Annotated in this window: 50 protein-coding genes, 1 other RNA gene and 2 pseudogenes (1 of these 53 running past the window's edge); 14 read left to right on the top strand and 39 right to left on the bottom strand. The window is 64.1% G+C overall.

Going from position 1 to position 57,671, the window contains the following annotated elements; genetic code table 11:
• The 9 genes from bamD to F4Y38_09440 all read right to left on the bottom strand — a co-directional run.
• Positions 1 to 303, bottom strand: partial view of an outer membrane protein assembly factor BamD gene (gene bamD / locus F4Y38_09480; GenBank protein MXY49505.1) — the beginning only. Its footprint begins 600 nt before the window's first position; the window shows 303 of its 903 coding nt (coding positions 1-303); its start codon is at positions 301 to 303; its stop codon lies off the left edge, out of view.
• Complete coding sequence (gene rimO, locus F4Y38_09475; GenBank protein ID MXY49504.1) at positions 300 to 1,724, bottom strand: 30S ribosomal protein S12 methylthiotransferase RimO; 1,425 nt, start codon at positions 1,722 to 1,724, stop codon at positions 300 to 302. Before rimO ends, bamD begins: the two co-directional genes overlap by 4 nt.
• Positions 1,725 to 1,771: 47 nt before the next feature.
• Positions 1,772 to 2,503, bottom strand: a complete 732-nt coding sequence (locus F4Y38_09470; protein MXY49503.1) for an outer membrane lipoprotein carrier protein LolA — start codon at positions 2,501 to 2,503, stop codon at positions 1,772 to 1,774.
• Between the two features lie 262 nt (positions 2,504 to 2,765).
• Positions 2,766 to 4,433 (bottom strand): amidohydrolase, encoded by a 1,668-nt coding sequence (locus F4Y38_09465; GenBank protein MXY49502.1) that lies wholly within the window; start codon positions 4,431 to 4,433, stop codon positions 2,766 to 2,768.
• A 135-nt stretch (positions 4,434 to 4,568) separates the two neighbouring features.
• On the bottom strand, positions 4,569 to 4,985 hold the full coding sequence (locus F4Y38_09460; protein ID MXY49501.1) for a cobalamin B12-binding domain-containing protein: 417 nt from the start codon (positions 4,983 to 4,985) through the stop codon (positions 4,569 to 4,571).
• Positions 4,933 to 5,922: a methylmalonyl Co-A mutase-associated GTPase MeaB gene (gene meaB / locus F4Y38_09455; protein ID MXY49500.1), complete on the bottom strand. Its 990-nt coding sequence runs from the start codon at positions 5,920 to 5,922 to the stop codon at positions 4,933 to 4,935. The genes F4Y38_09460 and meaB overlap by 53 nt, the downstream gene beginning before the upstream one ends.
• A gap of 14 nt (positions 5,923 to 5,936) precedes the next feature.
• Entirely contained in the window at positions 5,937 to 7,646 is a 1,710-nt protein-coding gene (gene recJ, locus F4Y38_09450; protein MXY49499.1) for a single-stranded-DNA-specific exonuclease RecJ, read from the bottom strand.
• A 48-nt stretch (positions 7,647 to 7,694) separates the two neighbouring features.
• Positions 7,695 to 8,071, bottom strand: an RNA gene (gene rnpB, locus F4Y38_09445) — RNase P RNA component class A.
• A 42-nt stretch (positions 8,072 to 8,113) separates the two neighbouring features.
• Positions 8,114 to 8,830: a hypothetical protein gene (locus F4Y38_09440; protein ID MXY49498.1), complete on the bottom strand. Its 717-nt coding sequence runs from the start codon at positions 8,828 to 8,830 to the stop codon at positions 8,114 to 8,116.
• Between the two features lie 381 nt (positions 8,831 to 9,211).
• On the opposite strand from F4Y38_09440, the gene F4Y38_09435 reads away from it, so the two are divergent.
• Together F4Y38_09435 and F4Y38_09430 are read left to right on the top strand one after the other, a co-directional pair.
• Positions 9,212 to 9,598 (top strand): RidA family protein, encoded by a 387-nt coding sequence (locus F4Y38_09435; protein MXY49497.1) that lies wholly within the window; start codon positions 9,212 to 9,214, stop codon positions 9,596 to 9,598.
• Between the two features lie 83 nt (positions 9,599 to 9,681).
• Positions 9,682 to 10,701, top strand: coding sequence for a Gfo/Idh/MocA family oxidoreductase (locus F4Y38_09430; protein MXY49496.1), 1,020 nt, complete (start codon positions 9,682 to 9,684; stop codon positions 10,699 to 10,701).
• Here F4Y38_09430 and F4Y38_09425 read toward each other — a convergent pair.
• Positions 10,698 to 11,699, bottom strand: coding sequence for a tetratricopeptide repeat protein (locus tag F4Y38_09425; GenBank protein ID MXY49495.1), 1,002 nt, complete (start codon positions 11,697 to 11,699; stop codon positions 10,698 to 10,700). The genes F4Y38_09430 and F4Y38_09425 overlap by 4 nt on opposite strands.
• A 153-nt stretch (positions 11,700 to 11,852) precedes the next feature.
• Here F4Y38_09425 and F4Y38_09420 point away from each other — a divergent pair, with 153 nt between their 5' ends.
• Both F4Y38_09420 and F4Y38_09415 read left to right on the top strand, forming a co-directional pair.
• Positions 11,853 to 12,371, top strand: coding sequence for a Rieske 2Fe-2S domain-containing protein (locus tag F4Y38_09420; protein ID MXY49494.1), 519 nt, complete (start codon positions 11,853 to 11,855; stop codon positions 12,369 to 12,371).
• Between the two features lie 63 nt (positions 12,372 to 12,434).
• Positions 12,435 to 13,649 carry a cytochrome bc complex cytochrome b subunit gene (locus tag F4Y38_09415; protein MXY49493.1) on the top strand — a complete coding sequence of 405 codons (1,215 nt, stop codon included), beginning with the start codon at positions 12,435 to 12,437 and terminating at the stop codon, positions 13,647 to 13,649.
• Positions 13,650 to 13,673: 24 nt separating this feature from the next.
• On the opposite strand, the pseudogene F4Y38_09410 reads toward F4Y38_09415, so the two are convergent.
• Positions 13,674 to 13,751, bottom strand: a pseudogene (locus F4Y38_09410) (peptidoglycan endopeptidase).
• An 883-nt stretch (positions 13,752 to 14,634) separates the two neighbouring features.
• Here F4Y38_09410 and F4Y38_09405 point away from each other — a divergent pair.
• Positions 14,635 to 17,382, top strand: a complete 2,748-nt coding sequence (locus F4Y38_09405) for a PIG-L family deacetylase (protein MXY49492.1) — start codon at positions 14,635 to 14,637, stop codon at positions 17,380 to 17,382.
• Between the two features lie 19 nt (positions 17,383 to 17,401).
• Here the strand turns inward: F4Y38_09405 and F4Y38_09400 are convergent, their stop codons facing one another.
• Positions 17,402 to 18,355, bottom strand: a complete 954-nt coding sequence (locus F4Y38_09400; GenBank protein ID MXY49491.1) for a branched-chain amino acid transaminase — start codon at positions 18,353 to 18,355, stop codon at positions 17,402 to 17,404.
• Between the two features lie 109 nt (positions 18,356 to 18,464).
• On the bottom strand, positions 18,465 to 18,755 hold the full coding sequence (locus F4Y38_09395; GenBank protein MXY49490.1) for a hypothetical protein: 291 nt from the start codon (positions 18,753 to 18,755) through the stop codon (positions 18,465 to 18,467).
• Positions 18,756 to 18,979: 224 nt separating this feature from the next.
• Here F4Y38_09395 and F4Y38_09390 point away from each other — a divergent pair, with 224 nt between their 5' ends.
• From F4Y38_09390 to F4Y38_09360, 7 genes are all read left to right on the top strand, one after another.
• Entirely contained in the window at positions 18,980 to 19,951 is a 972-nt protein-coding gene (locus F4Y38_09390; protein MXY49489.1) for an acetamidase, read from the top strand.
• The gene (locus tag F4Y38_09385; protein MXY49488.1) at positions 19,873 to 20,748 is read left to right on the top strand and encodes an SDR family oxidoreductase; all 876 of its coding nucleotides are present in this window, start codon (positions 19,873 to 19,875) and stop codon (positions 20,746 to 20,748) included. The genes F4Y38_09390 and F4Y38_09385 overlap by 79 nt, the downstream gene beginning before the upstream one ends.
• Before the next feature lie 211 nt (positions 20,749 to 20,959).
• A complete protein-coding gene (locus F4Y38_09380; GenBank protein MXY49487.1) occupies positions 20,960 to 22,615 on the top strand; it encodes a sigma-54-dependent Fis family transcriptional regulator in 1,656 nt (551 codons plus the stop codon).
• A 21-nt stretch (positions 22,616 to 22,636) separates the two neighbouring features.
• Positions 22,637 to 24,298 (top strand): sigma-54-dependent Fis family transcriptional regulator, encoded by a 1,662-nt coding sequence (locus F4Y38_09375; protein ID MXY49486.1) that lies wholly within the window; start codon positions 22,637 to 22,639, stop codon positions 24,296 to 24,298.
• A gap of 106 nt (positions 24,299 to 24,404) precedes the next feature.
• The gene (gene trxA, locus F4Y38_09370) at positions 24,405 to 24,728 is read left to right on the top strand and encodes a thioredoxin (protein ID MXY49485.1); all 324 of its coding nucleotides are present in this window, start codon (positions 24,405 to 24,407) and stop codon (positions 24,726 to 24,728) included.
• 218 nt (positions 24,729 to 24,946) lie between these two features.
• Positions 24,947 to 25,855 (top strand): signal recognition particle-docking protein FtsY, encoded by a 909-nt coding sequence (gene ftsY / locus F4Y38_09365; protein ID MXY49484.1) that lies wholly within the window; start codon positions 24,947 to 24,949, stop codon positions 25,853 to 25,855.
• Positions 25,856 to 25,870: 15 nt separating this feature from the next.
• Positions 25,871 to 27,103 carry a DegT/DnrJ/EryC1/StrS family aminotransferase gene (locus F4Y38_09360; GenBank protein ID MXY49483.1) on the top strand — a complete coding sequence of 411 codons (1,233 nt, stop codon included), beginning with the start codon at positions 25,871 to 25,873 and terminating at the stop codon, positions 27,101 to 27,103.
• Here F4Y38_09360 and F4Y38_09355 read toward each other — a convergent pair whose 3' ends face one another.
• The 8 genes and pseudogenes from F4Y38_09355 to purL form a co-directional block, all read right to left on the bottom strand.
• Entirely contained in the window at positions 27,104 to 28,213 is a 1,110-nt protein-coding gene (locus tag F4Y38_09355; protein MXY49482.1) for an XdhC family protein, read from the bottom strand.
• A 21-nt stretch (positions 28,214 to 28,234) separates the two neighbouring features.
• Complete coding sequence (locus F4Y38_09350) at positions 28,235 to 28,768, bottom strand: hypothetical protein (protein ID MXY49481.1); 534 nt, start codon at positions 28,766 to 28,768, stop codon at positions 28,235 to 28,237.
• Complete coding sequence (locus F4Y38_09345; protein ID MXY49480.1) at positions 28,768 to 29,592, bottom strand: Mrp/NBP35 family ATP-binding protein; 825 nt, start codon at positions 29,590 to 29,592, stop codon at positions 28,768 to 28,770. The genes F4Y38_09350 and F4Y38_09345 overlap by 1 nt, the downstream gene beginning before the upstream one ends.
• 72 nt (positions 29,593 to 29,664) lie before the next feature.
• Positions 29,665 to 29,988 carry an iron-sulfur cluster insertion protein ErpA gene (gene erpA, locus F4Y38_09340; protein MXY49479.1) on the bottom strand — a complete coding sequence of 108 codons (324 nt, stop codon included), beginning with the start codon at positions 29,986 to 29,988 and terminating at the stop codon, positions 29,665 to 29,667.
• A gap of 262 nt (positions 29,989 to 30,250) precedes the next feature.
• Positions 30,251 to 32,323, bottom strand: coding sequence for a S8 family serine peptidase (locus tag F4Y38_09335; protein ID MXY49478.1), 2,073 nt, complete (start codon positions 32,321 to 32,323; stop codon positions 30,251 to 30,253).
• Between the two features lie 49 nt (positions 32,324 to 32,372).
• The gene (locus F4Y38_09330; protein MXY49477.1) at positions 32,373 to 32,918 is read right to left on the bottom strand and encodes a hypothetical protein; all 546 of its coding nucleotides are present in this window, start codon (positions 32,916 to 32,918) and stop codon (positions 32,373 to 32,375) included.
• 22 nt (positions 32,919 to 32,940) lie between these two features.
• Positions 32,941 to 33,891 carry a phosphoribosylformylglycinamidine synthase subunit PurQ gene (locus F4Y38_09325; protein ID MXY49476.1) on the bottom strand — a complete coding sequence of 317 codons (951 nt, stop codon included), beginning with the start codon at positions 33,889 to 33,891 and terminating at the stop codon, positions 32,941 to 32,943.
• Between the two features lie 90 nt (positions 33,892 to 33,981).
• Positions 33,982 to 36,842 (bottom strand): annotated as a pseudogene (gene purL, locus F4Y38_09320) (phosphoribosylformylglycinamidine synthase subunit PurL).
• Between the two features lie 628 nt (positions 36,843 to 37,470).
• On the opposite strand from purL, the gene F4Y38_09315 reads away from it, so the two are divergent.
• Entirely contained in the window at positions 37,471 to 38,271 is an 801-nt protein-coding gene (locus F4Y38_09315) for an RNA polymerase sigma factor RpoD/SigA (GenBank protein ID MXY49475.1), read from the top strand.
• Between the two features lie 212 nt (positions 38,272 to 38,483).
• Positions 38,484 to 41,501 (top strand): preprotein translocase subunit SecA, encoded by a 3,018-nt coding sequence (gene secA, locus F4Y38_09310; protein MXY49474.1) that lies wholly within the window; start codon positions 38,484 to 38,486, stop codon positions 41,499 to 41,501.
• A gap of 54 nt (positions 41,502 to 41,555) precedes the next feature.
• On the opposite strand, the gene F4Y38_09305 is transcribed toward secA, so the two are convergent.
• The 18 genes from F4Y38_09305 to infC form a co-directional block, all read right to left on the bottom strand.
• Positions 41,556 to 42,308 carry an ABC transporter ATP-binding protein gene (locus tag F4Y38_09305; protein ID MXY49473.1) on the bottom strand — a complete coding sequence of 251 codons (753 nt, stop codon included), beginning with the start codon at positions 42,306 to 42,308 and terminating at the stop codon, positions 41,556 to 41,558.
• Between the two features lie 112 nt (positions 42,309 to 42,420).
• Positions 42,421 to 43,083: an FtsX-like permease family protein gene (locus F4Y38_09300; GenBank protein MXY49472.1), complete on the bottom strand. Its 663-nt coding sequence runs from the start codon at positions 43,081 to 43,083 to the stop codon at positions 42,421 to 42,423.
• Positions 43,080 to 43,475: a PqqD family protein gene (locus tag F4Y38_09295; GenBank protein MXY49471.1), complete on the bottom strand. Its 396-nt coding sequence runs from the start codon at positions 43,473 to 43,475 to the stop codon at positions 43,080 to 43,082. The genes F4Y38_09300 and F4Y38_09295 overlap by 4 nt, the downstream gene beginning before the upstream one ends.
• A 16-nt stretch (positions 43,476 to 43,491) precedes the next feature.
• Positions 43,492 to 44,436 carry a hypothetical protein gene (locus tag F4Y38_09290; GenBank protein ID MXY49470.1) on the bottom strand — a complete coding sequence of 315 codons (945 nt, stop codon included), beginning with the start codon at positions 44,434 to 44,436 and terminating at the stop codon, positions 43,492 to 43,494.
• Positions 44,433 to 45,026 (bottom strand): CDP-alcohol phosphatidyltransferase family protein, encoded by a 594-nt coding sequence (locus tag F4Y38_09285; protein ID MXY49469.1) that lies wholly within the window; start codon positions 45,024 to 45,026, stop codon positions 44,433 to 44,435. Before F4Y38_09285 ends, F4Y38_09290 begins: the two co-directional genes overlap by 4 nt.
• Positions 45,023 to 46,732, bottom strand: a complete 1,710-nt coding sequence (gene recN, locus F4Y38_09280) for a DNA repair protein RecN (GenBank protein ID MXY49468.1) — start codon at positions 46,730 to 46,732, stop codon at positions 45,023 to 45,025. Before recN ends, F4Y38_09285 begins: the two co-directional genes overlap by 4 nt.
• 82 nt (positions 46,733 to 46,814) lie before the next feature.
• On the bottom strand, positions 46,815 to 47,777 hold the full coding sequence (locus F4Y38_09275; GenBank protein ID MXY49467.1) for a hypothetical protein: 963 nt from the start codon (positions 47,775 to 47,777) through the stop codon (positions 46,815 to 46,817).
• Positions 47,777 to 48,886 (bottom strand): polyprenyl synthetase family protein, encoded by a 1,110-nt coding sequence (locus F4Y38_09270; protein MXY49466.1) that lies wholly within the window; start codon positions 48,884 to 48,886, stop codon positions 47,777 to 47,779. Before F4Y38_09270 ends, F4Y38_09275 begins: the two co-directional genes overlap by 1 nt.
• 141 nt (positions 48,887 to 49,027) lie before the next feature.
• On the bottom strand, positions 49,028 to 49,294 hold the full coding sequence (gene xseB, locus F4Y38_09265) for an exodeoxyribonuclease VII small subunit (GenBank protein ID MXY49465.1): 267 nt from the start codon (positions 49,292 to 49,294) through the stop codon (positions 49,028 to 49,030).
• 17 nt (positions 49,295 to 49,311) lie between these two features.
• The gene (gene xseA / locus F4Y38_09260; protein ID MXY49464.1) at positions 49,312 to 50,655 is read right to left on the bottom strand and encodes an exodeoxyribonuclease VII large subunit; all 1,344 of its coding nucleotides are present in this window, start codon (positions 50,653 to 50,655) and stop codon (positions 49,312 to 49,314) included.
• Positions 50,656 to 50,744: 89 nt separating this feature from the next.
• Positions 50,745 to 52,301 (bottom strand): ribonuclease Y, encoded by a 1,557-nt coding sequence (rny, locus tag F4Y38_09255; protein ID MXY49463.1) that lies wholly within the window; start codon positions 52,299 to 52,301, stop codon positions 50,745 to 50,747.
• Between the two features lie 53 nt (positions 52,302 to 52,354).
• On the bottom strand, positions 52,355 to 52,705 hold the full coding sequence (locus tag F4Y38_09250) for a cell division protein ZapA (protein MXY49462.1): 351 nt from the start codon (positions 52,703 to 52,705) through the stop codon (positions 52,355 to 52,357).
• A gap of 94 nt (positions 52,706 to 52,799) precedes the next feature.
• Positions 52,800 to 53,063: a cell division protein ZapB gene (gene zapB / locus F4Y38_09245; GenBank protein MXY49461.1), complete on the bottom strand. Its 264-nt coding sequence runs from the start codon at positions 53,061 to 53,063 to the stop codon at positions 52,800 to 52,802.
• 42 nt (positions 53,064 to 53,105) lie between these two features.
• Positions 53,106 to 55,526 (bottom strand): phenylalanine--tRNA ligase subunit beta, encoded by a 2,421-nt coding sequence (locus tag F4Y38_09240; GenBank protein MXY49460.1) that lies wholly within the window; start codon positions 55,524 to 55,526, stop codon positions 53,106 to 53,108.
• Positions 55,527 to 55,599: 73 nt separating this feature from the next.
• Positions 55,600 to 56,610 carry a phenylalanine--tRNA ligase subunit alpha gene (gene pheS / locus F4Y38_09235; protein MXY49459.1) on the bottom strand — a complete coding sequence of 337 codons (1,011 nt, stop codon included), beginning with the start codon at positions 56,608 to 56,610 and terminating at the stop codon, positions 55,600 to 55,602.
• Between the two features lie 45 nt (positions 56,611 to 56,655).
• Positions 56,656 to 57,012, bottom strand: a complete 357-nt coding sequence (gene rplT / locus F4Y38_09230; GenBank protein MXY49458.1) for a 50S ribosomal protein L20 — start codon at positions 57,010 to 57,012, stop codon at positions 56,656 to 56,658.
• Positions 57,013 to 57,117: 105 nt separating this feature from the next.
• Complete coding sequence (gene rpmI, locus F4Y38_09225; protein ID MXY49457.1) at positions 57,118 to 57,312, bottom strand: 50S ribosomal protein L35; 195 nt, start codon at positions 57,310 to 57,312, stop codon at positions 57,118 to 57,120.
• Positions 57,313 to 57,328: 16 nt separating this feature from the next.
• On the bottom strand, positions 57,329 to 57,671 hold a 343-nt coding region (infC, locus tag F4Y38_09220; protein ID MXY49456.1), incomplete at its 5' end, for a translation initiation factor IF-3.

Below are 57,671 nucleotides of genomic sequence, written 5' to 3'. Positions count from 1 at the left end.
GATCAGCCGCCGGAACACGAGCGTGGCCAGGGGGTATTCCTCCATGTTGATGTGCATTTCCCCCTGATGGTACAGGGCGTCGTCCACGATATCGCTGCCGGAGTGGCCGAGGGTGATGGCCCGGAAGGCGTCCAGGGCATTCAGCCAGTCCTCCTGCTCCACGCGCTCCATGGCGTAGTCGTAGAGTTCCTCCGCGGTCCAGTCGGACTCGAATCCGGGCGGGCTGCACGCCGAAACCACGAGCAGGGCGAGGAATATCCCCGTGACGGGGATCCTGTAGCGGCGTAAGGGGGGGATGATCATGCCGGTGTTCCGAATTGGGCGGGAAACGTCTGCGGGTTTGGCCCTCGCTGCGGTTTTGGTCCACCGTGTACGGGGGACCCTGTCGAGACCGCGCCGACCAGGTCGTATTCCATGGCGTCGATGATGTCCACGGAGGCGAAGTCTCCGGGGGCCAGACCGTCCTCGGCCGCCAGGCCTTCGCCGGTGACCAGCACCTCGTTGTCGACCTCCGGCGCATCCGCGGCGGTCCGCCCGGTGTAGTGCCCTTCATCGGCAAGTTCGTCGATCAGCACTTCGACCGTCTTCCCCACGAAGGACCGGTTGCGTTCGAGTGATATTTCGCGCTGCAGCGCCATGAGCCGGTCGTGCCGCTCCTGCTTGACGGGCTCGGAGATCTGGCCGTCGTACCGTGCGGCCGGCGTCTGCTCCTCCCGCGAATACATGAACACGCCCATGCGGTCGAACCGCGTCTCCCCGACGAAGTCGTAGAGCTGTTCGAAGTCCTCCTCGGTCTCTCCCGGAAAGCCCACGATGAAGGTGGTTCTCAGCGTCGCGTCCGGCATCCGGTCGCGGATCCGCTTCAGGAGCGCGCGCGTCTCCTTCGAGGTCGTCTCGCGGTTCATGCGCGAGAGCATGGGGTCCGATATGTGCTGCAGAGGCATGTCGATATAGTTGCACACCCGTTCCAGGTCGGCGAAGGCATGGATCAGCGTGTCGGTGAACCGCACGGGGTGATTGTACAGCGCCCGGATCCAGCGCACGCCTTCCACGCCGTTCAGGGCGGTGAGCAGGTCCTCCAGCCTGGCCGGCTGCGCCAGGTCCTTGCCGTACCAGGTGGTGTCTTGCGAGATCAGGTTCAGTTCGACGGCGCCCTGGCCGGCCAGCGTCCGGGCCTCTTCCACGAGCGAATCCACGGTGCGGCTCCGCTGGCCGCCCCGGATGGCCGGGATGATGCAGAACGTGCACCTGCGGTCGCACCCCTCGGCGATCTTGAGGTAGACGGAATGGCGGGGCGTGGTGATGACCCTCGGGTAGGAGTAGTCGGTGGGCAGGGGCTGCCTTCGTATCTCCCGCAGGGTCTCGCGCCGGCCGCGCAGACGGTCCAGCAGTTGGACGATGCGCGGGTATTGATGCACACCGATCACGGCGTCCACTTCCGGCATTTCGGCCACCAGGCCGTGGGCGTATCGCTGCGCCATGCATCCCGTGACGACGAGCGAATCGCACCGGCCGTCCTCCTTGAACCGCGCGAGGTCCAGTATGGTCTCGATGGACTCCTCCTTGGCGGGACCGATGAACGCACAGGTGTTCACGATGATGACGTCCGCGTCGCCGTGGTCGGCCACCACGTTGTATCCAGCCCGGGTGAGCTGGCCCAGCATGACTTCGGAATCCACCAGGTTCTTCGAACAACCCAGGCTGGCGAGACTGATGTTGGGCAAAGTCTTTCTCCGCTTGCTGCGCTTACTCTGCTTCTACGCGGCGTCCTTCAGCGCAGGTCGACCCATTCGACCCCCTCGGGCGCCGTCATTTCGAACAACCCGGGAGCGAGTTTCTCGTTCAGACGGTAATCCATGAAACGCAGGGTGGTTTCAGACCCCATGTCGTCCCTGTACGTCACTTTCCGCGTAAGCCAGTTTTTCTCGTCCACCCAGATGCGCAGATCCGGAAGGCCGTCGGCCGGTTCGACGGCGGTGAGCCTGAGCCGGGAGCACGGCATGCCATCGACCGGTTCCCTGCCCTCCAGCGCATACAGGTAACGGTTCGAGTAGTTGAATATGAAGTCGTCCGGTCGGCCTGGCCGGCCCGTGCGCCCGGGTCCGGATTCCGATCCCTCTTCCCCCGCCGGCGACACGATGACCTGCCGGTTGCCGGGCACGTAGGTCCACAGCGTCTCGCCGTCTGAAACGATGGTCTGGCCGGCCTCTTCCATGCGCAGGCGGTTCCGGTCCCTCTGCAGATAGAGTTTCCCTTCGGTCTCGCTACGGCTTTCGAGCACGGCCGCAAACGTCGTAACGGTATACCGGGCCGCCAGAGACCGCACGGCGTCGAAGCGCTGGCGCATCTTTCCGGTGACGGTCTCCGCCGTATGAAGCTGCTCCGGCGGTCCGACGTACTCCAGCGGTCCGACGTCCTCCGGCGTCCGGACGACCCCCGTCGCTTCAACACCCTGCATCGCCATCAGGCCGGTCAACAGGCCGACCCAGAGATGAGCGGCCATGCCAACTCCTCTCGCGGAATACCCATGCGAATCACTTCCTACGCAAGCCTGAAAATATGTATCCTAAACGCGTCCGCGTCAAGTTCTACAGTGGATGGATTCCCTGATATAAAGAACGGGGAAAGCCCCCGTGGGTTCCCTCCCCGTTCCTTACACTGCCGGTTGTACTTCGACGCGCTGCCGGTTGTACTTCGGCGCGCTGCGTGGTCCGCTTCGGCCTTACCATTACGGCATGGCGGGCCGCTTGCTTCGGCCGGTCCCATCACGGAACCGCGGGCCGCCCTCTCTCGTACCGCACTTTCCCGTCCACGATGGTATACACGATTTCCGTGTCCAGGATCTGGTTCTCAGGCACGGTCATGATGTCTTTCGACAACACCGTAAAATCGGCGAGCTTGCCCTGCTCGATGGACCCGAGCACGTCTTCGTGAAACGAGCCGTAGGCGGCGTCCAGGGTATAGGACCGCAACGCCTCCTGGCGCGACATGCGCTGGTCGCCGAACATCCCGCCTTCGGGCGTACCGTCCGGCCGCTCACGGGTCACGCTGGCGTAGAAGGAAGCGATGGGACTGATGTCCTCCACCGGCGCGTCGGTCCCGTTGATGACCTTCACGCCATGCTGTAGCAGCTTCTGCCAGACATAGCCGCCCTCCGCCGTGCGGGAGGTACCGAGCCGGTCCGGCGCCCAGGGAAGGTCCGAGGTCGCGTGTATGCCCTGCATCGACGCGATCACGCCCAGTTGGGCGAACCGGGGGATGTCCGCCTCGTCCAGGATCTGGGTATGTTCGTCGCGGAACCGGTGGTCCTTCACGTGGGGGAATTCCTCCATCGCCTTCTCGTACATGTCGAGCATCATGCGGTTACCGCGGTCGCCGATGGCGTGGGTGCACACCTGCCATCCATGCTCCAGGGCGAAACGGGCGGCGTCGTAGATCATGTCGGGCGGGGTCGTGGGGAATCCGGAATTTCCCGGATCGTCTTCGTAGGGCTCCAGCAGCCAGGCGCCCCGCGAGCCGAGCGCCCCGTCTCCGTACATCTTGACGGCACGGACGGTGAGAAACCCCTCGGGGTGAGACCACGGTTTCTGCAGGGCGACCATGGTGTGCAGATTCGAGGCCATCACGTAGACGCGCATGTCCAGCTTGCCCGCGTCCGCGTACTCTTTGTACAGGTCGATCCCGTCCTCGCCGACTCCGGCGTCATCGAACATCGTGATGCCGTTGGCCAAGCATTCCTGGATGCCGAGTTCAAGGGCCTGCCGCCGCTGGTTCTCCGTCAGGCCGGGAACGCTCACCAGTCCCATGGCCTTGTCCACCAGGATCCCCGTGGGGTTGCCATCGGCGTCCTTGATGATGTCGCCGCCTTCGGGAGACTGCGTGTTCCGGTCGATCCCCATCAGTTCCATGGCTTTGGCGTTGGCAAAGGCGGCATGGCCGTCGGCCCGTCGCACGTACACCGGGATATCCGGCACGGCCTCGCTCAGCTTGTGGTGGGTCATGAACCCACGGACTGTGAGCGAACTGCGGTCGGTCCACTTCTCCTCGTGCCACCCGCGGCCGGTGATCCAATCGCCCTCCTCCACACCGTCGGCCGCCGCAAGCACCCGCTCGATGAGTTCGTCGTAACCCGAAATGCCCACCAGGTCGACCGTCATCTTGGCAATCCCGATGCCCATGAGGTGGCCGTGGCTTTCCTTCAACCCGGGCACCAGGGTCTGGCCTTCGAGATCGATCACCCGGGTATCGGGACCGATGAAGGGCTCCACGTCCGCATCGACGCCCACGACGGCGATCCGGTTGCCGATGACGGCCACGGCCTGCGCCTTGGGCCGATCGGCGTCCATCGTGTAGACCGTGCCGTTTTTCAGCACCAGGTCCGCGGTGGACCTGCGCACCTGGGCCTCGCCGCCGGTGGACCATACCAGGGACATCAGTCCCGCGATGGTCGCTGCAATCACTGACTTTCGCATGCTTACCTCCTCGTTACCTAACCTAAAAGCCGTGGCCTGAATCTCGTCCGCCACGCGGCAGGGGCCATCTCGCATCCGTCACGATACCGCCACGGCCTAAATCTCGTCCGCCACGCGGCGGCGGTCCACTTCCTCGTTGATGTAGGCGATGATGTCCCGCGTCGAAGTGCCGGGACCGAACAGCTTTCCCACGCCGATTTCCGCGAGCTCCTCCGCGTCGGTTTTCGGGATGATGCCGCCGCCGGTGAGGAGCATGTGCTGGACGCCCCGTTCCCGCAGCAGGTCCATGACCCGGGGGAAGATGGTCATGTGGGCGCCCGAGAGGATGCTCAGCGCGACCACGTCCACGTCCTCCTGCACGGCCGCTTCCACGATCATTTCCGGCGTCTGCCGGAGCCCGGTGTAGATCACTTCCATGCCGGCGTCGCGCAAGGCCGCGGCCACCACCTTGGCGCCGCGGTCATGGCCGTCCAGGCCCGGTTTGGCGACGAGAACCCGTATGTTTTCCGCCATGATCTTCGATCCCTTCCATCATCTCCCGGGCGGCCGCCAGCGGGCTCAACTCCCTGCAGGCCACGCGTTCGGAAAGGCGGTCCATCGCGTCTCCGGCGTCCCGAAGCACCGTCAGCCGGCCATGCCACCATTCGCCGAGCGCTTTCTCGATGGCCGAGCGCCCCTGGCGCAGCCGGCGCGCCTGCAACCTGCCTTCTCCGGCGAGGTAGTCCGCGTGTGCGTCCAGGCGCTCATACAGGCCGTCGATACCGGTATCGTCCCGCGCGCTGGCGCTGAGGACGGGTGGTTTCCAGCCTTCCTCCCACCGCCCCATGTCCACGATCATCTTCAGTTCCGAGGCGAACCGGTCCGCGCCTTCGCGGTCGGACTTGTTGACGACCAGCACGTCGGCGATCTCCATCAGGCCGGCCTTCATGGCCTGAACGCTGTCGCCCGATTCCGGCGTGAGCAGGACGACGGTCGTATCGCTGACGTCGGTAACATCGAGGGTGGACTGGCCTACGCCCACGGTCTCCACAATGATAACATCTTTGCCGAAGGCGTCAAGGGCCGTCATCGCGTAAGGCGTCGCCTCCGAAAGCCCGCCGGAATGGCTTCGGTCGGCCTGGCTGCGCATGAAAACCTGCGGATCGTCCCACGATCCCTGCATGCGGAGCCGGTCGCCGAGCAGCGCGCCGCCGGTGAAGGGGCTCGTCGGGTCCACGGCGATGATGCCTACCGTGCGGCCGCTTTTGCGAAGCCGGGCGGTGAGACGGTCGGCAAGGGTGCTCTTTCCGGAACCGGGCGGGCCCGTAATCCCGATGCGGCGGGCCTTGCCGGAACGGGGATACAGCACGTCCAGCATGGCGGAACGCCGGTCTCTGTCGTTTTCAAGGAGGGTGATGACGCGGGACAATGCGGTTCGGTCGCCGGCAAGGAAACGGTCGAGTAGTTTCATAGCGGGATCGGAGGCTATACCGTGCCGAGTTGTATGTCTTTTATTCTCATCTGGAGGCTGGTTTCGCCTCGAAAGGTGTTTTCCTCGATGGTGTAGGCCAGGTCCAGGCGGTCCCGGCTGTCGTTCAGGCGATCGGCGAAATGCGCCATGCCGAAACCGATCGCGTCCATGGTGCGGCCTTTCTGCCTGACCCTGAACCTCAGGTGTTTCTTTTCCATCCCGATGGTCCGGAGTTTTCCGACGACGCTCAGGTTGCGGGACACGAGCACAGGGTGGTGGTTCGCCGGACCGAAGGGCCCGATCATCTTCATGAGCTTGACCATGCGCGGGGTCACCTCGTCGAGTTCGATTTCCGAGTCGATTTCGAGCTTGGGGATGAAATCGGCCGGCGTCGCGCGCGCCGCGACCACCTCGTTGAATCTCTGCCTGAACTCGTCGATGCGTTCCTTTTCGATGGACAGGCCCGCCGCGTGGTGGTGGCCGCCGAACTGGATCAGCAGGTCGGAGCACTCCTTGATGGCGTTGTACAGGTGGAAGTCGCCCACGGTCCGCGCCGAGCCGCGTCCCTTCTCACCCGCGGTCGAGATCATCACGACCGGCCGGTTGAAGGCTTCCACCATGCGGGACGCCACGATGCCGATGATGCCGGGATGCCAGGTGTCCGAATCGAGTACGAGGCCTTTCGACTCCCTGAGGACCGGATCGTTCTCCGCGAGGTCCCGGGCCGCTTCGAAGGTGAGCGTATCCTCCTTGCGCCGCCGCTTGTTCTCCACGTTCAGTTCTTCGGCCAGTTGTGCCGCTTCTTTCTGGTCTTCGGTGATCAGAAGATCGACCACGCGCGTGGCGTCGCCCATGCGGCCGGCGGCGTTTATCCGCGGCGCCAGCAGGAAGAGCATGTGGCCCGTGGACAGTTCCTTCTCCCGCAGCCCCGCGACGTCCAGCAGCGCCTGCAGGCCCGATTTGTGCGTCTGCTGCATCATGTCCAGCCCGTACTTGGTCAGCACCCGGTTCTCGTCGCGCAGGGGGACGATGTCCGCCGTGGTGCCCAGGGCAACGAGGTCCATGTGCGTATACACCGTGTTTTCCGGCAGTCCCACGTGCTCGGCCAGCGCCTGCGCCACTTTGTACGCCAGGCCGACGCCGCAGAGCTCCTTGAAAGGGTATTCGCAGTCGTCACGCTTCGGATTCAGAATGGCCACACCGTTCGGAAGAGTATCGCCCGGCACATGGTGATCGATGATGACGACGTCGATGCCCATTTCGCGGGCCTGTTCCACCTCGGCGTTCGCGGTAATCCCGCAGTCGACGGCCAGGATCAGCGTCACGCCGCGGCTCCTGGCTTCCTCCAGGCCTTCTATGGACAGTCCGTAACCGTCAGTCATGCGATTGGGTATGTAGGCGGAAATCCGGTCCGTCAAAAGCTTGATCGTCAGGTACAGCAGCGTGGTCGCCGTCGTGCCGTCCACGTCGTAGTCGCCGAAGACCATGATGTGTTCCCCGCCCTGGATGGCTTCGTGAATCCGTTCCACGGCCAGGTCCATGTCCGCCATGAGAAAGGGACTGTGCAGGTCTTCGAGGGTGGGCTTCAGGAAATAACGGGCGTCGTCAAAGGTCGTAACGCCCCGGTTGAGCAGGATCTGCGCGATCACGCGCGGGACGTTGATCAGCTCCATCATCTGGGGAACCTGGGGATGTTCGTCTAATAGGACCCAGCGGCTGTTCATGTAAATTGTCGGAATCTGAGGGTGATCGTTTCGCGAGGTGCTGTAAAACGTCCAAGCCGACCGTAAGCCGAGTTCTGTGCCTTCGCGATGAAGGTGGCGATCATCTATCTGGGACGGCTGTCACCAGCCGCCTCGTGCGACCTAACCCGAGAGTCTCCGGTTTCCCGGCGGTCGAGACGGGCCGTCTCTCCTCTCCTATTCGGTCTTGCACCAGATGGGGTTTGTCCTGCCGGACCGGTTACCCGGACCGCGGTGAGCTCTTACCTCGCCTTTTCACCTTTGCCTCCCCGAAGGGATCGGCCGTGTGTTTTCTGTGACACTTTCCGTGGCATCACTGCCCCCTGCCGTTAGCAGGCATCCCGCCCTGCGGTGCTCGGACTTTCCTCGTCCGCCTGGCCGGCGAACGCGATCGCCTGGTCGACTTGGGACGTTTTACCTATACAATATAACACAGGACGCGGCGCGGTTCAATACTCCAGCCCTTCTTCGAGAATCAGGATCCGGCCGCAACTCTCACAGGATATCAGCCTCCGCCCCTGGCGGATCTGCATGATGACCTGTAGCGGGATCACGTGGAAACAGCCGGAGCAGGCCCCCTTCTTCAGCGGTACGACGGTCATCCCCCGCAAGTTCCGCCGGATCCGGTCGTATACCTTCAGGACCGGGTTCTCCACGCGCATGGCCATCCGCTTGCGTTCGTCCATTTTGACGGCGACGTCTTCGTCCACCGCCGACAGCCTGGACTCGAGTGCCGTGCGCTCCTCGCCGAAGCGTTCGATGAGTGATTCGGTCTCGCCGCGAATGGTCTCCAGCGTCTCCTCCTCGGTCTCGGCCTCGGAAATCAACTGCAGGATCGCGTCCTCGAGTTCTGAGATGCGGTTTTTCTGCGCCTGGATCTCCGCCTGGAGGGCGTCGTACTCCTTGTTGGTCTTCACGCTGTAGAGCTGACCCTGGTACTTCTTGACCTGTTCCTGCGCGGCCTGCAGGTCCCGTTCGTGCTGACGCCGGTCCTTCTCGATGTCCGCGACCTTCGTTTCCTGGTCCGAGAGCCTGGTTTCCGCCTCGGACTGGGCGGATTCCATTGACTTGAGCTGGTTGGGTATGTCTACCTTGTACTGTTCGAGTTCGTGCAGGTCCTGATCCGTCTTCTGCAATTCCAACAGCGCTATCAAGCTTTCCTGCATGCGACCTTAGCCCTCCACGGAGATGAAAAGGCGGACAAAAAAAAATGCACGCTGACCGTGCATTTTTCTTCGCTTCAATCTGGTTTTACCGCGCCCCGGGTCCGAAGAGGCAATTGCAGTCGGACCATACGAACAATAGGGCACGTAGACCTATCCATCCTTTTCCCAATACTACTTGATTTTTTGATCATAGTCGATAAAGATAATGCCGAAGGCATGTAGTGTCAACCAAAATCAGGGGAGGTTATCATGGGCTCGACCATACGAATCCGGGGCGGTAGAAAGGAAGAAAGCTTCGAGTTGAACATAGTGATTTCCAGGTGGCTGTTCGCCGGCCTCACGGCGCTGCTCGTCGCCGCCGTTTCGCTGGGGTACGCCGTCATGCCCGCCCAATCGCAGGACGACCGGGGCCGCAAGGCGGTTAACCCGGGCGCGAACTACAGCGAGGCCATCGAGGCGGGCGATTTCGTGTTCCTGTCCGGCAAGATCGCCGCCGTCCGGGGCCGGATCATCCCCGGCGGTATCGAAGCGGAAACGAAAATGGTCATGGATAACCTGCAGACGGCGCTGGCCAAGTCCGGGCTGACCATGGACGACGTCGTCAAGGCCACGGTGTTTCTCAACGACCTTAATGACTTTTCCGCTATGAACGAAGTGTACCGGTCCTACTACACGGGCGATCCGCCGGCCCGGTCCACCATACAGTCCGGTGTCGTGCTGAACGCCGGCATCGAGATTGATCTGATCGCCTACCGCGGCGGCAAGTAGTTATCTACCGCGGCGGCAAGTAGGCGCCTACCGCGGCAGCAAGTAGTCGGCAAGTAGTCTCCGGACCATTCCAGCAGAGGCGAATGAACAAAAAAACGACCGCCGGCGTGATCGGACTGGGGCTGGGACGGGCCCATCTCTCCGGTTATCTCGCGGACGAACGGGTGGAAGTCGTCGGACTGGCCGATCTGGACGTCGGGCTGGCCGAACGGACCGCGTCGGAACACGGCGTGCCCCATGCGTTTTCCGCCTACCGGGACCTGCTCGCCCTGGGCCCCGATCTCGTCAGTGTCTGCCTGCCGAATTTCCTGCACGCGCCCGTGACCATCGACGGCCTGGACGCCGGCGTCCACGTGCTGTGCGAGAAGCCCATGGCGCTGAACGCGGTCCAGGCGCGCGACATGGCCGCCGCAGCCCGGCGCAACGGCCGTTACCTCATGATCGCCCTGAACAACCGTTTCCGCGCCGAGACGCAGATCCTGAAGAAACTGATCGAGCAGGACGTGCTGGGTGAGATCTACTACGCGAAGACCGGCTGGTTGAGGCGGAGCGGCATTCCGGGCGCCGGGACCTGGTTTACGCGCAAGGCCCAGGCCGGCGGCGGGCCCTTGATCGACCTGGGCGTCCACATGATCGATCTGGCGCGCTGGCTCATGGGCAACCCGCGGCCCGAGTCCGTGGTGGGCGCCACCTACGCACGGCTGAGCGATTCGGCGGAAGGCGTCTTCGACGTGGAAGACCTCGCCGCGGCCTTCATCCGGTTCGAGGGCGATGCCACGCTCGTCGCGGAGACGAGCTGGGCCTCCCACGTGCCTTCGGAAGGCTCCTACGTCAAGCTCATGGGCACCCGGGGCGGCGCCGAGATCACGGGCAACGATCTGACCGTCTATACCGACCTGCACGGCGAGCAGGTGGATATCACGCCCGCCTACGCGCCGCGGGAATGGTCGGTCTGCATCGCGGCCGAGATCGCCCATTTCGTGGACTGTATCCGGGCCGGCCGCACGCCCATGTCCACGGGCGAGCAGGGCGTCGAGATCATGCAGATCCTGGATGGTATCTACGAATCGGCCGCGGGCAACCGGATGGTCCGGTTCGACTAGTGGGCCTCGGGGAGTCCGAATGCCCGGCTGTTGACCTGGATCGTCCGGTCGCCGGGTCTCGCTGAGAGCGCGCTTCGGTAGGCGGCCGAGGCATCGGTCCGGCGGCCGGACCTTTCGTAGGCAATCGCAAGGTTGTTCCACGCTTCCGCGTTGTTCGGGTCCACTTCCACGAGACCTTCCCATATCGCCACCGCCCCGGACCAGTTCCCTTCCCTTGCCGCCGAGATCCCCCCGCGACTGCCGGCAGGGACCAGCCGCCGCGTAACCTGGATTTCCTCCCGGACGATGGAGGCCATCAGACGGTCCACGATGCGCCTGGCGATTACCTCGGTCAGCATCGGCGAAACGATCTCGACGGAGACGTTCCCTTCCGGCGGCGACTCGACGGGATCTGGCAGCACCGTGCGGTAGGATTCGGTTTCCGTGACGGAAAAGCTGCCGAGCAGTTCGTTCGAACCGACGTCGTAGGCCCTGAGCGTAGCCGTCATGACCGCCGTCTGATCGATATGCGGCACGATATAGGACTTGTTTACGATCTTGATATCGGTTCTTCCGAGTCCCACCTCCATGGCCTCCTCCTCCCGAAAGACTTTTACCTCCCCGTAAGCTTCCGTGTAAGCCCTTTCGAGATCGCCGACGAGCGTGATATCGGCGTTGATTTCCCTTCCTACGATCAGTGCGAGAGAATCGGGGATCCGGCCGGCCTCGTGAGGGTGGCGGGACAACGTCCGGAGCACCGGTCTCATTTCGATGGCCGTCAGCGTGGAATCCGAAACGAGCGCGCGGGCGAACAGGAACCCGGTCAGGTTGTTCAGGGCCAGGTCGGTGCCGTTGAAACCGAGCAGGGCGATCGATTCTTCTTCGCCGGGGAGGCCGAGCAGGGGCGAACGGTATACATCGAACCGGACGGAGAGCGAAGAAGCCGCGCATCCGGGGACATGCGCCAGGGTTGCCGCGGCAAGGAGCGGCAGTACCGTCCTGAAGAATGAAGCGGCCATGGTATCTGAATAGGTACGCCCATTTATCCCGCTGTGTCAAGGCGATTCGGGTCGGACGCACGTCCGCCGGAACCCCCCGAAAGAGGTTGACATCCAGGCCGGCGGTCCTTAATCTACGCATGACCAGAAATCACGTCATTATGGATAATTTACATGTCCTCGTCACAGAAGCCGCCCGGGCCAGCCGCACCCGGCGAGAAGTCCGGCAAGACCCCCGGAAAGACCACCGGAAAGACCCCAGGGAAGACGCGTCCCGATCCGGTCCGCCGCCGCCGATTCCTGAAGAGATGCCTCGGCGCGCTGGGCGGTATCGGCTCCCTGATGGCCGTCTATCCGCTCATCCGTTACATCGAACCACCCCCCGAAGCCGAAGGCGCCAACCGGGTTGAAATCGACCGCGCGTCCCTGCCTCCCGGCACGTCCAGGACGGTTATCTACCGGGGCCGGCCGACCATCGTGGTCAACACTTCCGACGGTTACATCGCCTACAACGCCGTTTGTCCCCACCTGGGTTGCGTCGTCAAGTGGGAGGGGGGAACGCAGAGCCTGATCTGTCCCTGTCACGGCGGCATATTCGGCACGGACGGCAGCGTCCAGGGCGGACCGATTCCCGGTCCCCTGACCGCGGTCGAACTGTCCGTCACCGACGACAAGATCATCGTCGGCGTGTAACCGCCGGCGTCTGACCGCCGGCGTCTGACCGCCGGCGTCCGTTCGGCACTTTCTACGCGGAGCATGCGACCAGCCACCATGATCAGACGCCTGTCCAACGAGGTGTACAACTGGCTCGATGATCGCACGGAAATCTCGGTCATCATCGATTTCTGCCGCCGCCAGCTGACCAAGCCCGTGCCCCGCCATCTCAACTGGCTGTTCTCCTTCGGAACGGTCACCCTGATGTTCTTCCTTTCCCAGGCCGTCTCGGGCGTCTTCCTGATGATCTACTACGAGGCGTCGGCCGATACGGCCTACGAGAGCGTGAAGTACATAATGGAGCAGGTGCGCTTCGGCTGGCTCATGCGCCAGGTGCATACCTACGGCGCCAATTTCATGATCGCCTTCCTGCTGCTGCACTCGGTCCGCGTGTTCTTCTACGGCGGTTACAAGAAACCCCGGGAGCTTACTTGGCTCTTCGGGTTCGGCCTGCTGGTCGTGACCCTGGCCTTCGGCTTTACGGGCTATCTCCTGCCCTGGGACCAGCTCTCCTACTGGGGCACGACGGTGGGTACGGAGATCGCCGCCGCGACGCCGCTCATCGGCGAGTACCTGCTGATTCTCATGCGGGGCGGCGAAATCATCTCCGACGTGACCCTCACCCGCTTCTTCGTGCTGCACGTGGTGCTGCTGCCGTGGGCCTTCATCGCCCTGGTCACCGTGCACCTGGTCCTCATCCGGTACAAGGGCATCTCGCCGCTCGAAGGAACGGACGTGCCGGAGAAAACGCCGGAAGAACTGAAGAAAGCCGGCGGCAAGCCCTTCTACCCACAGCACGTGATGAAAGAAGCCATCGTGGTCCTGCTGGTCCTGGCGTCGATGATCTTCATGATCATCTACTACCCCCTGCCGCTTCACGAAAAGGCCGACCCCTTCAACACGCCGGTGGGCGTCAAGCCGGAATGGTATTTCCTGTCCTCCTACCAGGCACTGAAATACCTCCCGAAAACCATCGGCATCATCGGGTCCGGCCTGGTGGTCCTGGCCATTTTGCTGCTGCCCTTCTGGGACCGTACGCCGGCCCGTACGCCCGCGCGCCGGCCCCTCGCGACGTCCCTCGGCATCCTGTTCATCGTGCTGAACATCGCCCTCGCCCTGCTCGGCAAGATCTCGGAAACGGAGATGACCTTCATGGGCACGAGGTATCACTTCGACATCTACGGCTGGCCCCACGCCATCGGGACGGTCGAGGAACCTGTTGTCCTGCCGGACACTAGCGGCGAGGGGACCGAATGAGCGGACGGGCATCATATCGTACGCGGGTGGCATACCGGGCGCGGGCGGCATACCGGGCGCGGGCGGCATACCGGGCGCGGGCGGCATACCGGGCGCGGGCGGCCCTCTTCCTCCTTCCGCTGCTGATCCTCTCCTGGACGACAGCAGATTCCGCGGAAGCGCAACTGTCCGCGGCGACCAATAATTGCGTCAGCTGCCATGCCGGCCTGGACGACGAAGACATGAGCCTGCCGGTGGCCGAATGGCAGCGGAGCGCGCATCTTCCGGCGGACATCTACTGCCAGGATTGTCACGGCGGGAACGCCGCCACGATGGTGGAGGACGAAGCGCACGACGTCGAAATGGACTTCGTCGGCCTGCCTGACCCCTACGTCGTCCACGAACTGTGCGGCGAGTGCCACCAGGTCCAGATGAATAACTACGTGCCCAGCCCCCATGGCCTCGAGGGGGATTTCTGGCCCAACTGCGTGGACTGCCACTCAAACCACGAAATAGTCCAACCCCAGGCGTCCCTGATTTCCATACCCGACAACTGCGAGGACTGTCACGAGCAGGCGATCATGGACGATTACATCGCCCTGACCGACCGGGGACTCGAGCCGGTCGTCGAGTTCCGGCTGGCCGCGGAGGAGATCCGTTCGGCCGGGGTCCCGGTCGACCTCATCCTGACCCAGGCCACCCTGGCGCGGGACGCCTATGTCGAGCGGGCCTCCCACGTCTTCGTACTCGAGACAATGGTCGCCGTCGTCGATTCGCTGGAACAGGTCTACCCAAGCATCAGAAAAGAAGTGGAAACCGCGCGCACCGAAGTCGATACCCGGCGCAGGTTCGGCTGGATGTTCATCGGCCTATTCCTCGTGGTAGCGGGCGTTATCTGGCTATACAGACGGTCGCTGCCGGACGCCTGATCGAACCGGCGGTCGCTGCCGGACGCCCGATCGAACCGGCGGTCGCTGCCGGACGCCCGATCGAACCGGAGCCCATCATGCACACTCGATTTCTCCTCTGTCTCCTGCTCGCTTTCTCCGCGCCGACTGTCGCGGCCAGCACAGCCGCCACGGCCGGCGACATCCGTCCGGTGCCCGACGGCAAGGGGACGTCCACCCTGGCCCAGGCCGTGCTGCGCCTGCCCGTCGTGGCCAGCATGCTGCACACCGGCGCCCATCCCGATGACGAGAACAGCGCCCTGGTCGCCTACGTGAGCCGGGGGTTACACGCGCGGACCGCCTACCTTTCCCTCAACCGCGGCGAAGGTGGACAGAACCTCATCGGCCCCGAGCTCTACGACGCCATCGGCGTGATCCGGACGGAAGAGCTGCTGACAGCCCGCCGATTCGACGGCGCGGAGCAGTTCTTCACACGGACGTACGACTTCGGGTTCTCCAAGTCGGCCGAGGAAACCCTGGAATACTGGAATCATGATGAAATGCTGCTTTCGGACGTCGTGCGGGTCATCCGCCGCTTTCGTCCCGACGTGATCGTGTCCGTATTCGCCGATTCTCCCCGCGACGGGCACGGGCATCACCAGGCGGCCGGGAGGATCACCCGCGAAGCCTTTATCGTCGCGGCCGATCCGGAACGCTTTCCCGAACACCTGCGGGACGGCCTGCGTCCCTGGCAGGCCCGCAAGCTGTACATCAACAACACGCGGGCATCCTTCGACAGCATCGATTCCCTGGTGGTCGACGTAGGCACCTACAGTCCCGTGCTGGACCGGTCGTACCGCGAACTCGGCCTGGCGGGCCGCAGCATGCACCGCTCCCAGGACATGGGGACCCTGCAGCCGAAGGGTCCGGCGACCACGAAGATCAAGCTGGTCGCGCGTGCGGGCATGGCGCACGCGGGCATGGCGCACGCGGACGGAGACGCCCACCTGTTCGACGGCCTGGACACGACTTTCATGCGATTCCATGCCATGGCCGGACCGGACGCCGGAAAGATCCCCGGATTCGCCGGCCGGCTCGAGCGGCTGGACGCGTTGGCCCGCGAGGCCGTGGACGCCTACCGGCCGCTGGACCCTCCCGCCGTGCTGGACCCCGTGTTGGAAGGCCTGCGCATGATCCGGGCGCTCCGGAGCGACCTTGAACAGGGCGGCCTGCCGGCCGGCGTCCTCGCGGATATGCTCTTTCTGCTCGATCAGAAGGAGGAAGACTTCGCCAATGCGGCGGTCCTGGCCCTCGGCATGGCCTTCGAAGTGCTCACCAGCGACGACCGGGTCGTCCCGGGCAACCTGCTCGGCGTGCACCTGGTGCTGCTGAACCGCAGTGTGCGGCCCGTCCGCGTCACCGACCTGGCGCTGGACGTTCCGGAGGGTTGGACCGCGGTCCTTGATCCGGTCCCGGCCAGACCGGCCAGAACGCCTGGACGGTTCGGATCGCCAGGACCACCCGGTTCGTCCGGTTCACCCGGTTTGTCCCGGCAATCCTCAGACATCGGCTACAACGAAAGCTTCGCGGAGAACTGGCGGGTCGAAGTACCGCCCGACGCCGGCCTCACCCGGCCCTACTGGCACCGCCGCTCCCTGAACGATCCGAGGGTCGTGGTGGAAGACACGGCACTGATCGGGTCTCCCTGGCGCCCGCAGCCCGTAATCGGCCGGGCCCGGTTTCTCGTGGACGGCGTCGAGATCGAGATCCGCCAAGCCGCGCAGTATCGTTTCGCCGACCGGGCCTTCGGTGAAATCCGCCGCGAACTCCAGGTCGTGCCCGCGCTGTCGGTCACCATGGACCCGCAGGTGGTCGTCGCACCGTCGGGACGGGAAAGCCCCATGCGGTTCAGCGTGTCCGTGGTCAGCAATGTGGACGGCGGGATCGATGGCGGATTGTCCCTCGAGGCGCCGGACGGGTGGGAAGTCTCGCCCGGAGTATTTCCCCTTACGTTCTCGGGAAGGGGGCAGGCCGCCACGTTCAACTACACGGTAATCCCGGCACGATACGCCCAGGACGGGGCCTACGATGTACGGGCGGTGGCAAAGGCCGGCGGGAACGAATACCGCGAGGGATACGAGGTTATCGCCTATCCCCACATCGAACCGAGGCACCTGTACCGCGGTTCGGCATCCGTCGTGCAGGTGGCCCCGGTCAATCTGCCGGACGACCTGAGTGTGGGTTATATCATGGGATCGGGCGACCAGGTCCCGCTCGTACTGGAGCAGATGGGCCTGCGGGTGCGGCTGCTGACGGGTGAGGATCTCGCCACGGCCGACCTGGACGCCTTCGACCTGATCATCGCGGGCATCCGCGCCTACGAAGTCCGCGACGATCTCATCGCCGTGAACCAGCGGCTGCTGGACTATGTGGAGGCCGGGGGCGTCTACATCGTGCAGTACAACAAGTACGCCTTCAACCTCGACCAGTTCGGGCCCTACCCCTTCCAGATCAACCGCCCCCATGACCGGGTGACCCGGGAGGACGCGCCGATGGACATCCTGGTACCGGACCATCCCGTCTTCAACCGGCCCAACCGGATCACCGACGCGGATTTCGAAGGGTGGGTGCAGGAACGCGGCCTGTACTTCCAGGGCGAATGGGACCCCCGCTACACGCCGCTCATGGCCTCCCAGGACCCGGGCGAGCCACCCAAGGGCGGCGGGTTGCTCGAAGCCCGTTACGGCAAAGGGCGCTATATCTACACGGGCTACGCGTGGTTCCGCCAGCTTCCCGCGGGCGTGCCCGGCGCCGTACGACTCTTCGCCAACCTGATCGGTCTGGCGGCCGAGAACCGGGCCCGATAGAAAACCTCAACGACCCGCCCTACGCGGGCTGCAACGGCACGTCGGTGCGCCACTCGGGGAAGCGTTCGTCGATCCCCCGGATGAGACCGTTGTAGGCCTCGCGGAACTGCTGCGTGCCCGGGCCGATGGATCCGTCCCCAATGTCGTAGTTGTCGATCGAAGCGACCGGCGTGACTTCCGCGCCCGTCCCGCACAGGAAAACCTCATCGGCCGTATACAGTTCCGTGCGGTCGATCTCCCTTTCCACGACCGGCATCCCGATGACGTCCCGCCCGATCCTCAATATGGTATCCCGGGTGACGCTCACCAGGATATCGGCCGTCACCGGCGGGGTGATCAGGACGCCGTCCTGGATCATCATCAGGCAGGCGCCGGGCGCTTCGCAGACCTTGCCGCGGTTGTTCAGCATGATCGTTTCGTCGAAGCCCTTCAGCGTGGCGTCGGTCCACGCGATGGCGCTGTTGCGGTAGTTGGCCCAGCACTTGATGCGGGCCGGGAGCGTGTTGTCCGAAATGCGCGTCCAGGAGCTGACCGAGCACCTGGCGCCGTCCTTTCGGCGCAGGTTGGAGCCGTAGGCGAAGGTGTGGACGTAGACGTGGGCCGGACCCGCCATCTTGTTGAGATACACGTCCGGCGAGAAATACACGGTCGGGAATATGTAGACGTCCTCCCGGTACCCGTGGACCCGGCACAGTTCGAGGGAGCCGTTCCACACGTCCTCCAGTGTGTACGGCGTTTTCATGCGCATCAGCTTGATCGACCGGTACAGGCGATCCAGGTGTTCCTTGAAACGGAAGACGAAGAGTTTCTCCCGGTCGTCGTTCCAGTATGCCCGGATCCCCTCGAAAATGGCGTGGGCGAATATATGTCCCTGCGTGACATGCACCGTACCCTGGTCCCAGGGGATCCGTTCCCCGTCCAGCCAGATGTACTTTGAATGATCCTCGCCCCACATTTTCGTCTTCTTGGCCATGCCCGTGCTCCTTATGTATGGTCGATCTGTCGATTTGTGATCCGGTGCCTCCGCGATTCCGCGTCCCGCCGTTTCCGCCCGCGCCCGGTCCAGTGCGCCGTGTCGGCCTCTACACCCGGTCCGATCCAGGCTGGTCCCGCACCCCGGTCTTCCGCAGCTCGTCCAGATGCGCCCGCCAGGCGTATTCCTCCTGACCGAGGACCTCCACCTGCTGGCACGACATGCACCACTGCAGGATCACCGGCTCGTCATCCCGGGATACCGTCCGTATGGCCACCCAGAACTCGACGCCGTGGGGGCAGCCCGTCTGGGTCCGCTGGAATTCGGGCAGGATGTGGTGGATCTTGTCGCCCGCCGGCGTCAGGCCGACCAGGGTCTCGTCATAGGGGCGGATAGGCATGCTCGGTGATCCGGAATCGGTGCAAATCGGACGTGGACGCTGTGTACTTGAACGCTGTGTTATTTATGGATTTCGGCCGCGGTCCTGTCAAGGGATATCCCGTCGAGGAGCTGCAGCGTGAAAACAACCGGATTCACCTTGACCGTGCGCGCCGCCCATGGTTATTCTAACCGGCGGAACCAGGCATCAGACACCGTTTCGTGCAGCACAGAAATCCGGGAGTGATCATGGTCCACCACTTCGAGCCCGCCCGCTACCATACCACCATGGGTTCCCACGAACCCGCCCTGCGCGTGCAGGATGGGGATACCGTCGTCACGTCGACGGTCGACGCCCGGGGGAAGGACCGTTCCGACACGCCCGTGACGCCTCCGGGCAATCCACAGACGGGGCCCTTTCATGTCGACGGCGCCGAACCGGGCGACACGCTCGCCGTGCACCTGGACCGGCTCACGCCCAACCGCCCCTTCGGCTGGACCCGTCCGCTCGTGGCGCCCAACGTGCTCGATCCCGATTACGTGCGGGAGACCGCGGGGGAAATCGTAAGCCGGGACGATCTCTGCCGCTGGGAGGTCGACCTGGAGCGGAGGATGGTCACGCTAGTCGACCCGGACGACACCAGGCTCGGACGGATGTCCCTGCACCTGGCGCCCATGACGGGGTGTTTCGGCGTGGCGCCGGACAAGGGCCAGGCGATCTCGACGGCCACCTCCGCCAGTCACGGGGGCAACATGGACTACCGGGGATTCGTGGAAGGCGTCACCGCGTACTTCCCCGTGTTCGCGCCCGGCGCCCTGTTCCACATCGGCGATGGCCACGTGGTGCAGGGCGACGGAGAGATCGTCGGCACGGGCGTCGAGATCTCCTTCGACGTGCAGTTCACCTTCAGGGTGCTCAAGGGAAAGCCAAGCGCCTGGCCCCGTGGCGAGAACGCGGAGTACCTTTTCACGGCGGGCAACGCCCGGCCCCTCGACCAGTGCGTCCAGCACGCAACCACCGAAATGCTGCGCTGGCTGCAGGCCGACTACGGTCTCGATCCCAGGGCGGCTCACACGTTGCTCGGCCAGTGCGTCGAGTACGACATGGGCAACGTGTTCGATCCCGCTTATACCATGGTATGCAAGATCAGGAAAGACCTGCTGCGCAGCCTGGATATCGACACCCGGTCGGTTCACGACGAGTTGACCCGGGCCTGACCGCTCCAGCGTGCCGGACGGCAACAAACCAGGAATCGGAGATCGCTATGAACAGACTCGAGGGACAGGTGGCCTGGATCACCGGCGCGGGTTCCGGCATCGGACGCGGCATCGCGCTGGCCCTGGCCCGGGAAGGCGCGGACGTGATCCTATCCAGCCGGCGGAGCGAGCCCCTAACGACCGTCGCCGGAGAGGTGGAAGCCGCGGGGCGGCGGGCGGTCATCGCCCCCATGGACGTGACCAACCGGGATCAGATCGACGCGGCGATTGCCCGGGCGGTCGATCAGCTAAGCCCGGTGTCGGTCCTGGTGAACAACGCGGGCGTCAATACGCCCCTGCGCACGGCGACCGAAATGTCGGTGGAGGACTGGGACCGCGTGGTCGACATCAATCTAACGGGCGCGTTCAACTGTTTCCGCGCGGTCTACGAATCCATGAAGGCGCGGGGTGAAGGCACCGTCATCAATGTCGCGTCCATGGCCGGACGCCAGGTGTCCCTCCTCGGCGGGGCCGCCTACTGCGCGTCAAAGCACGGCATGGTGTCGCTGACCCATTCAATCAACCTGGAAGCCGCCGAATTCGGGCTCCGCGCCAGCGCCATCCTGCCCGGCGAGGTGAAAACGCCCATCCTCAAGAACCGGCCCCAGCCCGTGTCGGAGAAGCGCCTGTCCCTGATGCTCACCCCCGAAGACATCGCGGACACCGTCGTTTTCGTGTTATGCCAGCCCGCCCGCGTGGTTATACCCGAAATGTGGGTCATGCCCGCCTACCAGGTATCGGCCCAGCCGTTTCCCTGATGCCACCGAGCAGTGCGCGGCGGCGGGTCACTCCGGGCACGCCGGCGGATGCTGCAGCGCGCGGCGGCGGCTCACTCCGGGCCGCCGGACACCCGGTTTAACGTTTGACAGCGACCGGGCCCTGGCGTAATTTCGAGTGGGCGCCGAATCGGAAGCGGCCGCCCGGCTTGAAGCCCCGTCAACCTGACCCTTGCCTCCCGAACCACATACCATGAACAGTCCGACAGAATCGGTCATCCTGCTGGTTGAAGGTTCCTCCCGCGGCCGGGACGAGAAACACTACGGCCTCACCCAGCGGGATCACCGCGTGATCGCCGTGGAGAACAGCGACAAGGCGCTCAACGTCCTGGCGACGGAATCCCCGAGCGTCATCATCTCGGACCTGAATGCCCCCGGCATAGACGGCCTGCGCCTGATGGGCGTCGCCCTGGGCAGGAATCCCGAGGTGGGCGTCATCCTGATGACGGATCCCGGCTCCATGGACCTGGCCGTAGCCGCCATGAAGGAGGGGGCGTACGACGTACTCGAAAAACCCGTGTACGTGGAGAAGCTCGCGGCGGAAATCGAGAAGATCCTTGACCGCCAGCGCATCGTGCAGGAAAACCAGGAGTTGCTGCACCAGCTCGACACCCGGTACGGATTCGAGAACATCGTGGGACGGTCCGCATCCATGCAGCGTATCCGGGAGCAGATCCTCCAGATCGCCGATACCCAGTCCACGGTACTCATCTTCGGCGAGAGCGGCACGGGCAAGGAACTGGTGGCCCACGCCCTCCACCGCGCGAGTTCCCGGAGGAACAGGTCCTTCGTGCCCGTCTTCTGCAACGCCCTGTCGGAAGGGGTGATCGAGAGCGAACTGTTCGGCCACGAGAAAGGCGCTTTCACGAACGCGGTCAAGACCTACAGGGGCCGGTTCGAACTGGCCGACGGGGGCACGCTCTTCCTCGACGAGGTGGGCGAACTCGCGCCTTCCACCCAGGTGAAACTGCTGCGCGTCCTCCAGGAACGCAAGTTCCAGCGGGTGGGCAGCGGAAACTGGCTGAAGACGGACACCCGGGTCATCGCGGCGACGAACCGCGACCTCGAAGCCGAGATCGAAAGCGGACGCTTTCGGGAAGACCTCTATTACCGGCTGCGCGTGGTGACCCTCTCCCTGCCGCCACTGCGGGAACGGAAAGAGGATCTACCGCTGCTGATCGACCACTGCATCCGCCGGTTCGGCGAACGGGAGAATAAGCCGATCGAGCGTATCGACCCGCCGGCCCTGGAAATGCTTTCCACCTACCACTGGCCCGGGAACGTGCGCCAGCTGGAGAACTGCATCGAGGGCATGATCGTCATGGGTACGGGAAAGACCCTGACCGTGGCGGACGTCCCGGAATTCATACGGCATACCCGGCCGGAATCGACGGCGGTTCCGCTGAACGAAGTACCTGACCGGGCGGACGACCTGTCGCCGGACTTTATCCTCTACCTGGCCGGTAAAATCGCCGAACAGCGCCACGTGCCCGTCCGGCCCATCACCGACCGGGCCCTGGCCGTACTGGCCGCCGTCGATTGGTCGGCGGACGGCGCGTCGCTGCGACGGTGCCTGGAAACCATGATATTGCTCGCCGACGGGGACGGGCTGGACATGGAGGACATCCCGGCGGAATTCCTGCCCGAGCGGTCCGGCCAATCCGCCGCGAACGGCGAGGACGGAGACGGTGTGGACATCCGGGTGGGCATGACGATGAAGGAAGGCGAACGGAGACTGATCGCCGCGACCCTGGCCGCCTGCGGGCGGAACAAGGCGCGGACCGCCCGGGTCCTGCGGATCGGGCAGCGCACCCTCTTTCGGAAGATAAAGGCCTATCACCTGGAGTAGCGTCAGCCAAGGAGTTCCGGTTTGGAAGGTCGGACGATACTGGTCGTCGACGGTGAAACGGACAGCCGGCGTCACGCGGCGAGCATCCTGCGGAATGGGGGTTACGACGTGCAAGAGACCGGCGCCGCGGCCGAGGCGTTGCGTGCGGCGAGGTCGGAACCGCCGGATGTCGTCCTCGTCGATCTCGCCCTGAGCGACGCCGATCCGGAGCAGCTGATACGCACCCTTTCGGCGAAGCACCCCGATACCGAAATCATGCTCACCACCCGGCAGCATGAGCCTCCCCGGCAATTCCGCCAACTAGACGTCAGCGACTACATCGAGAAGCCCGTCGACGCCGAAGAACTGCTCACGAAAATGCGCATGCTGGACCTCCGGCGGGAGTTCCACCAGCGGTTCCAGCTCCTGGGCAAGAATGAGCGCTTCATCGCCGCCATGGACTCGGTGCTCCAGGTGGCGCCCACGGGGATCCAGGTCTTGCTTACGGGAGAAAGCGGCACCGGCAAGGAGGGATTCGCCCGGGCGATCCACCACTACAGCGACCGGCGCGACGGCCCTTTCATACCCATCAACTGCGGCGCCATCGCCGAAGGGGTGCTCGAAAGCGAGCTGTTCGGTCACGAAAAAGGCGCATTCACGGACGCCAAGGGCCAACGGAAGGGATACTTCGAGCAGGCGAACGGCGGCACGCTGCTCCTCGATGAAATCGGCGACATGCCCCGTTCGACGCAGGTAAAGCTGCTGCGCGTCCTGGAGCAGCAGGAGTTCATCCGTGTCGGCGGCTCGTCGCCGGTGAAGACCGACGTCCGCCTCATCGCATCGACCAACCGGGACCTCTCCGGGGACATCCACGACGGTACGTTCCGCCAGGACCTGTACTACCGGCTCAACGCCGTGCACATCCATCTGCCCGCCCTGCGGGAGCGCCGCGACGACATCCCCAGGTTGATCGGCCACTTCATGCGGCACGCCCCCGGGAAGCCCGGCGCACCCCCTCCCGTCTTCACAGAGGAAGCCCTGGCGGCCCTCTCCGACTACGATTGGCCGGGCAACATACGGGAACTGCGACACCTCGTCGAATCACTGGTGGTGACTTCCGGCAAGGCCAGGATCGACGCGGAAGACCTTCCGGACAGTATCTACACGCCGCCCATGGCGAACCGGGCCCTGCCGGTCCCGCAGAACCGCGACCCGCAGGACATGGACCGCGAGATGTTCTACAAGATCCTGTGGCAGATCCTGACCGCCATCCACGAACTCCCGGCCAAGATCTCCACGGCCCTCGGCCGGGGTTCGGAACAGCTTCCTGAACGTTTTCAGTTGCCGCCCCCCGCGGAAGCGGATCGGGTCCTCGAAAAGCCTCCCTCGGAAACGGCACAGTACGTCGAACCGTCCCAAGACGAAGCGGGTCCGGGTTTCGAACGGCACCAGAACGACGCGGGCCCGGGTTTCGAACGGCACCAGGACGACGCGGGCCCGGGTTTCGAACGGCCGACCGAGGCGGTGCCGACCGAGGCCGGACTGGACCGGTTGCGTTCCATGGAAGACTGGGAGCGGGAGGCCATACGCCGCGCGCTCGAGCGAAACAAAGGGCACCGGGGCCGGGCCGCGCAGGAACTCGGCATCAGCGAGCGGTCCATCTACCGCAAGATCAGGGACTACGGCCTGGACGAATACGCCTGATCCTTTCCGGTGATTCGCGCTGCGAAAATGCTTGACAAAACGCTCGTGAAACACCGAATTTGGCTGGGAGCGATTTACATACATCACCGTGAAAGGAGCAGCGAAAGTGGGACAGCCTACAGCGATTACGGACGATCAATTCGAATCCGAGGTCATTAACAGCAGCACGCCCGTACTGGTCGATTTCTGGGCGGAGTGGTGCGGGCCCTGCAAGGCCGTCGCCCCCACGCTGGTGGAGCTCGCGGGCGATTACGACGGACGCCTGAAAGTCGTCAAGGTCGACGTGGACGAGAACCGGGAAGCGGCCACCCGTTTCGGCATTCGGAGCATTCCGAGCCTCCTGATCTTCAAGGACGGCGCCGAGGTGGACCGGATCATCGGCGCGCTCCCCAAGCAGCAACTCGCCGAGAAGATCGACGGCCACCTGTAAACGGACGAGGCCAGGCACGGCCGGGCACGGCCATTTTCCGCCGGGCGAGACTAGGCGCGGCTCGATAGACGTGGGACGGACATTCAACGAAAGCCGGGAAGGCCGATCGACGCACTCCCGGTTTTTTGTATGCAGTCCGGCCGGGCAGCCGGTCCGACGGGTCAGCGGTCCGGCCGGGCAACCGGTCAACACCAGAGGAAACCGGAGACCAGGGCATGCTGGGGGTAGTACGCAGACTGAGAGACGGGTTGGCCAGGACGCGGGACGGGCTTGCGCGCAGGATCCACCAGGCCGTGGGCCAGTATGACCGTATCGACGAGGACCTGCTGGAGGAAATCGAAGCCATCCTGCTGCAGACCGACGTGGGCGTGGAAACGACCCTGCGGATCATCGACGGACTGCGGGGCCGCGCGGTCGACCGCCGGACCCGGAATCCCGATGACCTCATGGGTCTGCTCCGCGAGGAGATGACGGACATTCTGGGCGATGCGCCGGCACCCGTATCGGACCAGCGGCCCCGGGTCATCATGATCGTGGGGGTCAATGGCTCGGGCAAGACCACGACCGCCGGGAAGATGGCGGCCCGTTACGCCGGGGAAGGGAAGAAGGTCCTGATCGCCGCGGCCGATACCTTTCGGGCGGCGGCCATCGACCAGCTGGAAGTCTGGGCGCGCCGCGCGGAGGCGGACTTCATCCGGCACCAGCACGGGTCCGATCCCTCGGCCGTAGTCTACGACGCCATGCAGGCCGCCGCCGCCCGGGATGCGGACGTGGTCATCATCGACACGGCGGGCCGGCTGCACACCAGGGACAACCTGATGGAGGAACTGAAGAAGATCAAACGCACCGCGGGCAAGCAGATGGACGGCGCGCCCCACGAGGTGCTGCTCGTGCTCGACGGGACCACCGGCCAGAACGCCCTCTCCCAGGCCCGCGTCTTCAGCGAAGCCCTCGGCGGCCTGACGGGTATCGCACTGACGAAGCTGGACGGGACCGCACGGGGCGGCATCGTGTTCGCCATCGGCGTGCACCTGGGGATCCCCGTCAAACTCATCGGCGTGGGCGAACAGATCGAGGACCTGCAGGACTTCGACGCGCCGGCCTTCGTGGACGCCCTCTTCAACTGATTACGGGAGAATGTCATGCCCCGATTGGCGATAAACGGCGCGGCGCCGGTACGGACCGAACCCTTTCCGTCCTGGCCCATGAACCTGGACGCGAGCGCCCGGGCCGGCGGCGAAACCGTGCGCTCCGGCCGGTGGGGAAGCATCCAGGGCGAGAAGGTGCGCAGCCTCGAACAGCGCTTTGCATCCTTCCAGCACGCCGCCCACGGCATTGCCGTCAGCAACGGTACCACGGCCCTCTGCCTCGCGCTGCAGGCCGTCGGCATCGAACCCGGCGACGAGGTCATCGTGCCGGCCTATACCTTCATCGCATCGGCCAGCTCGGTCGTGATGTCGAACGCCGTGCCCGTGTTCGTCGACATCGATCCCCTTACCTACAACCTGGATCCCGATCGGGTCGAGGAGGCCGTCACACCGCGGACTCGGGCCGTCGTGGCGGTGCATTTCGCGGGCCTGCCCGCGGACATGGATCGGATCAATGGGATCGCCGGCCGTCATGGCCTCGCGGTGATCGAGGACGCGGCACAGGCCCACGGCGCGCGGTGGGGAGGCCGGGGCGTGGGCGCCATCGGTTCGATCGGCGCTTTCAGCTTCCAGTCCTCCAAGAACCTTACCGCCGGCGAAGGGGGCATCATGCTCACCAACGACGACGGCCTGGCGGCGGCGGCACGGTCCCTCGCCGACTGCGGGCACGCCGAGCAGGGACCCCGATACAACCATTTCCGCGTGGCCGGCAACAACCGCATGACCGAGGTACAGGGCGCCCTGCTCCTGGTCCAGATGGATCACCTGGAGGCCCAGGCCGACCTGCGTCACGGCAACGGCGAGTACCTGACCGAACGCCTCGGGGCGATTCCGGGCATCTCACCGGTGGCCAGGTCCGCGAAGGCCGACCGCCACGCGCGGCACATATACATGTTCAGGTACAACGAAGCATCCTTCGGCGGTGTCCCGAAAACACGCTTCATCGAGGCCCTGCGCGCCGAGGGGATCCCCGCCAGTCCGGGTTACTCCATCCCCCTGTACAAACAACCGGTTTTCACGGAACGAAATTACGGCATATACCAAAGCCCGGCGCTATCTGCCGTTGACTATGACGCGTTGAATCTGCCGGTAACGGAGCGGGCCTGCCGTTCGGAGGCCGTATGGTTCTCGCAGAATGTGCTGCTGGGGGACCGGGACGACATGGATGACATAGTCCGGGCGGTCGCGAAGATCGGGGAACATCGCGACGAACTGGGGGAAGCCTAGTCAGCCCGCACCCGCCGTACCCGCCGCGTCCCTCACCGTGGAAACCAGGTGGGCCGGCTTTCCGCCGGACCGCCGGAATTCGACCAACTCTGCCATGATACTGACGGCGATCTCTTCGGGGGTATCGGCGCCGATCTCCTTGCCGATGGGCGCGTGTACCTGCTCGAGCAGGTGCCGGGGCACGCCTTTTTCTTCCAGGTTCTTCCACATCAGGGCAATCTTGCGCCGGCTGCCGATCATGCCGATATAGGCGGCGTCGGTCCAAACCGCCTGCTCGATGACGGGCTGGTCCCACTGGTGTCCGCGGGTCACCGCGACCAGGTAGGACGAGCCGTCGATGGGCAGCTTGCCCACGACCTCGTCGAAGGCGTCCACGACCACCTCGTCGGCCTCGGGAAACCGCTCATGGTTCGCGAAGGCCGGCCGGTCGTCCACCACGATGATGCGGAACCCGACGGTATCGGCGATCCGGGCAATGGCCCTGGCCACGTGGCCGCCGCCGAAAAGAAAAAGCTGCGGCGCCGGCCAGATGGACTCCAGGAAGATCCGGGTCTCCACGTCTTCGTGCTCCAGCGTGACCACCCGCAACAGGTTCTCGGTGATTTCCAGGTCTGAATCCAGCCTGATCCGGTCGTCCAGGGCGGGGTCTCCGAGCGTGCCGACGGTCTCTCCGGTATCGGTGAGCAGCATCTTGCCGGCTTCCGTTCCGGCCCGGCCCGACACCAGCGTGGCCAGGAGCCCGATGCCCCGCGCGTCGTGAAGCCCGCGGATCGCCTCGAAGATCTCCTGCATGGGGCCCTTCCGGATCGGCTCCGTGAAGATCTCCACGTTGCCGCCGCAGTTCAGTCCCTCGTCGCCGGCGTGCTTCTCGGTCAGGATGAAGTGCTGCAGCCTGGGGGCGGAACGGTCCATGACCTCGCGGGCCTCGGCCCAGACGTCGGCTTCCAGGCAACCGCCGCCCACCGTGCCGGTGAACGAACCGTCCCCCTTGACGAGCATTTTCGCCTTCTTGCTCATCGGCAGCGATCCCTTGCTCGACACGATGGTGGAAAGCGCCGCCTTTTCGCCTCGCGACAGGACGTTCACGACCTCGTCGAAAACCTCTTTCATGCGTCTATTCCTGCTAAAGGATTAAACCAGTTCCACGGGCAACTCCTCGAAACCCGTCTCATCGTCCACCCACCGGAACATCTTGATATCGCTTACGGCGTCCTTCGTGACGGAAAGTACCAGGTAGCCGGGTTCCGGGTCCAGCCAGCCGGTCAGGGCGTCCATCCGGTCCTTCTCCGAGAAATACGCCGGCGCGTCCGGGTGGGAATGATAGAATCCTTGGACCCGCGCGCCCGGAGGGTCGAACTCCCCGAAGAACAGCCGCTCCATGTCCGCCCGGCTGAAAGCGTAGGCGGTCCGGGCGTCCCGGGGATGTTCCGCCGGGTCTTTCGCGTGCAACTCGTCCTGGATGTTCCTGCACCGGTGCACCCGCCAGGACTCCGGGTCTATTGATTCGACCTGGCCTACCGGGTCCATCGGCTCGGTCGGATCATCCGGGCGGTCTGGACTGTCCAGACCGCCTGTACCGGTGAGGAACCCGCAGCACTCCCGTGGATACTCCGCCACGGCGTGGGCCGCCATGCCTTCGTAGACGGTCCGGGGAAGCCGCAGCATCAGGTCCGGACCGGACCGGGCAGCGGCGCCGGCTGGTTCTCGATCTCGGCCTCGACGGCCGCCCGGACACCCTTGAACGCCTCCGTTTCGACGGCGTTCCCGGGCTCGAGGAAGATGGGTTTTCCCGCGTCTCCTCCCGCGCAGACGGCCGGCGATAGGGGAATCTCACCCAGGAAGGGCAGGCCCAGTTCATCGCTCAACGCAACGCCGCCGCCCCGGCCGAAGATGTGGGTCCGTTCACCCGTCGCGGCGTTGAGGAAGAAACTCATGTTTTCGACGATGCCCAGCACGGGGACCCGCAACCGCTGGAACATGTTGATCGCCTTGCGCACGTCCGACAGGGCGACCTGCTGGGGGGTCGTGACGATGACGGCCCCGGTGAGTTCGACCGACTGGGCCAAGGTCAGCGACGCGTCGCCGGTGCCGGGCGGCAGATCGACCACCAGGTAGTCCAGTTCCCCCCAGGAAACGTTGCCGAGGAAGCTCTTCACCATCTTGCCCACCAGGGGGCCCCTGTAGATCACCGCGTCAGACGGCCCCGCGACGAAACCGACGGAGACCAGCCGGACATCATGATTTACAACAGGTTGGATGCTGCCGGAAGGATCTTTCTCGAGGGACCCGGAAACGCCCATCATCTGGGGCACGTTCGGGCCGTAAATATCCGCGTCGAGCAGGCCGACCGCATGGCCCGCTTCCGCGAGGGCAAGGGAAAGATTGACGCTGACGGTCGACTTGCCCACGCCGCCCTTGCCGCTGGCCACGGCGATGACGTGGCGGATACCGGTCAGCGCGTCACGGGGGATTTCGGTTTCCGCAGCCAAAGTACTCGATCCGCGTTTACGGACTGCCTGGGCTGTCCGGGATGCGCGGTTCCGTTCCCGCGCCTGTCGGACCTATACGTAAAACGACTCGCCGCAGCCGCAGGTGCCCTTGGCATTGGGATTGCTGACTTTGAACCCTGCGCCCATCAGCCCTTCCACATAGTCCAGTTCCGCACCCATCAGGTAGATGGCGCTCTTGTTGTCGACGAAAACCTTGATGCCGTTCTGCTCGATGATCTGGTCGTTGTCGGTCGCGTTCTTGTCGAAAGCAAGCTTGTACTGAAAACCGGAACATCCCCCGCCGGAGATCATGACGCGCAGTCCGAGATCCGGATTTTCCTGGTCCTCGATCATGGTTTTGATCTTGTCGGCGGCAACGTCCGTCACGGTGACCATGATGTCCAACCCCCTTGCGAATGAATGGCGTAAGTAGCTTTGTCCGCACTGACTTGTATCCGTCTTGCACGACCGGAAACATGTACCGTTTGTTGCTAAGGCTATATAAACCAGAACCCGTCTGGATGTCAACCTCTTTATCGAAGGTCGCCCGGTTGCCTTCACCGCATTTCGTCCGGCCGTCACCGCGCTTCGTCCGGCACGAAACCGGCTTGCCGGCCGGGCTGAAACCGCGTGCCGCTACCCCGGCACCACGCCACCCCTAACGCAGCAGCAGCATCTTGCCCCTCTGCTCGATTCCACCAGCGGTCATGCGGTACAGGTACACGCCGCTTGGCACGGCGCGGCCATCGTCGTCTCGTCCGTTCCAGGGCAGGGCGTAACGGCCGGGTCCCAACATCCGGTCCGCCAGGACCCGCATCCGCCTTCCGAGCAGATCGTAGATCGTCACGTTGACCCAGGTCGTTGCAGTAAGTTCGAAGCGAATATCCGTACTACCGGCAAATGGGTTCGGTGCGTTCGGATAGAGGACCGCTACTAGCCCTTCCGTCGGGCCGGACGTGTGATCGACGCGCGCCGTGGCGGGTTCCGCCGTCAACGTGAGCCCTCTGCGGCCCACGGGCTCCAACCGGTATTCGTAGGCGTTGCCCGTTTGTACGGCCGTGTCGCTGTAGGAATAGGCGTTCGTGGCGAGACCATTGCCTCCGACCCTGTTCACAGGTACGGTGGCCAGCTCTTCATACGATCCATCCGGATAGTCTCTACGTTCGATCCGGTAGGACAACAGGTTGATTTCCAGCCCCGCAGTCCAGGAAAGGAACACGCCGCTCAGTCCGTTCTCTGCGGTGAATGACCGTACACTTCCTCGCGACTCGGTCATCAGTGCGTCGGCCGCTTGGACTATGCCGTACCCGTTCAGGGTATCCGGGGCGACGGCCTGGCTGGCCGTCTGGCGGAGTACCCTTTGCACCTTTTGAGGGGTCCAGTGGGGGTAGGCTTCCAGCAGCAGCGCGGCGACGCCCGCCACTAGGGGCGCGGAAAAAGATGTGCCGTTGTTGTGGGCATAGGCCTGGGCGGAAAACGGCTGCACCGTGTAGACGCCCTGGCCCATGGCCATCACATCCGGCTTTATACGGCCGTCGTACGTAGGTCCAACAGAAGAAGTCGCCCACCGGTTACCGGAGGCGTCGACAGCGCCGACGGATATCACTTTCTCTGCGTCAGCGGGAGCACTCATTTTCTCGTAGGGCTGGCCGCCCAGGTTGCCCATGGCGCTCACAACCACGATGCCGCGGTCCGTCGCCATGGAGGCCGCCCGGGAAATCATGGCGGATTTGCCGTCCATGTCTTCATAGGCATACCAGTCGATGTAGCCGAGTGAACTGCTGACCACGTCCACGCCGAGGCTGTCGGCCCACTCCAGCGCGGCGATCCACCAGTCCTCCTCGATCTCGTTCTCAAAGGTAACGGCCTCCGTACTGGCGAGGAGGTAACGGGCGCCGAAGGCGGGCCCGACCAGATTACCGGGTGCGAACCCACCAATTACCGAAAGCACCTGAGTGCCATGCGCATCGTAAGGGAATCCGGCCATCCCCAGGTGATCCGCCACGAAATCACGCCGTGCCTCCACTCGGGTTCGCAGGCTGTCAAAGACCGCGTGATCCAGGCTGAATCCCGAGTCGAACAACGCCACCAACACGCCCTGGCCCGACAGACCGATATCGTGCAGCACAGGTACCTGCAACTGGTTCAATTGGACGAAAGACGGTCCGTAGTCGACCCGGTTGGTCCGGGTCCGACGACGACTCGGTGTTGTCTCCGGCGACGCGGGCCGTCGCGGAGTAACCGGGCGCGGACGCCGCAAGCGGTCGACCGCTTCTATCCTGAGGACAAAGGGCAGTTCTGCAAGGCTTTGAATCACCTTCGGATCGCCCGACACGCTTACCGCGTTGTGCCAGCGGGACATTTGGTGGATCAGTCCGCCCGACTCCACGATCCGGTTTACATAGGGTGTGTGGATCGGGATGTCCTCCAATCCCGCAGGACCGTTGCCTCTCATCGCGAGTCTGCGACGTGCGCGAGGGGTCAATCGGTCTTCCGCCGCAGCCACGGCCAGGGCGTATCCTGTACCGCTGGCGACCCCCTTGTCCGCCAGGTAGATCCACACTTTCAGTCGGTCACCGGACAACCCCGTCGAAAGCGTTTCCTGAAGGCTTTCGGGTATCTTGGGCACCACTGAAACGGCGCCAGGTTCGAAGGCACGCTGGTCAAGCGGGTCCGCAACGAGCGCCGGAGATGCGGCGAGAACGAACAGAATCACGGCACATTGCTTCATGGACAGCACTCCGGTTTGGTCCCGAAACTGCGGTTGGATCTCGCTGGGTTCAGGAGTCGGATCCGACCCGCCGGCGTGCGCGGCGTCCAACAGTCCAGTACAACATGGCCACCAGAACCACCAGGCACAAAGAGCCGCCCAGTACCAGTGATCGGTCCACGCCCAGCGCACCCGCCATCTGGCCGCCCAGGTAGAACCCCAGAACGCCGCCGATCCTGAACCTGAGGGACTCGGGAAGGACCGGGATCAGGCTCCCCGTGGAAACCCCGACTACTACGAGTACCAGGAGCCAGGCGGCTTGCGCGAGCAATCTCACCGGATGCTGCCCCCGGATCCGGTTCCAGGCCAGCAATCCGATGAGGATGGGGACGACGTATCCCCCGTATCCAAGGGCGAGCATCACGCCGTAGGATACCAGGGCGCCGGGCAGGCCGCCCAGGTTGGTGACTTCACCCGGACTCCGGCTCGAATTGGGGTAGTCTGATTCGGCGTGGGTGGCGAGGCTGAGCAGCACGAAGAGCGCGACGGGGACCAGGAGGATCCCGATCACGTACATACGGCGTTCGATGGCTCGGGTGAACGGAGGGAAGCTCATTTAAGCACGCTCCCTTCGGCAGCTACTGGACCCCGCGGACATAGTTCACGGCGTTGCGGAAGATATGCAGGCCGTCCGGCTCTCTGCAGCCCTCCCGGGTCCACCGGGGATGATGGGTCGGGTGGGTGTAACGCTCCGGATGAGGCATGAGCCCGAAGATCCGTCCCGTGGAGTCGCAGATTCCGGCGATGGCGTCCACCGAGCCGTTGGGACTCCAGGGATAAGGCGTGGCTGCCGTTGCTAACTCGGCGGCCACTTCGGCGGCCTCTCGGGCGACAACCACGGTCGCTTCACCGCCGGCCACTCGGGCGACAGTTGCGGTCGCCTCACCGCCGGCCACTCCGGCGGATTCCCCGGCGGACACCCAGGGCGGGTTGACGTACTGCAACGCGATATGGCCGCCCGGCCCCAGCCGCGACCGCACGTCCTCCGAAGCCAGTATGACCTTGCCTTCACCGTTCGCGACCGGTATGTAGATGGTCTCCGGCATGTCCCGGGTGAAGACGCAGGGACTATCGGGGTTCCTGCGCAGGTAGACCCAGCGGCACTCGAACTTGCCGGAGTCGTTGTAGAACACCGTCGCTTCCTGCCGCCTGCCCCCCCGTTCCGTCTGGGGCAGCAGCCCCATCTTGACCAGCACCTGGAATCCGTTGCAGATGCCGAGGATGAGTTTGCCTTCCCCGATGAACGTTTCCACGTCCTCCATCAGCTTGCACTGCATCTCGTTGGCGAGCACTTTTCCGCCGGAGAGATCGTCGCCGTAGGAAAACCCTCCGGACAGGACCAGCACGTCGTACTCGGACAGGCGACGGCGTCCCTGGATGAAGGCGTTGATATGGACGGGATCCACCCGCTCCGCGCCGGCGAGACGGAAGGCGTGGGCTGTTTCCTCGTCGCAGTTGATCCCCGCGGCGCGCAGTATCAGGACCGAGACTTTGGACATGGATGCTCCCGGGTCATATAGGAACGGCATGAAAGGCCGGCAGTCGCCGGACTGCTGTCGGACGGGCAGCTGGCACCCAGGCCGCCAGCCGTCGAGCCGCCGGCCTGGCCGCCCCCGGCGTCACCACCGCAGGGGCCGCTGCCATGCTTCCTTCAATATGGACAATTCCGTAGAAACGATCTCATCGCCGCCCAGCCCGCGCACGAGGAAACGGTCCTCCCCGGTCACGGTCCCCGCGCGGCCGAACGGGCTTCCTTCCATTATGGCTTCGAAGTCGGCTTCCCGGCCACTGGGCACCTCTACCACGAAACGGCTGTTCGATTCGGAAAACAGGACAGTGTCGTCGCGGTCCGCTTCGGGGTCCCGGGGCACGGCGTCCAAGTCCAGAACTATGCCGTATCCGCCCGCGAAGGCCATTTCCGCCGCGGCCACGGCGAGGCCGCCCTCGGAACAGTCGTGACAGGCGGCCACGAGGCCCTGCGAAATGGCCTTGTGTAATCGGTTCATGGTCCCGCTCCCTGTGGCGGCGTCCACGGTCGGCGCGTTCCGCCCGACGAATCCGAGCATGCGGTAGTACCGGGAACCGCCCAGTTCGTCGCGCGTGCGTCCCACGGCGTAGATGCTGCTTCCCGGCGCCTTGACGTCCATGCTGACCGCCTTGCGCACGTCGTCCATCACGCAGATCGCCGATATAAGCAGCGTGGGCGGGATGGCGATGGTCCGCTCGCCGTCGGAGAACTCGTTGTAGAAGCTGTCCTTCCCCGAGATGAAAGGCGTGCCGTAGGCGACCGCGAAGTCGTAACAGGCCTTGGCCGCGCGGACCAGCGAGGCGAGGCGGTCCGGTTTGTCCGGATTGCCCCAGCAGAAGTTGTCCAACAGCGCGGTCCGGTCGATGCGGCCCCCGACGCAGGTGACCTGGCGAAGGGCCTCGTCGATGGCGGATGCCGCCATCCAGTACGGATCTACATCGCCATAGGAGGGGTTTATGCCGTTGGCAACGATGGCGCCCCGGTCCGACGAGAGCACGGGACGCACGACGGCGGCGTCGCCCGGGCCGTCGTTGCGGGCGCCCTGCAGCGGCTTCAGCACGCTGCCGCCCTGTACCTCGTGATCATACTGGCGGACGACCCACTCCTTGCTCGCCACGTTCCAGGACGACAGCAGCCGGACAAGGCTCTGCGCGGGACCGGGACGGCCGGCCTCAGGAGGCTCGGGATGGTCCGGCGGATCCCACCGGGCCGTCCGGACGATGCGAGGCACCCCCTTGTGCAGGAACTCCATGTCCAGGTCCGCGACGGTGATGCGGCTTTCTCCCGCACCGGGCTTGTGGGTGACCCGGAGCCGCCGGTCACCGGTGAACTCGCCGATCACCGAGGCCTCGACGTCTTCGCTCGCGCAGAGGTCCCTTAAGGACTCGATGTGCTCGGGGGGAACGGCCAGAATCATGCGTTCCTGGGATTCCGAGAGGAAGATCTCCCACGGTTTCAGGCCGCCGTATTTCAGGGGCGCCTTCTCCAGGTGCACTTCCGCGCCCGTATCCTGTCCCATCTCGCCGATGGCCGACGAAAACCCACCGGCGCCGCAGTCGGTGATGTTCCGGTAGAGCCCGCGGTCCCGCGCCTGCATCAGGATGTCGAGGATCTTCTTCTCCTCGATGGGATTCCCGATCTGGACGGCCTGCGTGGCGGTGGATTCCGAAGCGTCGGTCAGTTCGATGGACGAGAACGTGGCCCCGTGGATCCCGTCCCTGCCGGTCCGCCCGCCGATAGTGACGACGAGATCGCCCGGTTCGGCCGATTTCTCGCACCGGTCGACCGGGATGACAGCCGCGGTGCCACAGTAAACCAGCGGGTTGCCCAGGTACCGCTCATCGAACAGGATGGCCCCGTTGACGGTCGGTATGCCCATCCGGTTGCCGTAATCCCGGACGCCGGCCACGACGCCCTTGAAGACGCGCTTCGGGTGCAGTACGCCTTCCGGCAGATCGTCGTAGGGGAAGTCGGGCGGCGCGAAGCAGAAGACGTCTGTGTTGAATATGGGCTTGCCGCCCAGGCCCGTCCCGAGCGGATCGCGAATGACCCCGCCGATGCCCGTGTTGGCCCCGCCGTAGGGATCCAGCGCCGAAGGATGGTTATGCGTTTCCACCTTGAAGACGAGATGATAGTCTTCGTCGAATTCGATGATCCCGGCGTTGTCGACGAACACGGATACACAACGGTCGTTCGGCCCCTGGGCCCGGCGGATGTCTTCGGTCGCCTTCCTGATGGTGCGGGCGAAGAGGTTGTCGATGCGCTCCGTCTTCCGGCCCGATACGTAGTCGATGACCCCGTTGAAGACCTTGTGCTTGCAGTGCTCGGACCAGGTCTGGGCCAGTGTCTCCATTTCGACGTCCGTCGGGTCGCGGCCGAGCGCGTCGAAATGGCGCCGGATCGACCGCATTTCCTCCAGGTTGAGCGCCAGCATGCCGTCCCGGCTCAGTCGCGTCATTTCATCGTCGGTCGCCTTCAGCAGGGAGAAGGTCTCGACCGTGTCGTCGGTCTCGAAGGTCATTGGCCCCCTTCGTAACATGCGTATCTTTCGATCACGTCGTTGGCCAGCAGCCGACGGCATATGGTGTCGACCTGCGACCGGATGAGCGGACCCGCCAGGATGTAGCCCCGCCCGGTGTCCACCGATTCTATCCCCGCGACGCCCAGGTCGCGGCTGCCTTTCAGCGCCGTTTCGCCCACGGCGTCGGTTACTCCGGGCCTGAACCACACTTCCACGCCCCACTCTCCGGGAGCGACCGGCAGGCCCGCGTCGGCGATTTCGAGATGATCCTGGGTGACCGGATCGGCGAGCAGACCGGTGGTGATCCGGTCCAGTTCGGCGGCCGACAGGGCGCCGTGGAGCGCGTAGAGCCGGATGTGCCGAACGCCCTCGACGCCTCCTATGCCCAGGTCGCGGATATCGCCGCGGAGCCCTTCGCCTACGGCGTCCATCACGTCTTTCCTGTTCTCGACGGCAATACGCCGGGTCTTCGATTCCGCGGTCATCCGCTGTGGTTTCCTTCGCGGGAAGGATCTCCGTTCGTGGGGTCGGCGTCCGGTTTTGAGCGTGCCCAATTTATCCGCCGGTCCTTCGCCTGTCAATCTTAAAGGGAAAACACTTGACTTGACGGGCTTTTCGGTGTAATTTGTTTACGCTGGGACCGTTCGTCCGGGACAGGTCTCGTCGATGGTCCGCATGGTCCGTGCATGTTGGATTGCGGTCGTATTCGACGACGGTCCTTTCCGGTTCCCACTGGCTTATGCAACGACGCAATTTCGATTACGAACGCGCACCCGCCGGAATGTCCTTTCCGTCTGTCTGACGATGGCGTCTTTGCCGCTCGCATATTCTGGACAGCTTTTACAGGACCCTGTATGGCACGCATCGTTCAGCACACCGTTCACACCACAATCAATCACGGGGTAACGGGAAACGGGCCCGCATAGGCCGGAGCGGACGGGACAGAAACGCACCGCGCATGTCGCGAGGGGGAGGTGAGGGAAGATCGGCACATCATACCAGGAATCCTATGGAAACGGGGCCAGGTACGAACAGGCGCTGTACCGCTACCTGGCCGAAATGTCCAAGTATCCCTTGATCACGGCCGAGGAGGAAGTACGGCTTGCCCGTTTGATCAAGCAGGGCGACCAGAATGCGCTGGACAAGCTGGTGAAGGCCAATCTCAGGTTCGTCGTCAGCGTAGCCCGTCAGTACCAGAACTACGGCCTGCCCCTGCTGGACATGATCAACGAGGGCAACATGGGCCTCATGCGGGCCGCCAAGAAATTCGACGAAACCAGGGGTTACAAGTTCATCTCCTACGCCGTCTGGTGGATACGCCAGGCCATCATACAGTCCATAGCCAATCAGTCGAGGACCGTTCGCGTCCCCGTCAACCGCTCCGAAGAACTTCGCCGCATCAAACAGACCTCAAAGCACCTGCAGCATGAACTCGGCCGCAAGCCCGATATCGATGAAATCGCCGAGGAAATGGATATTTCGGTCGAAGAGATCAACGAGGCCCTCAGTTCGTTCAGCCACTGCATTTCCCTGGACGTGCCCTTCAATCACGACGACGACCGCAGCCTGCTCGACCTCCTGCCCGACGAAATGCAGACGGCGCCGGACGAGAGCACCATGCTTCAGTTCCTGAAGTCGGACGTCGGAAAGGTGCTGGACACCCTACCGCCCCGCGAGGCGGAAGTGATCCGACTGTACTTCGGCGTGGGTTCGGAAAGGGCCCACACGCTCGAGGAGATCGGCATCCGTTTCGGCCTGACGCGGGAACGGATCCGCCAGATCAAGGAACGGGCGCTGCAGCGGCTGCGTCACGCGACCCGCAGCGGCAAGCTCAGCCCCTACCTCCGGGACGACGACTGACAGGGGCATGTCCTGCCGCTTGAATTCCGAAACGCAACCCCGGCGCGCACGCCTGCCCGCCGGGGTTTTTTCATGGGCTGCAGCAACCCGGAACCGACCGTTCCAGTGTGAAGAAAAGAGTTGTCCCCATCCGGCCGCTCCCTTAAGTTTCATGGTTGGAGTACAGGCCGGTATAGCGTGCAAGCGGGACGCCGAACCAAGGACCAGAGACCATGATCACCCCGATCAAGAACCTGATCGCCAGCGCTTTCGGGACCAAGCACGACCGGGACGTCAAGCGGATGGAACCGCTCGTCGAGGCCGTCAATGAATGGGCCGACGAATACCAGTCGCTAGACGAAGCCCAGTTCCCCGAAAAGACGCGGGAGTTCCGGTCCCGGTGGGAGGACGGCGAGGAACTGGACGACATCCTTCCCGAAGCCTTCGGCCTGGTCAAGGAAGCCTGCAGGCGCATGATCGGCAGGTCGTGGTTCGTCCCCGGCCAGGGCGACATGGTGTGGGACATGACGCCCTACGACGTGCAGATCATCGGCGGGATCGTGCTCCACGAAGGCAAAATCGCCGAGATGGCAACGGGAGAGGGCAAGACGCTCGTGGCCCTTTTCCCCATGTATCTCAACGGCCTGACCGGACGTGGCGCCCACCTGGTGACGCACAACGAATTCCTCGCCACGCGCGACCGGGCCTGGATGGGACCGGTCTTCGAGTTCCTCGGGCTCACGGTCGAGTGCCTGCAGAACAACGATCCCGATGTGGAGCGGAAGAAAGCAGGCTACCAGGCGGACGTGACCTACGGAACCACCAACGAATTCGGCTTCGACTACCTCCGGGACAACATGAAGTGGCGCCTTGAGGACCGCGTGCAGCGGGGCCACCCTTACGCGATCGTGGACGAGGTGGATTCCATCCTGATCGATGAAGCGCGCACGCCCCTCATCATCGCGGGCCAGGTGAGCGAGTCGAATACCGGCAAGTACGCCGAATCCCTGCCGGACGTCCAGAAACTCGTGCGGGCCCAGACCCGTTTCGCGGCGAAGATCGTCTCTGAGGCGGAAGAGATGCTGGAGAACGAGGAGGACGATTACAACGCCGGGATCAAGCTGCTGCAGGCGCAGCGGGGCATGCCTAAGAACAAGAAACTTCTGAAGCTGCAGCAGGAACCCGGCATCAAGAAACTGATCCAGCAGGTAGAGGGGGACTATATCCGGGAAAAGAAGATGCCGGTGCTGGACGACGAGCTCTTCTTCACGGTCAACGAGAAGAACCGCCATACCGAGATCAACGAGAAGGGCCGGGAACTCCTTTCGCCGGGCGAGCAGGAACTCTTCATCATACCCGACCTCGGCGAAGGCATAGTGGAAATCGAGTCGGACGCCAGTCTGAGCGAGCAGCAGCAGGGCGAACGGAAAGCCGAGCTGGAGAAACTCTACGCGGAACGCAGCGAACGCATCCACAACATGCACCAGCTGCTCCAGGCCTACGCGATCTACGAAAAAGACATCGATTACGTCATCGAGAACGGGAAGGTCGTCCTGGTCGACACCTTCACGGGCCGGTTGATGTACGGCAGGCGGCTGGCCGAGGGCCTGCACCAGGCCATCGAGGCCAAGGAAGGCGTGAAAATCGAACAGGAAACGCGCACGGTCGCGTCCATCACCATACAGAATTACTTCCGCATGTACGACAAGTTGGCAGGGATGACCGGCACGGCCGTGACGGAGGCGAGCGAGTTCTTCGCGATCTACAAGATGGACGTGGTGGAGATCCCGACCAATCAACCGATCCGTCGCACCGACCACGACGACGTGGTCTTTCGCACCCGCCGAGAGAAGTATAACGCCGTCATCGATGAAATCGAGGAATTGAACGAAAAGCGCCAGCCCATCCTGATCGGGACCACCTCCGTCGACGCCTCTGAAACGCTGAGCCGCATGCTGAAGCGCCGGGGTATCAAGCACAACGTGCTGAACGCCAAGTTCCACCAGCAGGAATCCGAGATCATCGCGAAGGCAGGCCAGCCCGGTTCGGTGACCATCGCCACCAACATGGCGGGCCGGGGCACCGACATCAAGCTCGGCACCGGCGTGGTCGATCTCGGCGGCCTCCACATCATCGGAACCGAACGCCACGAAGCCCGGCGCATCGACCGCCAGCTCCGCGGGCGTTCCGGACGCCAGGGGGACCCGGGTTCTTCCCGTTTCTACCTCTCGCTCGAGGACGACCTGATGCGGCTCTTCGGCTCCGAGCGCATCGCCTCCGTCATGGACCGACTGAAGATACCGGACGGAGAAGTGATCGAGCACTCCATGGTGACCCGGTCCATCGAACGGGCCCAGAAGCGGGTGGAGGCCCAGCATTTCGACATGCGGAAGCACGTGCTCGAATACGACAACGTCATGAACCAGCAGCGCGAAGCCGTGTACGACCGCCGCCTGCTCGCCCTGGAGCGCAAGAACCTCAGGGAAGACGTCGTCGAGATGATCCGCGGCGTGGCGGAAAGGAAGGTGGAGGAATACACCGATCCCAAGACCTATCCCGAGGACTGGGACCTGGACGGGCTGAGCGGCGACCTGGCCCGGAATTTCCACGTGGCCGTGGCAGTGGCCGAGGAGGAAATGGCGGATCTGAACGTGGAATCACTGGTGGAACTGGCCAACGAGAAGATGCTCGAATCCTACGAGCGGAAGGAAACGGCCCTGGCGCCTTCGCCGGAACTGATGCGCGACCTGGAGCGCTTCGCCACCCTGCACGTCATCGACAACGCCTGGCAGGAACATCTGTACGAAATCGATCGGATGCGTGAGGGCATCGGCCTGCGCGCGTACGGCCAGCTGGATCCCCTGATCCAGTACAAGAAGGAAGCCTACGCCATGTTCGAGGAGTTGTGGGACCGGCTGGACGAGGAGATCGTCAAGACCGTCTTCAATGCCGAACTGGCCGAAACGCGGATGCCGCGCCAGGAAACCCCGACCAATATGCGGGCGATTCACCAGGAAGCCCCGGCCATGGCCGGCATGGCCGGCGCGGCCACGGAAGATCCCGATGCGGAGGCCGGCGTCCAGCAACGCGGACGGTCCGGACGGTCAGGTCGGTCCGGACGTCGCGGCGGCCATTCCGACAGGGACCCGTCCCGTCCGGTCAGGGTCGAACAGAAAATCGGCCGCAACGCACCCTGTCCCTGCGGAAGTGGGAAGAAGTACAAGAAGTGCTGCGGAGCGGGCGTCGCCTGATACCGGCTGGCCCGAGTCGAGGCGACTTTACGTCCGGCTCGCGGAAATGCCGGCTTATTCCTCTTCGGCGCCGATCTGGCCCAGGTCCAGGTCCAGTTCCTCGCGCCGCTGGTTCTTGGTGATCCTTCCGTCCTGCACCCACAGGATGCGGTCTGAAACGTCCAGCATCTTCAGATCGTGAGTCGCCGAAATGATCGTCACCTGCTTTTCCTGGTTAAGTTCCCGCAATAGCTCGATGATCTCCCGTCCCGTCTTCCGGTCCAGGTTGCCCGTGGGCTCGTCCGCGAGGACGATGGCCGGATCGTTGGCCAGTGCGCGGGCCACGGCGACACGCTGCTGCTGCCCGCCGGACAGTTCCAGCGGCTTGTGCTGGACCCGTTCGCCGAGCCCCACCAGCGTCAGCAGGTCGACGCCCTTGTCGATGGCCTCATCCGTCGCCAGGCCGGCGAAAATCATCGGCAGGGTAACGTTCTCCAGGGCGGTCATGACCGGAATCAGGTTGAAGGTCTGAAAGATGTAGCCGATCTTGCGGCACCGCAGCCAGGCCAGTTCGTAGGCGTCCAGCTGGGCGACGTCGACTTCGTCGATGTAGACCTTGCCCTCCGTGGGCTTGTCCAGCGCGCCGATCATGTTGAACAGGGTGGACTTGCCCGAACCCGACGGGCCCATGATGGAGATGTACTCCCCGCGCTGGACCTCCATGTCGATGCCCTTGAGCGCTTCCAGGGAGAGCTTGCCCATCTGGTACACCCGCTTGACCCCGCGGGTGCGCACGATATTCTGGGTTTCGGTATCCGGCGCGTCCATTACCGCGGTCTGCTCTTCAGTCATTTCCCGCCCCTTTCAGGTCGACTTTCCGGTTTGATGCCATCCAGCAAAGTGTTCCGATGGTATTCCCTGGTACGGTGATATTCCCTCGTCAGACTTCCGTGCGCATGGCGTCGGCCGGCGGCATCTGGGATGCCCGGTACGCGGGATACAGCGCTCCGATGATGGCGAGGCCCAGTCCGGCCCCGAGCGAATACAGGCCGCTTTGAGCCACCTCCAGTACGGGAAAGAGCACCAGGGGATCCCATCCATAGGAGGTCATCATCGAGATCAGCATGAACAGGCAGCCCATGATGACCCCGCCTACCGATCCGACCAGTCCCTGGAAGGTGGACTCCAGCACGAAAAGTTGAATGATGAACTTATCCAGGGCCCCCAGGCACTTCATGGTTCCGATTTCACGGTACCTTTCGGTTACCGACATCAACATGGCGTTTGTGATGCCGACGACGCACACGAGCAGAGAGAGGGAAACAAGCCATACCTGCTGCGTCGCCGAATCGCCGTCCGCGCCCTTCTGTTCCAGCAATGCCCGGACCTGGGGAGAACCACCTTCCACGAGCGCTTCGTTGATGGAGGCGCTGGTCAGGATGGACATGAGAAAGGCGATGCCGAAGAAGATGCCTCCGATCGTGATCAGCGACCGCCAGAACCGGATCCTCAGGCTGCGGAAACTGATTTCGATCGCCTTGGACAGGGGCAGCGATATCTGTTTCTCCGTCGTGCCGGCCGTCGCGGCCGATTCCGTCGTCATGCGTTCCTTTCTCCTTTTCTGTTTGCCACGGCCAGTCCGATCAACCCCTTCTCCGTGAGTTGTTTCAGGTACGTCAGCGTGGAGACTTCCGCTTCCTTGCGTTCCAGCTTGTATTCGGTCCGGATCGTCGATATGACGTGGTCCACCGTGTTCTGCCCGTCACACAACCCCCAGAGGAACGAACCGATCCGGTCCAGCACCACCGTCCGCCGGCTCGGTACGTAGAACATCCGGGACATGGTGTTGATCCACCAGGTCTTGCGCCTCGGGATGCCCAGCACGATCTCCCCGTCGGAGTTCTCCTCGCAGGTCAGCTTCTCATTGCGAACCGGCTTCGCGCGCAACAAATCCCTTCGGGGCAGCGGGGGCGGCTTCTTTCGAAACAATTGCATGGTTACGACCCCGAGATCAGTGGCAGACCACCGTACCGGCTATTTCGTCCAGAAACTCGGACCGGTGCGATTCGTCCAGGTGTCGCAGCACGTATAACCTATTGCCATCGATACAATGCCAGCCGCGACAACTCAATGGTTTTTTTCGCGGCCGCCGCCACGGCAGCCACGCCATGCGGCTGTGCACCGTGTCGGGATCCAAGCCCTGGCCCGTTCCGCCGATGGACGGATGGCCGCCCGTGGGACCCGCGTCGTCGATCCAGACGTCGATTTCGCTGCCGTAGTTGTCCTGGAACCAGTCCGGGAACGTCCGGCCCTCCAGGTGCATTTCGGCAAGGCTCATCCTTAACAGTTCCAATCTGGCGCCGCCGCGCTGGAAAGTCAACTCGATACGGCCCGTCATGAAGGAGTGGTGCTTCAGGACGCAGTCGGCTGGCAGCTCGATGCGCAACCCATACACGGCCCAGGTGGCGGTGTCGCCGCGGGCGTGGTCGTCCAGGGTGCTCAGCAATCTCGAGGCCCGGGTCATCATGGACTCTCCCCCGCGCCCAAGGACCTGGGCGAAGACCGTGCGGCCGCAGGTTTCGCACATCCACAGGCAGCCGTAGGCCTGCAGGGGCTCGGGTCCTTCCGTCCGCCAGTGAAACCCCTCCACCGTCCGGTCCGCCAGTACGGACTCGTCCTTGATGAGCGCCAGGTCGCGCCGGATCTTGACGGGCGGCGCCTTCTTCCCGCCCTTTCCGGTGAGGTTCTTGATATATCTCGCGACCACCTGGTCGGGCGCTTCCCGGCCGCGCGTGCGCTCCCATCTCAGTTCGAAACGGGGCATCTCCGTGTCGTCGAGCCGCAGATAGCCCGTCGTAAAATCGCCCGATACCGCGCCGATGCTCCAGTCTTCGGGCCGTTCGAACGACAGGTGATGCCAGCCGGTGACCGCCCATTTCGATGCCCCGCGATTCATGTGGCCGTTCTCTCCCGCCGCGCGAATTCCAGGATGTAATGCAGGCCCGATCCGACCACGCAGCAGAGGGCCGTCCCGAGAGCCCACGTTCCGTACGGCTGCCAATCCACAACGTAGAGGACCAGCGCGACGCTCATGGCCAGGGTGGTCAGTTTGCCGACCCGGTCGGCCGGCAGGACCACGTTCCCGGGCTTGAGATACAGGTACGCGCCCGCAACAAGAATGGACAGGTCGCGGGCGATGATCAGCGCGGCCGCCCAGAGAGGGAATTCCCGGAACAGGACCAGAAAGACTGACAGGCTGCCGACCAGGATCTTGTCGGCCAGCGGGTCGAGTACCAGCCCCCATCGGGATGCCCAGTGGAAGCGGCGCGCCAGATAACCGTCGGCCGCGTCCGTCAGAAAGGCGCACCCGACGAGTACAAACAGTGCCAGGCGCGCATCCCCGGCGAAACTCCAGTAGATGAATGGAACGGCGGCGATGCGCGAAAGGGACAGCATATTGGGCGGCGTCCAGAACCGTCCCGTTCTTCCGTTCCCTTCGGAATCCGGACTCATGCCGCCGTCCTTCGCGGGCGTCGCACGGTTCATACGGCCGCCGTGCGCCGGAGCATCTCGCGGGCGTGGGAAAGGGCCATGGCGTCCACCGTTTCCCCGGCCAGCATACGCGCGATCTCCCTGACCCGTCCGTCCTCGTCCAGGTTATCGACCAGCGTGACCGACCTGCCGTCGGCTGAATGCTTTTGCACCGTGAAATGCGTACGGCCCCAGCAGGCTACCTGGTGAAGATGGGTGATGCACAGCACCTGGTGATCCCGGGAAAGCAGCTTCAGGCGGTGCCCGACCGATTCGGCAATGCGGCCGCCGATCCCGATGTCCAGTTCGTCGAATATCAGCGTCGGCATGCGGTCGGATTCGGCCAGGATCACCTTCAGCGCCAGCATGATGCGGGAGATCTCGCCACCGGATGCGATACTCGCCAGCGGCTTCAGATCCTCCCCGGCATTGGGCGATATCAGGAATTCGATCCGGTCCATCCCGTGGGCGTCCACTCGGAAACCGCGGCCGTCGATCCGCAACGTACCGTCATCGGACTCCTGCCACGCGATCCCGACCTGGAAGCCCGTCTTCCCCATGCCCAGCTCCGCCAGTTCCGCCACGACCCTTCCTTCCAGCTTGCGGGCAACCTGTTTGCGCCGGTCCGACAGGGCCTTCGCCCTTTCGGCCAGGTCACGCCGGGCCGCTTCCACTTCCTCGCTCAGACGGTTCCGGCGTTCGTCGGCCGTGTCCATCCGTTCCAGTTCTCCGGCGATCCGTTCGCGGTGGACCGCGACCTCTTCGAGGGTGGCGCCGTATTTCCGCTTGAGCCGGCCGATGAGATCCAGCCGGTCCATCACCTCTTCCAGGCGCGCCGGGTCGTATTCGACGCGGTCGCGGTAGCGCCGCAGGAAATCGGTGCAGTCGTCGAGTTGGTAACGCGCGGTGCGCACGCTTTCGAGGGCCTCGCCGAGCGAGGGGTCGATGCGCTCCGCGTCCTCCAACGCGCGGATGACGCGGACCAGTCCGTCGACGAACGCACCCTCGCCCTCGGAAAGCGCCTCGGAAGCCTCGGAAGCGACCCGGATCAACTGTTCCGCGTGCTCCAGGACGGCTCGTTCCCTTTCCAGTTCCTCGTCCTCCCCCGGCGAAAGGCCCGCCTGATCGAGTTCGTCGAGCTGGAAGCGGTAGAGTTCTTCCCGCTCCCGGGTGGCGGCGAGTTCCTCCTCCAGCAGCCGCAGGGCCTCCGACCTTTCGGTGAATCGGCGGTAGGCTTCTGCGACGCGTTTCTTCGGCGTTCGGACGTCTTCGAAACCGTCCAGAAAGTCCCGGTGCGTCCGCGGGTTCAGCAGCGTCTGGTGATCGTGCTGTCCGTGAAGGTCGACCAGCAGGACGCCCAGTCTCCTGAGGACGGAAACGGTGACCAGGCTGCCGTTGATCGTACACCGGTTGCGCCCGTCGCGGCTGACCTCCCGACGGATAATCAGCGCATCCTCCTCCGGGTCCACGCCGATCTCCGATAGCAGGTCCCGCAGCTGCGGGTCGCGCTCCCCTTCGAACAGCCCCTCGACGATCGCGGACCGGGCACCGCCCCGTATGGTGTCCGACGCGGCCCGGCCGCCGAGAACGAGTCCCAGCGCGCCGATCAGGATGGACTTCCCGGAGCCGGTTTCACCCGTGAGCACGTTCAGTCCGGGGGTGAACTCGATGTCCACCTCATCCAGAAGCGCGTAGTTTGTGACCCTCAGGTTCGCGAGCATAGGCTACAACATGAACGGCGGGGACCGCACGAGACCGGTCGAGCAAGGCCGGACCGGGCAGGTCCGGCCGGGACCGGGTTGTTCAGCGTTCCCCCCATTTCAGCTTCGTGCGCAGGACATCGTAAAAGGAACGATCCGTGAACCGGATCAGGTGTATGGTGTGGTCCGCCCGGAAGAGCTCGACCGTGCTGCCCGGCTGGATCACCACGTTCTCCTGGCCGTCCACGGTGAGCAGGAGATCGGGATGGTCCGCCCGGACTTCGATCCGGATGCGGTCCCGTGCGGCGAGCACCATGGCGCGATTGGAAAGCGTATGCGGACAGATGGGCGACACGACGATCGCTTCCATGTCGGGCGCCAGAATCGGGCCTCCCGCCGCCAGCGAATAGGCTGTGGAGCCGGTCGGGGTCGACACGATCAGCCCATCGGCCATGACATCGTTGACGTATTCGTCATTGATATAGATGCCCAGTTCGATGACCCGGCAGATCGCGCCCTTGTCGATCACGATATCGTTCAGCGCTGAAAACGCGCCGGCGACTACCTGGTCTGCATCGGCGGCGGCCGCGCCCGCACCGGCGGCCGTGCCCGCACCGGCGGCCGTGCCCGCACCGGCGGCCGCGTCCACCGACGTCCCGTTCGCTATCCGTCCCTGCAGGACCAGCCGCTTTTCCAGCGTGTACCGCCCGTCGAAGACGCGTTCGAGGGCGTCGTCGAGGTCGCCGGGCGTCGTCTGCATCATGAATCCGAGCTTTCCGGAATTGACGCCGAGAATGGGCGTGCCGGAAGCGCCCACCAGGCGCGCGGTCTTGAGCAGTGTGCCGTCCCCCCCGATGGCGATGACCCAGTCGACGTCCTCCACAGCGCGTTCGTCCGAATCCACGACCACGCACTCCCTGCGGGCTACGGCCTCGCCGGCCGTGGCTGCCAGGCCGGCCGCGAGCGTTGGCTTTCCAGTCCGCGACCTGACCAGCCGCACGAGTTCCGGAATCAGTCCGGCGACTACAGGCCGCGCCGGATTGGCGATGATGCCCACGCGATGCATCAGAAGGTCCTTCCGATCAGGTACTCCGCCCAGTTGACCAGGTACCCCTTATAGGAAGAGTCGGGAATCGCATCGAGATTTCGAATGGCATCGGCCACGCGGCGTTCCATGAGCGACCGGGCGTGGTCGAGACCGCCGTGGACCAGGATGAGGTCGCGGACCTCCGCGATCTGCCCGTCGGTAGCCCCCGGTTTTCCGACGACGTCGAGCAGAAACCGCCGCTCGGCGGGCGAAGCCCTGTGGTAGGTGTGGACGAGCAGCAGGGTGCGCTTCCCTTCCCGGAGGTCGGAGCACACCGGTTTCCCCAGCGTGGCCTCGTCGGCCGTGAGGCCCAGGATGTCGTCCTGCAGCTGGAAAGCCACGCCGCATTCGCCGGTGAACGATGAAATCGCCCTTACCATGGGGTGGTTCCGGTCCGGCGTATTCAGGCCGATCATCGCGCCGGCCGCGCCCGCGAAGGCGTAGAGCGCGCCTGTTTTTCGCCAGAACATGTCGATCACGGACGCTTCGTCCAGGCTGTCCATGGGCGCCTTGGCGTACTGAATGTCCAGCGCCTGTCCGCCGACGAGAGCCAGGAGTACTTCCGTCTCCAGGTAGCGGATGAGTTCGATCACCACCTCGCCGTTGTCCGCGTCCGCGTCGTACAGTTCAGTCAATAGCGCGGTGGCCCACCCGTGCTGGACCTCGCCGGTCATGATCCCGATAGACAGGCCGTAGTGGGCGGCTTCTCTTTCGTCGAAAGCCCCGCCGGCCAGCGACCGTCTCCTGAATTCCTCGTGGACGGTGGGCGTGCCGCGCCGCAGCGCGTCCCGGTCCATGATGTCGTCATGTACGATGGTCCAGGTGTGGAACAGTTCCACCGCGACCGCCGCGGGCGTTGCGGACCGCTCCCGGCCGCCCACGGCGCCGCAGGAGAAGTAGAGCACACAGGGACGGAGCACCTTGCCGGACGCCTTCAGGTAGCTGAACACCCCGTCGTGAATGTCCTCCGGAACGAACAGTACTTTACGGCGGTCAGCTTCCAGGTACTCGCGCACCCATTCCTTGCGCACGGCCAGCGCGTCGAGGAAGTCCTGCTTTCCCGGGGTATCGGTCATAAACGACGCCATTCATCTGGTGCGGCCCCGTCGGCGCGGCTTGCGGCATTGGCGGCAGTGGGACCGCGAAGGTGGTACGATCCCGCGTGGTACGATCCCACGCGTCTAGGGACACCCGGCCCGACGGGAACGCTCGATGGGGGTCGCCGGAATCTAGAACTGCAGGTCGTTGCCCTGGCTGGGCGGCGATTCCGGTTCGAAGGGCTCGATGACGAACCGGCCGTTCTCCACGCGCACCAGCTTGCGCACGTGTTCGTCCGCCGCGTTCAGCTGCCGGGTGCAGATCCGGGAAAGCTCGATGCCCTCCTGGAAGAGGGCCAGTGATTCATCCAGCGGGAGATCGCCCTGTTCCATGCGTTCGACGATAAGCTCGAGGCGCTTCAGCGCTTCCTCGAAAGTCGGTTTTTCCTTTTCGTTCATCCTCGGTATCCCGTCGGTCAGGCAGTTTCGGTGGTATTCGATTCATCGAACAGGCCGAAGGTGGCCGGCGCTTCCTCGCGCCGTTTACCCCGGTCGGCAGCCACTGTTTTTTCCGCCCCGTCATGCAGGTGCTCGACCCGGCAGAACGCTTCGCCCTTGCGCAGGCGTACGTTCACACGGTCGTCGACGCTGAGTTCATCCGCATCGCGGACGATGCGCCCGTCCGACGCGCGCTGGCAGACGGCGTATCCGCGTTCCAGTACGGAGAGCGGGCTGAGGGCCTGGAGCCGTCCGGCCAGTCCTCCGACCAGCTGGACGCGTGTTTCGTGGTCGTGGAAGCACCGGTCGGCCAGGCGGCGGGTCAGTTCATCGGTGAACTGGGCGTACTGGCCGATCTGGTCGACGGGCCGCCTGATCCCGTAACTGGTCAGTGCCGTGGCAACCCGCTGGCGGGACCGGTCCAGGTACCCCGTCATGCTTCCGCAGAGCCGTCTCAGCACGGCCTCCGACCGGTCCTTCAATTCCCGCAGGTCGCGGACGACGATTTCGGCCGCGCCCGATGGCGTGGGCGCCCGTAGATCGGCCGCGAAGTCGGTCAGCGTGTAGTCCGTTTCGTGTCCCACGGCCGAAACCACCGGGATCCGGGACTGGAAGACCGCCCGGACCACCGCCTCTTCGTTGAACGCCCACAGGTCCTCCACCGATCCGCCTCCCCGGCCAACGATCAGCACGTCCACCACGCCGTAGTCGTTCATCTCCTCGATGGCGGCCGCGATCTCCGCCGCGGCGCCTTCGCCCTGCACGGGCGCCGGCCGGAGGATAATCGAGACCCACGGTGCACGCCTGCGCAGGACCTGAATGATGTCCCGGACCGCGGCGCCGGACGCGGAGGTGACCACGCCCACCCGCTCCGGGAAGGAAGGCAGCGCCTGCTTGTGTTCCTCGCGGAACAGGCCCTCTTTCTCGAGCTTGGCCTTCAACCGTTCGAAGGCCGCCTGGAGCGCGCCTGCGCCCACGGGCCTCAGTTGCTGGGCGACGAGTTGGTACTGCCCCTGCACGTCGTAGACGGAAAGGGCACCCCGCGCCAGGACCTCCATGCCGTCTTCGGGTTCGAATGTCAGTTTGCGGTTCGCCGACCGCCACATGACGCATCGCAGCTGGCTGCGGTCGTCCTTCAGCGAGAAGTAGGCATGACCGGACGAGTGCCGCTTGTAGTTGGAGATTTCACCGGATACCGACAAGTAGGGAAACGCTTCCTCGAGGAGCGTCTTGATCCCCGCGGTCAGTTCGGTAACGGTCAGTACGCCGTTGTCGCCCTCGTTTACCAAGCCTGGCCTACCTCCCCGGTCTGTGCCGGCCATAGCGACCGACCGGCAACGCCGCTTTACCGGCCATCCCGCTTTAGCGGAAACACCGCTTTGTGGGCCATGTCGTTCTACCGGCAACACCCCTACCTGGCGATTTCGACCGCCCGGGTCTGCCGGATGACCGTCACCTTGATCTGGCCCGAGTATTCCATCCGGGCCTGGATCTTACGGGCGATTTCCGTGGCGAGCTGGACCGCGCGGAGGTCGTCGACTTCCTCGTGATCGATCATGACCCGTACTTCTTTTCCCGCCTTCATGACGAAGGCCCTGGATACGCCGTCGAAGGAGTTCACCAGCCGTTCCATCTCCCGGAGCCGGCGGACGTACTTTTCCAGCGGTTCCCTGAGCGCGCCCGGTCTGGACATGGATAGGGCGTCGGCGGTTCTGACCACCACGGCCATGGGGGTGGTCTCTTCCGGGTTTTCGTGGATGGCGTCGATGCATTCCAGCACTTCGGACGGTTCTCCGTATTTCTCGACGACCGATCTCCCAAGTTTCCCGTGGGCGCCTTCCGGTCCGCCTTCCACGGCCTTGCCGATGTCGTGCAGCAGTCCGCAGCGCCTGGCCAGGGTCACGTCCAGGTCCAGTTCCTGCGCCATGATCCCCGCCAGCTCGGCCACTTCGCGACAGTGATGCAGCGCGTTCTGCCCGCTGGTCATCCGGTACTTCAGCTGCCCGAGCAGCATGGCCAGCTCGGGACGGACGCCGGTAATGCCCAGGTCGAAGAGCACCTGGTCGCCCGTATCCTGGATCAGATCGCTGATTTCTTCCTGGGTCTTGGAGACGACCTGCTCGATGAATCCGGGATGGATTCTCCCGTCCTGGATGAGCTTCTCCATGGACAGCTTCGCGATTTCGCGGCGCATGGGGTTGAACCCGGAGAGGACGACGGCATTGGGGGTGTCGTCGACGATGACGTCGATCCCGGTTGACATTTCGAACGCCTGGATGTTGCGTCCGTCGCGTCCGATGATGCGTCCCTTCATTTCGTTATCGGGCAGGGATATGACCGACGTCGTCGTTTCCGTCACGTGATCCAGCGTGTGTTTCTGCATCGCGTGCGTGATGATTTCCCGGGCTTCGACCTCCGCGTTCTGGCGGGCTTCTTCGATTATGCTGCGGGCTTGCTGGCCGGCTTCGGCGCGTATCCGGGCGTCGATGTTGCTGAGCAGCGCCTTTCTCGCCTCCTCCGTCGTCATGCCGGCGGATTGCTCGAGTTGTTCGGTCTGCCGCTTGATCAACTGATCCAGCCGCTCTTCGGATTCCACCAGTTTCTCGTCCCGCTCCTGCAGCGACTGGAGATGCTTCTGGATGCCTTTTTCGCGCTTGGCCACGTAGTCGGCCTTGCGCTCCAGGTTCTGCTCCCTGATCGAGATCCGTTTTTCGACGCGCTGGAAGTCCTGGCGGGTCTGGTTGCTTTCTCGCTCGAACTTTGCCTTGGCCTGGTAGGATTCCTCCTCCATTTCGATCCTGGCCGTGTTCTTTATCGTTTCAGCTTCTTCCACCGCCTCTGCGAGGATGCTCTCTGCCAAGCGCTCCATACTGTCCGTCTTACGTTTTTCGACACGCTTTCGAATGAACCATCCGAAGAGAAACATGATCAGGGCGGTGCCGGCGTAGAGACTGATCGTCACAAGCATAGTGGCAGCCACCTTCTTCAATTACGACGGTTGTTCCGGACATGGTCCGTTCCTCAACAAGATCGGTCATGGTCTTCCTTCTCTTCATCCTGTTCAGGAACCGGGTGCTCCAGCAACTCGTCCATGCGCCGGATCAGCTCCGCGATCCGATCGTGATGCATGGACTCCGATACGATCTGGTTCTGCTGTTTTTCACGTACCTTGTGCAGTTCGTCGGCGATCCTGATCGCCGTGAGGACCGCCACGCTGGTAAGGGACTGCATGGTCACGCTGACGGGTACCTCGCGCATGCGCTCGTCCACGTAGGCGGCGATCCGCTGGATGTACTCGGCTTCCTCTTCCGCCTGGATCGGATATTCGGTCCCGCAGATGTTGACGCGTACGGTGACTTTCTCGTCATCCATAATGGGTCCATCCCGGTGAGCAGCCGGCCTGGAAACGCATGCCGGACGCCAGGCGGACTGCGGCGGTCAAAACAGGGACTGATCTGGACTGATCCTACTCGATGACGTCCAGGCGCGACAGCATCGTGTCTATACGCGCCTTGATGTCGTCCTGCTTGACGCGCAACGCCTGGTTTTCCTGTTTCAGTTCTTCTTTGGAGGTAACCGACTGCTCCTGCTGCTGCTGCAGTTCCTGAACCTGCGTCTCGAGGTTCTGGTTCCGGCCGCGCAGATCCGCGTTCTCTTCCTTCAACCGCTGGATCAGGTCGATCATCGTTTCGATCCGGCCCAGCAACATCTCTATGGATTGTTCTTGCATGGATCCCTCCGCAAAGGTGTATTCCAGCGCGCCTCGACGACGCTAGGAGCGAAGTTCCGCCCGGTACCGGCTCACCAGCCGGCGCAGCACCTTGTCCTGAAGCCGCGTGACTTCAGCGTCCGTCAGCGTCCGTTCTCCGGACCTGAACCGCATGGCGTACGCCATGCTCTTGCTATGGGCCGCGATCTGCGTTCCCCGGTACACGTCGAACAGTTCGACCGATTCCAGGAGGTCGCCGCTACACGCGCGGATTTCATTCAGTATGTCCCGATGAGTAACCTCTTCGGGCACGACAATAGCCAGGTCTCTCTCGACCGCGGGGTACTTGGGCGGCGCACGATAGGTCCTTCGATCAGACGCCTGGCCGAAGAGGACGCCGCAGTCGATCACCCCCATCCATACGGGCTCCCGGATCTCGTATTGGTCGAGAACCCGGTGCGACACCGCGCCGAAACGGCCGGTCCGCATTCCGTCCGCGAGCAGTTCGCCGGTCCGGTCCTCATCGAACAGAGGATCGACCTTATCATACGAGACGGTTTCGACCCTGTCAAGTCCTAACCGGCTGAGAAGCGCTTCCGCAAGACCCTTCAAATCGAAGAAATCGAAGGCCTCCGGAGGGCCGTCCCAGTGCGGGCTGTGGCGCTGCCCCGTGACGGCGAAACAGAGGTGTTCGGGTTCGTCGGGAAGGCCTTCTTCTTTCGCCCAGAAAACGCGCCCGGCCTCGAATATGCGGATGTCCCGTACTTTCCGATTGGCGTTCCAGCGCACGACACCCAGCACCGAGGCCGCCAGGCTTGTGCGCATGGCGGAGAGTTCGGGACTCAGGGGATTGTCGATCATGACGCTGGGACGGGATGGATCGATGAGGCGGTTCAGGTCCGGGTGCAGGAGACTGTGGGTGACCACCTCCGTGAAGCCGAACCCGGCCATCGCGTCGCGCAGGCGCTGCTGGTCGTCCTGCTTGCCGCGGCGGGCCTCCTCCTGTCCCCGGGCTTCGGCCGAATCGTCTCGGGGCGGCGCAGAACCCACCGGTTCGATCTTGTCGTAGCCGTAAAGGCGGGCGACCTCCTCGATCAGATCCACTTCGCGGAACACGTCCCGCCTGAACGACGGCACGCCGACCTCGAGATCCACGCCGTCGGCCCACGCGTCGAACCGCAGCCGGCGCAGCAACGCGGCGATCTCGTCCCGGTCCAGGCCGGTGCCCAGCAACCCGTTCACGCGGCTCGTTCGCAACCGGATCGCCGGGTCGGGTCCGGCCGGGGCCCGGACGTCGATCATGCCTTCCGCCACCACGCCCCCGGCCACCTCGGCGATCAGCCCCGCGGCCCTGCCCACGGCCTCGCCCTGCAGTTCCGGGTCCATGCCCCGTTCGAACCGGCGCGACGCGTCCGTCTGCAGCTGCAGCGCCTTCGAACCCCGCCGCACCCGCACCGCGTCGAAACAGGCGCCTTCCAGGAAGACCCTGCCGGTTTCCGGGGTGATCTCGGTATCCAGTCCACCCATCACGCCGCCGACGCCGATGCCCGTTTCGTGGTCGGCGATCATCAGCACCTCGCCGTCGAGGGTACGGTCCACCCCGTCCAGGGTGGTGAAGGCCTCCTCCTCCCCGGCGCGGCGGACGACGATGCCCCGTCCCGCCAGCCTGTCCAGATCGTAGGCATGCAGCGGCTGTCCCATTTCGAGCATGACGTAGTTCGTCACGTCGACCACGTTGCTGATGGACCGGACACCGGCGGCTTCGATCCGTCTCTTCAGCCAGTCCGGCGAAGGCCCGATCCGGACGCCGGTGATCACGCGGCCCACGAACCGGGGGCAGTCATCGGGGGCGTCGACGCGGACGCTGGCCAGGGTATCGACGGGAGGACCCGCTTCATCGACGCCGCCGGACGGCAGGCGCAGTTCGCCGCCCGACAGGGCGGTGATCTCCCGGGCCACGCCGATGAGCGAAAGGCAGTCGGGGCGGTTGGTGCCCACGTCGACGCTCAACACCGTTTCCGGTCCGCCCACGACGTTCTTCAGGGGCTGTCCGGGTTCGACGCCGGCATCGAGCACCATGATGCCTTCGTGGTCGTCGGACAGGTTCAGTTCGGCCTCGGAGCAGATCATCCCGAAGGACTCCACCCCGCGAATCTTCGCTTTCCGGATCTCCATGCCGCCCGGCAGCACCGCGCCGACCCGCGCGACCGGCACCTTCTGGCCGGCGGCCACGTTCGGCGCCCCGCAGATGACCTGCAGGGACTCGCTCCCCACGTCCACGGTGCAGAGGGAAAGCCGATCGGCGTTGGGATGGCGCTCCACGCGCTCCACGTGTCCGACGACGAACCCCTCGAAGTCGCTGCCGACCGTATCGACACCGTCGACTTCCAGGCCGGACATGACCAGCCGGTCCACCAGTTCTTCGACGGGCCACGGGATGTCGCAGTACGCCTGCAGCCACGAAAGGGGTACTTTAATCACCATCGGACGCTTGGCTCCTTGCCGGGGACGCCGGGCTTCTTGCCGGTCGCCGGGCTCCGTGCCGGACGCACCGCGCTCAGTTGCCTTCGAGCTGGCGCAGGTCGTTCTCCAGGAACATATGGATGCTGTCGATCCCGTACTTGAACATGGCGAGGCGGTCCAGCCCCATGCCGAAGGCGTAGCCGGTGTATACTTCCGGATCGTAGTCCACGAATCCGAAGACGGCCGGGTCGACCATGCCGGCGCCCGAGATCTCCAGCCAGCCCGAGTGCTTGCAAATCCGGCAACCGCCTCCGCCGCACGCGACACAGGAGAAGTCGTACTGTACGCTGGGTTCGGTGAAGGGGAAGAAATCGGGGAGGAAACGCACCTTGACCTTCCCGCCGAAGAGCCGCTGGGCGAAATAGGTCATGTCGCCCTTGAGCTGCGCCATCGTGACGCCTTTGTCCACGTACAGGCCCTCGCACTGATGGAAGGTGAAGGCGTGGGTGGCGTCGGGGTTCTCGTGGCGGTAGGTGCGTCCCGGCACGATCACGCGCACCGGGGGTTTCTGCTGTTCCATGACCCGGACCTGCACCGGCGAGGTATGGGTCCGGAGCACGATGTCGCTGCCGAGATAGAAGGTGTCCTGGGTGTCCCGGGCCGGATGGTCACGCGGGATGTTCAGCGCTTCGAAGTTATAGTAGTCCCACTCCACCTCGGGACCGTCCACCACCGAGAAACCCATGTCCCGGAAGATCTCGGTGACTTCCTCGCGGATCAGGGTCAGCGGATGCTTGCTTCCCAGGGGCGGGGGGCGTCCCGGCAGCGTGACGTCCAGGTCGCCGGCCGCGGTTTCCCCACTCGCTTCGCACGCCGCCCTGCGCGCTTCCAGGGCTTCGCCGATGGTCTTCTTGGCCTGGTTGACCCGCTGGCCGATGCGGGGGCGGTCTCGGGGTTCCGCCTTGCCCACGGACCGCAGGACGCGGGTCAGGTCGCCGTTCTTCCCCATGTACCTGATGCGGATATCTTCCAGGTCCGACGGGTCGGCGGCGCGGGCGATTTCCTCCAGCGCCCGGGCTTCAATCGCTTCTGCTTCCTGTACCATGAATGGTCCGGTCCCGGTCCTTCAGCGGTCTACGGTGGTTTAGCGTCAGGAGACCTGCGCTTTGGCTGCGTCTGCCACCACGGCGAAGGCGGGCGGATCGTTGACGGCGAGTTCGGCAAGGAGTTTCCGGTCGATTTCGATCCGGGCCAGCTTCATGCCGTGTATGAGTTGACCGTACGTCAGGCCGTTGAGCCTTGCCGCCGCGTTGATCCGGGTGATCCACAGACGGCGGAAATCGCGACGGCGGCGGCGGCGGTCGCGGTACGCATAGGCCCAGCCACGGTTGACGGCTTCGCGGGCCGTCCGGTAAAGCCGGTTGCGGCGGCCCCAGTATCCCCTGGCCAGCTTGATGGTTTTCTTGCGCCGCCTGTGCGAGGCGGTGGCGTTCGTGGCACGTGGCATGTGTTCTGTTCCTTAAATTAGTTCGGCGTCCCAGGCTGTGCGGTCAGGCACACCATGACATCTAGTTTGGCATCCCAGGCTGTGCGGTCAGGCACACCATGACTATTAGTTCGGCATCATCCGCCTGAGGCGCGGCGTGTCGGCCTTGCTCGCCATGGCGGTGCCGCGAAGGCTTCTCGTGCGCTTGCCGTTCTTGGACAACTTATTGTGGGTCGCGTGGGAATGGCTGCGTTTGAACTTGCCGGAGGCGACCCGCTTGAAGCGTTTCGCCGCCGCTTTCAACGTCTTGATTTTCGGCATGATCTACTCCTGGTGTCTACCTGGGCATGAGGACCAGCGACATGCTGCGGCCTTCCAGCCTGGGCCGCTGTTCGATGGTGCCCACGTCCTCCAGTATCTGCGCCATGTGCTCCAATTTCCGCTGGCCCAGTTCCACGTGGGTCATTTCACGGCCCCAGAACCGCACGGACACCTTGACCTTGTTCCCGTGCTTCAGGAAATCGCGGGCCTGTTCGGCCCGGTACTCCAGGTCGTGTTCGCTGATCTTGGGCGTCTTGAAGCGGATCTCCTTCAGTTGCGTCACGTGCTGCTTCTTGCGCGATTCCTTCACCCGCTTGCTCTGCTCGTACTTGTACTTGCCAAAGTCCATGATCTTGCAG

Source organism: Gemmatimonadota bacterium, from assembly GCA_009838645.1.
Classification (GTDB): Bacteria; JAAXHH01; JAAXHH01; order JAAXHH01; family JAAXHH01; genus JAAXHH01.
The sequence above is the reverse complement of the archived record's forward strand: the minus strand, read 5'-3'. Positions and strand labels throughout refer to the sequence as shown.

Bases quoted from the DNA above. Each gene is read 5' to 3' on its own strand.
- F4Y38_09470 (MXY49503.1), bottom strand. From the start codon at position 2,503: ATGGCCGCTCATCTCTGGGTCGGCCTGTTGACCGGCCTGATGGCGATG.
- F4Y38_09465 (MXY49502.1), bottom strand. From the start codon at position 4,433: ATGTCCCTGGTATGGTCCACCGGCGGCGAGGCCCAGGTGCGCAGGTCC.
- F4Y38_09460 (MXY49501.1), bottom strand. From the start codon at position 4,985: ATGGCGGAAAACATACGGGTTCTCGTCGCCAAACCGGGCCTGGACGGC.
- meaB (MXY49500.1), bottom strand. From the start codon at position 5,922: ATGAAACTACTCGACCGTTTCCTTGCCGGCGACCGAACCGCATTGTCC.
- recJ (MXY49499.1), bottom strand. From the start codon at position 7,646: ATGAACAGCCGCTGGGTCCTATTAGACGAACATCCCCAGGTTCCCCAG.
- F4Y38_09440 (MXY49498.1), bottom strand. From the start codon at position 8,830: ATGCAGGAAAGCTTGATAGCGCTGTTGGAATTGCAGAAGACGGATCAG.
- F4Y38_09435 (MXY49497.1), top strand. From the start codon at position 9,212: ATGCCCGCCCAATCGCAGGACGACCGGGGCCGCAAGGCGGTTAACCCG.
- F4Y38_09430 (MXY49496.1), top strand. From the start codon at position 9,682: ATGAACAAAAAAACGACCGCCGGCGTGATCGGACTGGGGCTGGGACGG.
- F4Y38_09425 (MXY49495.1), bottom strand. From the start codon at position 11,699: ATGGCCGCTTCATTCTTCAGGACGGTACTGCCGCTCCTTGCCGCGGCA.
- F4Y38_09420 (MXY49494.1), top strand. From the start codon at position 11,853: ATGTCCTCGTCACAGAAGCCGCCCGGGCCAGCCGCACCCGGCGAGAAG.
- F4Y38_09415 (MXY49493.1), top strand. From the start codon at position 12,435: ATGCGACCAGCCACCATGATCAGACGCCTGTCCAACGAGGTGTACAAC.
- F4Y38_09405 (MXY49492.1), top strand. From the start codon at position 14,635: ATGCACACTCGATTTCTCCTCTGTCTCCTGCTCGCTTTCTCCGCGCCG.
- F4Y38_09400 (MXY49491.1), bottom strand. From the start codon at position 18,355: ATGGCCAAGAAGACGAAAATGTGGGGCGAGGATCATTCAAAGTACATC.
- F4Y38_09395 (MXY49490.1), bottom strand. From the start codon at position 18,755: ATGCCTATCCGCCCCTATGACGAGACCCTGGTCGGCCTGACGCCGGCG.
- F4Y38_09385 (MXY49488.1), top strand. From the start codon at position 19,873: ATGCAAGATCAGGAAAGACCTGCTGCGCAGCCTGGATATCGACACCCG.
- F4Y38_09380 (MXY49487.1), top strand. From the start codon at position 20,960: ATGAACAGTCCGACAGAATCGGTCATCCTGCTGGTTGAAGGTTCCTCC.
- F4Y38_09360 (MXY49483.1), top strand. From the start codon at position 25,871: ATGCCCCGATTGGCGATAAACGGCGCGGCGCCGGTACGGACCGAACCC.
- F4Y38_09355 (MXY49482.1), bottom strand. From the start codon at position 28,213: ATGAAAGAGGTTTTCGACGAGGTCGTGAACGTCCTGTCGCGAGGCGAA.
- F4Y38_09350 (MXY49481.1), bottom strand. From the start codon at position 28,768: ATGCTGCGGCTTCCCCGGACCGTCTACGAAGGCATGGCGGCCCACGCC.
- erpA (MXY49479.1), bottom strand. From the start codon at position 29,988: ATGGTCACCGTGACGGACGTTGCCGCCGACAAGATCAAAACCATGATC.
- F4Y38_09335 (MXY49478.1), bottom strand. From the start codon at position 32,323: ATGAAGCAATGTGCCGTGATTCTGTTCGTTCTCGCCGCATCTCCGGCG.
- F4Y38_09330 (MXY49477.1), bottom strand. From the start codon at position 32,918: ATGAGCTTCCCTCCGTTCACCCGAGCCATCGAACGCCGTATGTACGTG.
- F4Y38_09325 (MXY49476.1), bottom strand. From the start codon at position 33,891: ATGCCGTTCCTATATGACCCGGGAGCATCCATGTCCAAAGTCTCGGTC.
- F4Y38_09315 (MXY49475.1), top strand. From the start codon at position 37,471: ATGTCCAAGTATCCCTTGATCACGGCCGAGGAGGAAGTACGGCTTGCC.
- secA (MXY49474.1), top strand. From the start codon at position 38,484: ATGATCACCCCGATCAAGAACCTGATCGCCAGCGCTTTCGGGACCAAG.
- F4Y38_09305 (MXY49473.1), bottom strand. From the start codon at position 42,308: ATGGACGCGCCGGATACCGAAACCCAGAATATCGTGCGCACCCGCGGG.
- F4Y38_09300 (MXY49472.1), bottom strand. From the start codon at position 43,083: ATGACGACGGAATCGGCCGCGACGGCCGGCACGACGGAGAAACAGATA.
- F4Y38_09295 (MXY49471.1), bottom strand. From the start codon at position 43,475: ATGCAATTGTTTCGAAAGAAGCCGCCCCCGCTGCCCCGAAGGGATTTG.
- F4Y38_09290 (MXY49470.1), bottom strand. From the start codon at position 44,436: ATGAATCGCGGGGCATCGAAATGGGCGGTCACCGGCTGGCATCACCTG.
- F4Y38_09285 (MXY49469.1), bottom strand. From the start codon at position 45,026: ATGAACCGTGCGACGCCCGCGAAGGACGGCGGCATGAGTCCGGATTCC.
- recN (MXY49468.1), bottom strand. From the start codon at position 46,732: ATGCTCGCGAACCTGAGGGTCACAAACTACGCGCTTCTGGATGAGGTG.
- F4Y38_09275 (MXY49467.1), bottom strand. From the start codon at position 47,777: ATGCATCGCGTGGGCATCATCGCCAATCCGGCGCGGCCTGTAGTCGCC.
- F4Y38_09270 (MXY49466.1), bottom strand. From the start codon at position 48,886: ATGGCGTCGTTTATGACCGATACCCCGGGAAAGCAGGACTTCCTCGAC.
- xseB (MXY49465.1), bottom strand. From the start codon at position 49,294: ATGAACGAAAAGGAAAAACCGACTTTCGAGGAAGCGCTGAAGCGCCTC.
- xseA (MXY49464.1), bottom strand. From the start codon at position 50,655: ATGGCCGGCACAGACCGGGGAGGTAGGCCAGGCTTGGTAAACGAGGGC.
- rny (MXY49463.1), bottom strand. From the start codon at position 52,301: ATGCTTGTGACGATCAGTCTCTACGCCGGCACCGCCCTGATCATGTTT.
- F4Y38_09250 (MXY49462.1), bottom strand. From the start codon at position 52,705: ATGGATGACGAGAAAGTCACCGTACGCGTCAACATCTGCGGGACCGAA.
- zapB (MXY49461.1), bottom strand. From the start codon at position 53,063: ATGCAAGAACAATCCATAGAGATGTTGCTGGGCCGGATCGAAACGATG.
- F4Y38_09240 (MXY49460.1), bottom strand. From the start codon at position 55,526: ATGGTGATTAAAGTACCCCTTTCGTGGCTGCAGGCGTACTGCGACATC.
- pheS (MXY49459.1), bottom strand. From the start codon at position 56,610: ATGGTACAGGAAGCAGAAGCGATTGAAGCCCGGGCGCTGGAGGAAATC.
- rplT (MXY49458.1), bottom strand. From the start codon at position 57,012: ATGCCACGTGCCACGAACGCCACCGCCTCGCACAGGCGGCGCAAGAAA.
- rpmI (MXY49457.1), bottom strand. From the start codon at position 57,312: ATGCCGAAAATCAAGACGTTGAAAGCGGCGGCGAAACGCTTCAAGCGG.